The organism is Microseira wollei NIES-4236 (assembly GCF_020521235.1).
Lineage (GTDB): Bacteria > Cyanobacteriota > Cyanobacteriia > Cyanobacteriales > Aerosakkonemataceae > Microseira > Microseira wollei.
In genome coordinates, this window is the sequence record NZ_BLAY01000047.1 from 1 (window position 1) to 57648 (window position 57648).

A 57648-nucleotide genomic window follows, 5' to 3' on the forward strand; every position below is an offset into this window, starting at 1 on the left:
CGACAGCTTCAACGTTGGTAACGACAGCTTCAACGTTGGTAACGACAGCTTCAACGTTGGTAACGACAGCTTCAACGTTGGTAACGACAGCTTCAACGTTGGTAACGACAGCTTCAACGTTGGTAACCACAGCTTCAACGTTGGTAACCACAGCTTCACAGCGGATTGCAAGCTCGTCTAGGTACAGCCTTTTGGCTTGTTTGTATAGCGGCAGCATTAATGCTGCCGCTATACAAACGAAGGTGTACCTCATCCGCCTGCGATCCGCTATAATCGCGTGGGTTCAGATCGCACCCTACCGAGGCAGCGTTAGACTAGGTTAGGTAGATGACTTTTAACTGATGACTATTTTCACGCTGCGATCGCTCAAAAAAGACTTCGGCATCAAAGAAATCCTCAGAGATGCCAGTTTTAGCCTCGATGAAGGCGACAAAGTTGGACTAATTGGCACCAATGGTTCCGGTAAATCCACCTTGCTGAAAATGATAGCTGGACTCGAGCCAATCGACGCTGGCGATATTTGGGTAAATTCCGGCGCTAAAATTGTCTACCTACCCCAACAGCCAGATTTAGACCCCAATCGCACGGTTTTAGAGCAAATTTTTGCCGATAGTGGCGAAAAAATGGCGTTGGTGCGGGAATACGAGGAACTTTCGGATAAACTGGCGCACGGACAGGGCGATACTGAAAAGTTGATGGCACAGTTGTCTAGCGTGTCACATCGCATGGAAGCGGTCGGTGCGTGGGAGTTGGAAACCAATGCCAAAGTGGTTTTGAGCAAGTTGGGAATTGCAGATTTTGATGCCAAAATTGGCGACTTATCAGGAGGGTATCGCAAACGAATTGCGATCGCTGCCGCTTTGCTATCAGAACCCGATGTGTTACTGATGGATGAACCAACCAACCACCTGGATGCACTGTCGGTGGAATGGTTGCAAAGTTATTTGAATCGCTTCCGGGGTGCGTTGTTACTAATTACCCACGATCGCTATTTTTTGGATCGGGTAACAAATCGCATTATCGAAATCGATCGCGGCGACCTTTATACTTATTCTGGCAACTACGCTTACTATTTGGAGAAAAAGGCAGAATCCGAGGAATCTGCTGCGAGTACTCAACGCAAACATGCAGGAGTATTGCGACGAGAATTAGAATGGCTCAAACGCGGGCCAAAAGCTCGCAGTACGAAACAAAAAGCCAGAATTGACCGCATCCGCGACATGCAAGCGCAGGAATTCAAACAAGTGCAGGGAAAGGTCGATATTTCTACCGTTGGTCGTCGCATTGGCAAGAAGGTTATTGAGTTAACGAATATTTGCAAGGGATACAACGGGCGTACTTTAATTAAAGATTTCAATTACAATTTCAACCCCGAAGATCGCATAGGGATTATTGGCAGCAACGGTGCGGGAAAATCCACGCTGATGGATATTATTACCGGACGAGTGCAGCCAGATTCCGGTACGGTAGAAATTGGCTCTACGATTCACATTGGCTATTTCGATCAGCACTCGGAAGATGTGCTAATGAACGAAAACCAACGTGTTATTGAATACCTCAAAGATGTGGCAGAATTAGTCAAAACGGCGGATGGCAGCGTGATTACAGCTTCCCAAATGTTGGAGCGGTTTCTGTTTACACCCAATCAACAATATGCCCCAATTAACAAAATTTCTGGGGGTGAAAAACGACGGCTATTTTTATTGCGGGTGCTGATGAGTGCGCCGAACGTGCTAATTTTGGACGAACCAACCAATGACCTAGATGTGCAAACCTTGGCGGTTTTGGAAGATTATCTAGAAGACTTTAACGGCTGTGTTATTGTAGTCTCCCACGATCGCTATTTTCTAGACCGCACTGTAGACAAGATTTTTGCCTTAGAACCGGGTGGAAACTTACGTCAGTATCCCGGCAATTATTCAGTCTATTTAGACTACAAGAAAGCAGAAGAAGAGCAACAAGAAAAGGTAGCGCCCGCCAAATCTGAAACGGCAAAATCTTCTAGCGCTGGGGCGCGTAACTCTAGCCAAAATTCAAAATCTGATAAGCCTAAAAAGCTTTCTTTTAATGAAAAGCGCGAATACGAAGCGCTGGAAATTAAAATTCCCGAAATGGAAGCAGAAAAAGAGGAAATTGAGAAGATTCTCTACAACAATCCTCCCAGTGGCTTTACTGAAGTGCAAAGGTTATCAGAGCGTTTAGCACAATTGAGTCAAGAAATTGATTCTGCTACCGAACGTTGGTTAGAATTGGCGGAACGGGTGAGTTAGTTGCATATTCTACCACTTGCCAATAGACTTATCCAATAACTCTTGTGGGGTGGGCATTATGCCCGCCTTTAAGCGTAGTTTTTAGAGAGGTATAATGCATTTCTATTCTCTCTGAAAGAAAGCCTGCACTTGCTCTGCCGATAAGCACAATATCTCAGCAATCTGACTAACTTCCATCCCCGTAGCCAGGAGATTTTGGGCAGCTTGACGCAGTTGAGCTTGTGCTTGTTCTTTCTCCAGTTGTGCTTGTTCTGTATCGGTTAGAAGCCAATTTCCTTCGCGATCGCACCAACGCAACCAATGACTCGGAACATCCTCAAAAACCCCCGACCAAATGCCCAATCCAATCTCTAAATCCGCCAACCAAATGCGAGGATTATTTGAATTTTGCGACTGTTCAAGATAGCGTCCGCCATCCAATTTGAAATGTCGTAATTGTTGGGTATAGCGACTGTAAATGATGTAGTGAGGAATCCGCAAATACTCCTCATAAACCTCAAACTTACTCGGTGGATTTTGACGTGTCAGTCGCGTCGTTTCTATCTCCTCTACCCTATCGACATCATCTGCTTTATTTGATGATTCATTGTAAAACCGTCCCAGATCTTCGCTTTCAGTTCCGGGGGACAAGAATTCTACCACCACATAGGGATGCTGTCCTTCCTGCCAACTCACATAACTGCGGCGCAGATCTGTACCCTCGTATAAACGCGGGACATTAACTACCAAAAACCAATCGGGACGTTTATGCCATAGGGGATGCTTGACATCGTAGTAGAGGTTGAGGTCAGACGCAGTGAAGCAATTTTCGCGAGAGTATTTGGTTAATCGCAGCGTTCGGCTCAACAATTGAGGTTGGAGGTCATGAAATTCATCAGGCAAACCAGGTTCCTCCGGATCTTCGCTGGGTAGATCGTACATCGTTGGCAATGTCTCTTTGGGCGACAAGGGCGGATCGACTTGCTCGATCGGCGTGTGGGGAACGAGAACCATCGCCACCTCCAATGGATTTCAACCTTAATTTAATATTATGCTGCTAGATAACCCAAGTTGCTAGTTACATCCCAAGGCATTGAAACCCGGTTTCTCTGAAACAAGACCTGCGATCGCATCTTGATCAAAAGTTACAATCGCTTTCGCTCTAAACAACGGCTTTCTTCCCTTCCTTGCGTCGCCGAAGTAACAACGCCCCTACAGCAGGTAGCAACCCTAATACCGACGCTGGTTCTGGTACAGACTTGGGGGGATGCGGTACGAAATCAGCCTGGTAGATGCCAGAGGAACCATCGGTAAAGCGGACAGAAAAGACAAGCGAGTTGCCACTTAACATTTGACGACTCACCCCTAGATAATAAGGGGCAATTACCTTGCCATCCAACTGTTCGCCTTCTGCGATAACTCTGGTCAAGCTGCCGCCAAGAGTCGTGTATATTCCATTGCGAATCTCTGGAAATCGAATCGGGCCAGGACAAAACTGACGCGGAGAACAAATAGGGCCAGGAAATTCTCTGAAACCCACAAGATCGCCACCTACAAAGGCAACGCTACCCTGGTCTAAGGAAAGGCCACCGAAATTAAAACTGCCTACATTTAAGCCAGCTAAATTGAAGAAATTGCCAATACCACCAGGAACAGGAGTATTGGTATCAGCTATTAAACTGACTTTTCCATCAACAATAGTGTAAATCGCCGTTGATGGTTGATTACTGTAGCTAACGACAGAAAATGCTATATCGTCGTTGTCAACTAGAGGTTGCCCTGCGCTAAAGTTTAAATCAGTTCTGCCACCAAGCATGATAGTAGCAGGGTCTACAATTTTCTTGATAACGCCCCCGGTGTAAGTGTAGATCCCTGAGCGCCAATTATTTATGGTGCCATCAACAGAAGTGCTAGAGGCAAACACCACATCGGCATTGCTCAAAGAATCAAGGTTGCTGGTCACTTCAGGAAGAGGAGTGGAACTGTCTACTACCCGTTGTAGGGTTCCCCCTGCATTTGTGAAGAGCGCTACATTTTCAAAACTTGAACCCCCATAAAACGCTACGTTATTGCCTTTAATAGACAAACCACCGCCAAACGTTGTAAAGTTACTGTTGTCGCCTGGAAGAATGGTAGATTGGTCTATTACTCGATCCAGCACTCCCCCAATTACTGTGTAAATTCCGTAGACATCGGTACCGCCTAATGGATTTGGTTTATTTCCTGAGCCACCAAAGACTATATTTCCTTTGTCTATAGCAAGACCTAAATCTAAGCCAATAAAGTTGACATCGCTGAAAGGAACAGGCGTGTTGGTATCTACGACTGTTTGCAGCATTCCTCCAGCATAGGTATAAATTCCTCGCTGTTCAACACGTCCTTGGTTACCACGTTCACCGGAAAATACTACGATACCGTTATCTATTACAGGTGTGTTCAAGAAAGTAAAATTGCCACCGCCCCCAGGAATCGGGGTATTGGTATCTACAATCTTGCTAAAGGTAAAGCTAGCAGCTTCCACAGCTCCTGCTGTTAGCCAACCCAGTGACAAAGCGATCGCCACCATTTTTGAAAGTGGTTTGATTGTATTCGTCAGAAACAGCGATCTCATAAAACTTCCTCCTTCACCCTGTGCTTAACCACAAAGATGCAGCTTTGTGAATTTAGCTTTCCCCTAATCATCCGGCATAAACCGTAAAATTAGGATGAAGTTCTGGCAAAGTTTTCGTGAAATCTCTGTAACATTACGTAAATTGTTCGCAACCGTCTAAATGCGATCGCTTATTGGCAACTGATTGGAAGCAGGCATTCTGGAACTGTTTGATGCTGTAGGGGCGGGTTTTACCAACCATTCTGTGGAACCAAGAAAGATTTCGTTCAACCCGCCCCGGACGGATATAATATAGTTTCCGTTTGCATCGGTATTAAGTAGGTAAGTAAAACTAAATTGAACAAGAGGCGGGGGCGGCGCCCCCCCCACAAAAATTCCAGTTTTTTGTGGGTGGGTCGTCCCGCCCGCCCCACACTTGCATAACTATTTTCACTTTATTTACTTGTACCTACTTACTGCGCGTAAGGTCAATTAGCAATTAGCAATTAGCAATTATGCAAATAGATTTGATATTACCTATTTCCGTTTTGCTTTCACCGCTCTAGACTCTACTGTAAATGCTGGAATATCTTGCAGTTCAGTATCCCTCAAGCTGTATTGTTCGCAAACCAAACTGAGACGAGTGCCGCTGGTTTTAACCGCATTGACAGAATGGGTCAGATCGCCTTGAAAATACAGCAGTTTGTTCACCTCTGGCTTAATCTGTCCGATATACTTTTTCTGACAGCGCAGCACCAATTCTCCCCCTTCTAAATTCGGTGGAACTTGCACGTAAAGCACGCTGACCACTAGGGGAGGTTCTACTGTTTTACAGTAAGACCTTAAAGAGCGATCGATATGCGGATCGACGCGGGAACCTTCCTGGAGTAGCAGCGGATTGAGGTAGAACGCATTGCAGGTGGGTTGTAGTGCTTGGTCTAAATAGGGTTTGAAGAAGGGAAATCGCCTTTCTACTTCCCCAATTTCCGAACGTTGAAACACTACGGAAAACCCTTTAGTGCCAATAAAGTCGCGGTTGAGGTTGTTGATGGCAAGATAAGGACATGCCAGAATTTCTCCGCGCAAATCGTTGAGGTAAGCAATTGGGAAGGCGTTGGGATGTTGATGATAGTAATTCAAGGCATTAAGAGGCATTTAAGCGGCAATCCTATCACCTTTGTTTCTGCGTCGCTCTCTTTTCCGAGAAACCCGGTTTCTGGTCCTATCACCTTTGTTTCTGCGTGGCTCTCTTTTCAGAGAAACTTTGGTGTTTGCGTAAGTCTTGAAGCACTTACCCAGAACCTCGTCGTACACCCATACAAAAAAGCTGTTGAGCAGATATTCAGAATTTTCAATACTGCTCAACAATTGTGATGGGATAAATCGTCACGGTAACGATTTCTACCGTTCCATCCGGTGTTTGTTTTATTTCAGTAATCTTGTGACGCGAACGTCGTATTCAATCCCTAGTGGATGTTCGTTTCTGGCTTGGACTCGCGCCATGCCGTCGGCTTTAGCTTTGGATTCTGCATCGATTTCATACCTTGTTGTCCCGCAGCGAAAAGCATTGGTCTTTGGTTCAGTGCATTCTTTAATATCGACCAATACTTCATATGTGTGAACCATTTGGGGCCTCCTCGTTCAATGTGCAAACGAATAGGATACACGGATCAGTATATGAACGCGCAGAGGTGTAAATTCTCAAACAATACAATTCTTATTAACTCTTTATTTTCATTTAATATTGTGTATATTAATTGATATAATCAGGACTTACGCAAGGGCGATCCTAGAAACCGGGTTTCTTGGCGTAAGTCCTGATAATATGCTCAAAATGGCGCGAAGTCTTGCAGCTGAACCATCTTTCCCGATTGCGGATGCTGGAAGCAAAGTTCCCTGGCGTGCAGATGTAACCGATTAGCAACAGCACGGCATCCATAAAGTCTATCTCCCAAAATGGGCATCCCAAGTCCTCTCGCATCCGCCGCATGAACTCTCAACTGATGAGTGCGCCCTGTCAACGGCATAAACTCAACGCGAGTGCAATTTCCCTCTCTCGCCATCACCTGAAAGCGAGTCACGCTGGGTTTTCCATACTGCCAATCGACTTGCTGGTAGGGGCGATTTTCCGGATTTCCCCACAGTGGCAGTGCGATCGCACCTCGGTCAGCCGTTACAATACCCGAAAGCACCGCTTCATAAACTTTGCTAACCTGCCGTTGTTGAAATTGCTGGCTAAGTTGGCGATAAGTTTGTAAATCGCGAGCTAGTAGAAGAATACCAGAAGTTTCTCGATCCAACCGATGCACGGCAGTAAGCGAATTGCCATCCGGTAACAAATTACGCAAGCGACTGAGAACGCTGTCTTGATTTTCAAAATAACGACCGGGAACTGATAGTAACCCAGGGGGTTTGTTGATGACAATTAACCATTCATCTTCATAAAGAATGGGTAGCATTTGCTCAGTTCCGCCAGTTCCGCCAGTTCCGCCAGGGAATTTATTCCCTGGCTGATAGCTCAATTCGGTTAAACCAGACTGAAATTTAGTATCATTAGTCGGTTTTAACCGACTTTTGCTATAGCTGTGGAAATTTATTTCCTGGCGGGTTGGTGATTGAGAGACTGGCTGATAGCTGAAGTCGGTTAAAACCGACTGAAATTGAGGCTGATTAGTTTGTTTGAATCGACCAGCAACTAGAGGCTCTGCCTCTAGGTTCTCGTTCCCAGGCTCAGCCTGGGAACGAGGTGTGGGAGGAACTAGAGGCAGAGCCTCTAGATTCTCGTTCCCAGGCTCAGCCTGGGAATGAGGTGTGGGAGGATCTGCCTCCCCATGATTGAAAATGGTGCAAGATGTCAAATTTATTTCCTGGCCGGCTGGTGGTTGCGAGACAATATAATTCCCAGGCTCAGCCTGGGAATGAGGTGTGGGAGGATCTGCCTCCCCATGATGGAAAATGGTGCAAGATGTCAAATTTATTTCCTGGCGGGTTGTTGATTGCGAGACAATATAATTTTGAGACAATCCTGACAGCAGAAACCCCATCAATGGCTGACAGCGATCTGCACAAGCACCGTAGAATTCCCCCTGAATTTTGTCACCATTAGCACAGGAAGAACCCCACCAAAACTCTGCCATTGCCAATGGTTTTAGATTCTGCGTTGCAGCATAGTGGAGCAATTTTGGGGCGCAACAGTCACCCGTTCCAGTTGGCAAACCTCCTGGCATTAATTGTTGAAGCGATCGCGAGTTCCCTAAAAAATTCATCATAGTGTAAGCTGCGTGCATCTGCGCCTGGAGTTGGCGGGAAAGTTGTTTCCGTTGTTGTTTCAATTCGCACATCCGTCCATCTGCTGCTGCGATTAATTGCTTTAGTGGTTGCAATGCTTCATCCCGTTGGCGTTTGAGTATTCGTCGCTCAATTCCATCTTGGCGACTTTCTTCATCGAGTTGTTCGAGGGCAACTTTAAGCGCTTCTCCAGTTAGTGTTTCGCAGCATATCTGACGTTTTTCCTGTCGTTGCTGCTTGCAATTTTTATGGCGCAAGCTGAGTGCTTGCAAGCGCAATTCAAACTCGCGAGATAGGGTTTCATACTGCTGTCGTTGTGGAAGTTGCTTAAGGGTAATGAGTTCCTGTTTAATAGCTTCTAATTCGGTCAAAGTGCGGGCTTCATCTAGGGCAACTTGTTCCCGTCCTGGAATCGGCGGTACCCAGCCTTCAACGACGCTGGAAGCATTTAGCAACCCGGAGAAGGCTTTGAGTATCCCTTGTTCGCCAGAAGACCGTTCCACCAGCAATACGCCATACATCTTGCCCTCGCGGGAATAGCGGTCATCGGTGGCAAGGTATTGCATTAAACTATAAGCGATCTTTTCTACCAAACGAGTGCGGGGTAGTCTCAGCAACTCGCCAGTTTGAGGACACAACCCTTCATACCAATAGGTGGGAGATAAGTCACTGACTGCACAATCCCAGTCGATGAAATCTGAAATTGGGTGCAAAAGTACCATAAATAAAAGGTATGATTTCTATTCTGTATAAAAATAGATTAAGCAAAAATTAGATTCTTGTCATGATGCACACTAGCCAAAAACTCACTTTCCCCACAATGGGATGCGGCACTTGGGCATGGGGAAACCGACTGCTCTGGGGATACGATGAAAGCATGGATAACCAGTTGCAAGCGGTTTTTAACCTTTGTGTCAGCAACGGCGTCACCTTATTTGATACAGGTGATTCTTACGGAACCGGGCGATTAAATGGGCGCAGCGAGCAACTATTGGGACAATTTTCTAGGGAATATCAAGGTGCAAACAAAGAAAATATTTGCATTGCCACCAAGCTAGCTGCGTATCCCTGGAGATTAACCCGCAAGTCAATGGTATCCGCTGGTAAATCTTCTGCTCAACGCCTGGGAAAAAACGTCGATTTAGTGCAAATGCATTGGTCTACAGCCAATTATGCACCTTGGCAAGAAGCAGCGCTTTTAGATGGTCTTGCTGACCTTTACGAGCAAGGTTTAGTTAAGGGAGTCGGCTTATCAAATTATGGCCCTAAACGGCTGAAATGGGTGCATAAAAGATTTTCCGAACGAGGCGTTCCCATCGCTAGCTTGCAAGTTCAATACTCGCTATTGTCTACTTATCCCGTTACCGAATTAGGTCTGAAAGAAGTTTGCGATGAATTGGGCATAAAACTGATAGCCTACAGTCCGCTAGCCTTGGGCTTATTAACCGGAAAATACTCGGAAAAAGGGCCATTCCCAAAAGGGATTCGCTCTCTATTGTTTAGGCAGCTATTGCCAGGAATTCAGCCGCTTTTAGCATGTTTGGGAGAAATAGCTCAATCGAGGAACAAAACCCTATCCCAGGTAGCAATTAACTGGTGCATTGGTAAAGGAACCATTCCCATCCCTGGAGCGAAAACAGTGGAACAGGCGGAACAGAATATAGGCGCATTAGGTTGGCAATTAGATACTGGGGAGATAGCAACTTTGGATAAAGTGGCTGGGAGTCTTAATAAAAAAATGGTACAAAATATATTTCAGACTCAGTGAAAACATTTGCGGCAACAATCAAGAGGTTGAGATAAGTTCAGCAATAAGCTCTTCAGATATAAACTGCTTGAAATCTAAAATTTCAATCAGCACTAACTTTTCATCGTTTGAGTAATGAAGAATGACTTGCCCTTCATCTTCTGCATAAGCGATCGCATCATTCGATAGCTCAATCAGAAGCGCATCAACATCTTTGCTGTACCTAACTCTTTTCATAACGGCTTCTCCTAGCTGGATACATTGTAATTACAAGAATGAATGCCTCGTATTCTCGATAGACAACCCGTAGCACCAAGTTTTCATTAAGCTGTTTTTGTGCTGTGATTTTCTCACCTTCTCCCGGTTCTTGTCTATCGGGAAAACGAATGGTTTCAATAATAAATTCTTGAGCAATTATCATCCCCCTTTCACTCAGTAGAGCCATTTTGAACAGGGCATGGTCGCTCAACCGAATTTCCTTTGCCATAGTTTAAACACGATAACTCAATCCCGGTTTTAAAATGTTCATCTTTTGATAAGTATTATAGGCCAATAGACAGCTAGCTTGCTCACGGTTTAATTCCCTTAAATCGTTCTTGGGCTGCTTTAAATGATTGTTGCATCACAGATTGAATTTTCTTGGGATCGGGTTTCTTTCCTCCCATTAAATCGCCAAAATAAACGCAGGCAGCTTCCCCTAGCGACCATGTATAAGCACCTGCCCAAGATGCGGCGATGACGCTGCCAAAACCGGGGATAAATTTGATTAATTCCCGTCCAATTGCTTGGGCGAAAAAACCACCGCCGATTGCACTCACAATTGCCCCAGCTTGGGAGGGGGTCAGCGTCTGCCCGTATAATGTCCCCAGTACCCCTACCATCGAGCCTTGCAACGCAGTCAGTACAGGCATTGTGGCAAATGGCAAGGGAACTGCGGCGAGGGTAGCTGCCATGATGCTAAATGCTAATACGTAACGCCGCCCCACATCCCGGTACAGGTTGCCAATTTTTTCCCCTGTTTCTTTATCTAATAATTGATGAATCGCACCTGCTTCGGCTGCGGGGAGTAAATCTGCTAAAGTATCTCGCAATGCTTCTAAGCCATAAAATACGGGCGTGTAGCCGTCTTCTTCTAAGGTAAAGTCGATTAAAACGGCTCGATTATACAACCCTTTAAATGCTTCTTCTATCGCCGCAAAGGCTCGCTTCACTTCCTCATATTCTGGTGGATAAGCTGGATGATTTTCCGTCCCGTGTGGATAAATTTCATGCAAGCAAGTCACTGCTAACAAACAGGGTATATCTGGATATTTCTGTCGCAATTTTTGGGCAATTTGTCGCAGCGTATCGGTGGCGAAGTCATTAATTTTAACTGTTAAAATCAGGACTCTCGCACCGCGACTATTCTGTTGCAAGTCTCCTATCAGTTCTTGAATAATTGCCTGAGTATCAAGATTGACATCTCCCAGTCCAACTGTATCGGTAAAAATCAGCAACGGCAGGTCACTCGAAGGATAAGCATAGCGTTCGGTATGTTGCGTGTGAGGACGAAAACCCTGCCCCACAATTTCTGCGGAAACTCCCGTCAATCCCCGCACAATTGAACTTTTCCCCGCTTGAGGTTTACCAATTAAAAGCGCTTCCGTAGTTGGCAATTCTGCCCGCACAGTCTCTAAAATCTCTGCAACTTGCTCTTCAGAGACGCTAAACCATTGAACCACCGTTTGTGCGACTTGTTCTACGGGTAAAAGTTGCGTCAAACGTGTCATTGCGTTGTTCCAAACACCCGCAATGCGGTTTTTCCAGATATCATTTACCGGCTTAGTTTTTTTTTCACTATCACGTTGCTCAGTCATATCATTTTCGCTTGCATCGCAAGTGTATAGTAGGGGCGGGTAATACCTGCCCATTCTGCCGCAACACGAAATATTTCGTTAAACCCGCCCCTACAACCATGAAAGATAACCTAGTTATGCCCCTTTTACCAACTTCCGTGAGATTAAATTTAAATCTGCCATCTGCAATCTGCAATCTGCAATATTATATGCCCGCAATGGTAAAAGCAGCCCAGTGGTACGGATGAGCAAAGGGAGGTTGAGATGAACTCATTTTAGCCGTATCTCTTTGCAGGACGTTCGCTTCTGTTCTGAGGTATTCGCTGATACTGGGTGCGTAGTCAGCTAATTGGGTGGCTAGGTCTTGATACCATTGTGCGAGTTCGCTGTAGGTGAGGGCGCGCAGCCATTGCTGTGCTTGTTTTAGGGCGGCTGCTGGGGCGATGCCTACCCCAATCCTTCGGTAGAATTCAATCGTTAATAAGCCACGGGAAATCGCTTCTACCGTCCACAAAGTACTTACTATATTAGTTACACCACGACTGAGGAAAGCACTGACTAAACCGACGAATTCGGTCGCGTTCGCGCCGCGTGCCGTCAGGCGTATCGCACTCTTACCAGTTACGCCGGTTTCACAAGCCGATAGGTAAACAAGTTGGTAGCTGTTGAGGTAAAGGCGGCTAATATCTTCCAGGGTTAATTGGTCTGGGTTGGTTAAAGCTAGGGCAGATTGACTCGGTGTTTTGGGGCGATCGCTCGCCTTCCCCGTGTAGTGAAAGATACCGTATCCCGAGGAAAGCGCCGTGACAACCCGTTCTTTAGTAGCGATCGCATCATCTATCCGCATCGGGTTCTGGAACATCTGGGTCACACCCGCCGCCTCAATTTGGGAATAAAGTAACGCTTCTACCCCTTCCCGGTGAAAACATTCCACACTGAGTAATGCTGTCGGGCGTTCCCGATCCGATGGCGGCGGGGAAATTTGTCCAAGTCGTTTTAAGGTTAAACCGATTTGGGCGCTGGGCAGATAGGAAATGATGAAACGATCCCCAAACAGGGCATGGAGGGGCAAGCGGTGCAGGTCGCGGTGAGGAATTAAAATTAAGTTTTTGACATTTGCCGGTATTTGTGATAATATATCCGCCACATTCAGGATAACCGCTAAATTATTCAATTTTTCGATTAAGTTACCGCGCCACCTACTGGTGGTGACCTCTGGCTGTGGTTCCAGGTGGCGGTCTGCCTGATATTGTTGATCCCAATCTTTGACCCAATTATCGAATTCGCGCCAGCGTTGCACTGGTATTGGCAGTTCTTCCCCATTGGCGGGTGTGACTGCGCTTGGGACGAGGGGTTGTTGGGTGTCGTGGGTGATAACGAATCCGGTGAGCGCCGCGGGGCTGAGATGCCAATAAATAATTGCGGTTGAAGGGTTTAGCAGTTGTTGTAGGTCGTTCCAGGTAGGACTAGGAAGATCCTCGTTCCAATCACCCAAAAACCAGTTAAAGCAGGCATTTTTGCCTTTTTCTGCCAGTTCGAGGGCTTGGGTTAATTGCCCGGATTGCACGGCTAAATCTACCATTAACTGGTGAAAGCCGATCGATTGAATCAGTACGGGGAGACCAAGAATACCCGATTGTTCTTCTTGATCGATTAAACGTTCAAGCAACTGGGAACCGCGTCCTAGTTCTTGTGCTTTTTCGATTTGACCTAAACTCAAATAAGTTCGGATTAGGTCTTGCAATACTTGTAAGTGTCCTAGGGGCGATGCCGATGGGGTGAGAGTATTGAGGGCAAGTTCGTACTCGGAAATGGCTTTGCGCCAATAGTCGTGGGGGTAAAGCGCCCAGCGCCCTTGATCGTAGTAAGCATTGCCTTTAGCGCGATGCAATTGACCCCAACCTTCGGGTTGGGTGGTGGATTGGATGTATTTTAATCCTTCGTTAAAGCTGGCGATCGCATCTTCAAAGCGTCCTAATTCCGCTAAAGCTTGTCCCCGGTTATTCCAAGCCCAGTGTGAGGTGGGTTCGATTTGTAACACGCGCTCAAAAGTGGCGATCGCTTCTTCATATCGTCCCAAATCTGCTAGGGCGACGCCTCGGTTACTCCAGACCGCACTCGCATGGGGATCTAGTTCTAAAGAGCGGTCGTAAGATGCGATCGCACCTTCCGGAGATCCGGCAGTTTGTTGCTGCACCCCTAAATTAAACCAGCCATCCGCCGTATCCGGTTCTGTTTGATCGATCGCCACCGATTTATTAATCAATTCCTGAATAATCGCTTGCGGATCTGTGGCATCAATTTGCAGTTGAGCAGCAATTTGCTCAACTAAACCTTGGTCTTGCTGTAACAAATCGAACAACTGATCGAGGGTAACTGGTTGAGCTTCTAAAGGTCCTTCTTCCTCGATGGGTGCTTGTATAAGTGGGGATGGCGGCGGGGTGGGCACGGTTACGGGTGGTCTGGTTTGCCGCAGCAGCAACTGCATCCCAATTTCATAGGCAGTATTTGCCAAGGGTGTGGTACTGAGTTCGCCTAAGCGCACCATCCTACTTGCCAACTCGTTATTGCGTGCGGGAGATGCGAGCAACCTTTCGCCAAAGCGACGCAACCAATTTGTCCATTGTTCGTCGGTAATGCGCCCTTGTAAATCTAGCAGAAACTTGGAAACCCTTTCTTTAGGCCAACCATGCGCCACACCTTCCAATAGCTGCATCAATAAAAACTCGTAATCTGCATCTGCCAAAGGAGGTAGATTAGCCTGACTCTGTGTTGCTGTGGCAGAGGATAAGGAAGCTCTTCGCCGCCTTCTTTCTGGGGTATTCTGTCCCAACCAGCGCCGAAACCAACTAGCGATCGCATTCCATATCCGCCTTAACATTTATCACCCCTTTGCGTAACACTGCATTCTGATTTTAGAGAAATGTGGGTGCGACGGTTGGCGATCGAGGTTTTAAATTCTGTTGTTTCAATCCCATGTGGGTGGGTTGAGGCTATCCCTGGGGCGATAACGCAGAGTTATACTGAAAAGATATTCTCCACGTAACATAGGTTTGATGCCTACCGACGCGCAACTGAGGTGTTTGTACAGAATTGCCTACCAGTTGACATATCTAATGTTTCAACCGATTCAGCTTATTTGCATTGACGGTCGCACTCAGAATCTATTTATCTTAGCAGGGCAAGAAGAGGAAATCGAGTTTGAAATCGCTCCCGGATGGGGAGGTGCTGTAATGAGCCAAATTGACTACACGGCTATTATGTCCGATCAAGAGTTAAGGCGATACTTTCTCAATCATCGAGAAGATCAAGCCGCTTTTGTTGCCTATCTAGCAAGGCGTCGAGAACGAAAGCGCCCCGTCATAACAACGGTCAACGATCCGGATTTCGATGCCAAGATTCTCACAGCAATCCGTCAACAGTTGTAGGGGCACGGCATCAATAAGCTTTGTCGCTAACGAGAAGGCTTTTTGCCGCCGTGCCCCTACAATAACTGTGTTGAAAACATCTGTAATTTCGATACAACCGCAATCCATATTACACATCATCACCAGAGTCGCCGCTTTACTAAGTTGGTTTCAGCGCTTCAGCTTGTTTCAAACTAGCTTCTGCTTCCTCATTCCGTCCTAAATTACTCAGCGCTATGCCTCGGTTATACCAAGTTTCATAGCGATCGCTCTTATATTCCAACGCTTTATCCCAAGACGCGATCGCTTCCTCATACCTCCCCAAATTCCCCAACACCAAACCCCGGTTAAACCAAGCTTGATGATCTTCGGGTTTAATTGCCAAAACTTTATCGTAACTCTCGATCGCTTCCAGCAGACATCCCATGTATCCCAATACCACGCCTCGGTTATACCAAGCTTGGTGATAATTGGGTGAAATTTCCACAGTTTTATCCCAAGCTGCGATCGCTTCTTCCATCCGTTCTAATTTAAACAGGGCATTTCCCCGATTATTCCAAGCGTCGGATTTGTCTGGTTTGAATTCTAAAGCTTTGTCGTAGCAAGCGATCGCATCTTGATAGCGTTCTAAGTGAAAAAAAGCATTCCCCCGGTTGTACCAGACTTCTGGCGCGCTGGGTAGAATACCTAAAGCACGGTCGTAGTATGCGATCGCACCGCTATAATTCCCAGCATTAAATAGCTCTATTCCTTGCTGGAACCATGTTTCCACTTGTTGAATCGGGCTAGTTGTCTCTTCTTCCGCCGCGCCTGGGAACGTTTCTGCGAGTCGTTGGCGCATTTCCCTACCAATATCCCCAGCAACAGAGCATAATTCCCCGCAGTCAATTTCGCCCAATTGTACCATCCGCCTTGCCATCTGGCGGTTTGGCACGGGCGAGGCGAGTAATTGTTCCCCATAACCGCGTAACCACGCCACCCAGTCGGCTTCCTGACTGCGATGGGAAAGCGCCGCTAGCGCTCTTAAAACCTGCACTCGCCCCCACCCGCCTTCGACGCCTTCAAGGATTTGCCTGAAAAAATGTTCGTATTCCCGTGGCGTTAGGGGTTGATTGTTTGATTTCCGGTTCAATTCCGGATGTTGGGGCGATTTTTTCGCCTCAACCGCAGGCCGAAACCATTTTAAGAGCGATCGCCTCACCGACTCTATCATCTGTTGTATCCCAGGGTCGCATTCATCCCAAATTTTATCGAGGTTTTTCCGCAGAAACTGTCGATTTTTACCGTTGGCGATCGCAATTTATATTGACATCGATGAAACAACCCAGCGAATCCCATTCACCAGATAATATCCTCCAGTCAGAATTAGTAGCCCCCCAGCCAAGGCTAAAATTCGCTCCGAGTATGGCAACAAAATGCGGGTTTGCTTGGCTAACCCCGCAAACAGACTCGCCAGGAAAATCACCGCCGTGTTGCCCAAAGCATAGCAAACCATTGTCAGCATACTTTGTAACCCAGACCCCGTCGCAGCGGCAGCAGTTAAAACCGCAAATAAAACCGGACTGCTACAGGGAGAACTTACCAAAGCAAATGTTAATCCTACACTATAAGCGCCTAAGCTTGAAGGCAATTGCCGGTTAATTTGGGGTAAAGGTAGATTGAGCCACCCGAATAAGTTCAATCCCATTACCAACATTACCAAACCCACTGCTAGCTCTACATAACCCCGGTATGAAAACAGCGCCGCGCCGATTAAGGCAGAAAATAAACCCAAACAGCTGAGAACCGTCACCACGCCCAATACAAATGAACCAGCTTTGACAAAGGCATCTTTACGCGAGGTAATATCCAGAGTGCCGATGTAGCTGAGATTCACCGATAGTAAAGCTAGTTTGCACGGCGAAATGCTGGCAATTAAACCTCCCACAAACGCCAGTAAAAGTAGGAGGTACGAGTTATTGTCAGGGTTTTTACCTAACCATTGGTGATAGCTAATTTCCAGTTGGAAAACCAAGTGTTGCAGCGGTTGGAATATTTCGCTCCAATCGATCCAACTAACAGCCAGAATTAGTAAAATCGTTCCGGCGAATAGCAATCCCGGTAGCAATCGTTTGGTTAGATTGCGTTTATCAAAACTTTTAGATATCCACTTAGCCAGCGTCATAATTTTAATGCGTCCGCGCCGAAATCGTTTTTTTTCCACAATCTGTGGGGACACGGCATCAATTATCTTTGCCCGCTCTTTCCAAAGTTTTCGCTTGCCGTGTCCCTACCCGCTATTGCACTCCTGAAACAGATTTTTCCCTTGCCTTGTTTCTGCTTAACTCAAGTTGATAGTTATCTCAAAACAACGGTTGGCTAATTGCTAATGGCTCAATCAGGAAAAATGCTATATTCTTCATCCAATTAGCAATTAGCCATTAGCCAGCGCTATTTATTGACTTCTAAAATTGCGAGAACCTTTATAACCAGATATATCTGCCAGTTGATTTAAAGTCTGCATTCCCTTGTACTGCTGCCCGTTAATTTCCCAAGTAGGAAACCCATCTACATTCGCTTGGCGGCATAAATCGGGTCTGCCATTTTCTCCTCTGGGATCGCACTCGATATAAGTAATTTGGCTAAAAGCTTGTCTGCCAAATAATTCTTTCTGCCTAGTACAATAAGGACACCAGTAAGCCCCGTACATTTTAGCGCCTCGTTGTTTCAAATGTTCAGCCAATGCAGTTTCTGCCGCTCCAGAATTAGTGCTGATTTGCGAGTTTCTCCCTTGAGAAACAAGCGAATTTGATGTTAAACCGGATGGGATGGGGGCTTGCTGTTGGGCATAGGCAACAGTGCCTAACGCGGTTACTACTGCTGCCAAAGACCAGATAATAGTTGTCGATTTCATAAAGTCTGCCTCTTTTACCTGGAGTCGATAATTTTATAGTTATTTTAAATTGTGGTCTTGATTCAGCGGATGGTCAAGCTACTGAAATAGATAGTTGACTTTGGGATAATTTTGTGGTAATAAATTGGCGTGACAAAACAAACCTGGTTGCGGTTCCACAAAAGACAATGGCTCGTTAACAAATGGAGCGGAATTCCCCATCCGTCTATAGGGCGGGGATGAATAGCGACCAAAAAATAACCTGAGGGATAGGGAATCCACAGAATCTACGCTATATTATGTTATCAGCAACTTCTGATGATGATAAATGCTCAAGGCGTATAAATACCGCATTTACCCCGCTCAAGACCAGCAAATATCTCTGGCAAAGTCTTTTGGGTGCTGTCGTTGGTATTGGAATTACGCCCTTTCTTTGTGCCAAGCAACCTATAAGGCTACAGGAAAAGGACTGTCACGAGGTTATATTCAAGGACTGTTGCCCGGTGTCAAAAAAGAATATCCTTGGCTAACAGATGCTTATTCTCAATGCTTACAGGTTGTGGCTCTCGACCTATCCACTGGCTACAAAAACTTCTTCGACAAGCGGTCGGAATTACCTAACTTCAAATCAAAGCACGGTCGGCAGTCTCTTAGTTATCCCCAGAATGTTTCCTTTGACGGTGATTACATCAAGCTGCCAAAGATTGGTTTAGTGTATTGCCGTCGTCATCGGGACTTTTCAGGGAAAATAAAAACAGTTACTGTCTCTAAAAATCCAGATGGTAAACATTATGTCTCCGTCTTAGTGGATGACTCAAAAGAGTTACCAAAGACAAGGGAGGGTAAGGCGATTGGGATTGACGTAGGATTAACCAATTTTTTGGCGATTACAAGCGAAGGTTCCAAATTTGGTAATCCTCGTTATTTTGCCAAGCACCAAAGGAATCTCAAGCGTCTTCAACAACGCTTATCCCGTAAACAAAAGGGAAGTAAAAATAGAGCCAAGGCCAGATTAAAGTGGCCGTACGCTCTAAAATCGCTAGATGCCGTGAAGACTTTCTCCACAAACTATCTCGCAGGATAGTCAACGAAAACCAAGTGATTGCTGTAGAAAATCTGCAGAGCAAAGCCATGGTCAAAAACCACAATTTTGCTAAAACGATTAGCGATGTAGGCTGGGGAATGTTTACCACAATGCTCAAATACAAGGCGCAATCAGAGGGTAAAATATACATTGAAATTGATAGGGTTTTCCCATCTTATAATACTTGTAGTGTCTGTCTAAACAAAGTGGGTAGTTTACCCCTCGATGTTAGAAGTTGGACTTGTAAGCATTGTTCTACCGCCCTTGACATCCTCTCGCGCTAATCCTTGCGGATGTAGCGGGAGATTCCCAAGACTCACGACTTGGATTTCTGTTTCCTTCCGTTTCCGGTTTTTCCCAGTTGCCCTTTAGACTTATGCCTATCAGGTCTTACACTCGCTCCACAGACTGCAACGGTGTGTCCCACCGCCAAAATATTGCGACTGGCGTTGATGTCTCTGTCGTGGTGCGTCCCACATTGAGGGCAATCCCACTGTCTGATATTCAACGGCAGTTTATCAACAATATGTCCGCAGTTCCCACAGCGTTTAGAGCTAGGAAACCAACGATCAATTTTTACCAAGGTTCGACCATACCACTTGGCTTTGTACTCCAGTTGTCTCACCAACTCGCCCCATCCAGGATCACTGATGGCGCGGGCAAGTTGCGGATTCTTGACCATGTTCTTAACTGCCAAATCCTCGACCACTATCGTTTGGTTTTCACGTACCAGTCGAGTTGTCAGTTTGTGCAGATGGTCAATTCTTGCATCAGAAATAGACGCTTGAATGCGAGCAACTTTGAGTCTTGCTTTATCTCTATTACGAGAGCCAAGGCGTTTGCGACTCAAAGCCTTTTGCGCTCTTTTCAGCTTTTGATAGTGCTTGTCAAACACCTTGGGGTTAGCAATTTTTTCGCCTGTACTCAGGGTGACAAGGTTACTAATTCCCACATCCAATCCCACAACACTATCAACTGGTTGCAGTTTTTCATCTCTGGGATCGTTAATCCGCAAGCTGACAAACCATCGTCCAGAAGGGTCAAGCCTAACCGTAATGGTTGTAGGTTCACATCCGGTGGGAAGTTGTCTAGACCATTTAATTGGCAATGGTTCTTGACACTTTGCCAGGTAGACCTGTCCATCCTTGCACCTAAAAGCAGACTTGGTAAATTCTGCACTACCACCGCTACGCTTCTTTTTGAAGTTGGGATATTTTGCCCTACCCGCAAAGAAGTTAGTGAATGCAGTTTGCAGATGCCTCAAGCCTTGCTGCAATGGCACACAACTAACCTGATTCAAAAACTGGAGGTCATCTTGTTTTTTCCACTGCGTCAACATAGCAGAGGTTTGAACCTAATCTACTCGTTCTTGCCTCTCATACCAAGCCTCGGTTCTCGCTGCCAAGGCTCGGTTAAACACCAACCGCACACAACCAATTGTTCGCCGCAAGAGAGATTCTTGCTCGACAGTTGGGTAAAAACGGTAGCGGTAGGCTTTTTCCATATCTCACATTTTACCATCAAATCTGTGAAACTGTTAATTGCCACCGGGATTGACCGGATGGCAATTAACCTCCCATTGCTCACGTCGCTACAACGCGAAGCGTTTAGCGGGTGTCTCCTGGGAGGTGTTAGATGAAGCCCTGGGAATATTGTCGTTAGGAACTAGCGATACTGCCCTGGGAGGGGATGTAAGTCGGACTGGCAAAATTTCGGTTTTGTTGGAAGCTATCCCCGTTGAATTGGGAAACCCCATCCGCCATGGGGTGGAGTAGTTCACCTGAGTCCCCATGCCATACGAACCGTTACATCATAAGTATCGTCCCCAGAGGTTTGGGGATTTGGTGGGTCAAGAAGCAATCGCAACTACCCTCACCAACGCCATCCTCTCCAGACGCATTGCTCCAGCTTACCTGTTTACCGGCCCCAGAGGCACGGGTAAAACCTCCAGCGCCCGCATTTTAGCCAAGTCTCTCAACTGTCTCAACAGCGAAGTTCCCACAGAACTACCTTGCGGGGTATGCTCTGTCTGTCGCGGGATCGAACTTGCCAATGGTTCCGCCCTCGATGTAATTGAAATCGACGCCGCCAGCAATACAGGGGTCGATAACATCAGAGATTTAATCGAAAAAGCCCAATTTGCCCCGGTTCAATGTCGATACAAAGTATATTTGATCGACGAAGTTCATATGCTCAGCCAAGCGGCGTTCAACTGCTTATTAAAAACATTAGAAGAACCACCAAAACAAGTTGTATTTGTCTTAGCTACTACCGACCCACAACGAGTATTACCAACGATTATTTCTCGCTGTCAGCGGTTTGATTTTCGCCGAATTCCCTTACAATCAATGGTCAAACACTTAGGGAATATTGCCGCGAAAGAAAACATCGATATCGCCCCCGAAGCGCTAACCCTAGTGGCACAAGTCGCCCAGGGAGGACTGCGAGACGCCGAAAGCTTACTCGACCAACTCAGTCTATTACCAGGTCAAGTAACGGTAGATGGCGTTTGGGACTTAGTAGGCGCAGTACCGGAACGGGATTTGATGGCGCTTTTATATGCGATCGCAGATGATAAATCTGTAGAAGTTATCGATATTACCCGCCGCTTAATGGATAGGGGAAGAGAACCTTTAATCGTCCTGCAAAACTTAGCTGGATTCTACCGGGATTTACTCATCGCCAAAACCGCACCCAATCGCTCGGATTTAGTCGCCTGTACCGAACCAACTTGGAATCAGTTGTGCCAGTTTTCCCAAAAGTGGGAGATTCCTTACATTTTAGCCGGACAAAAACACCTCAAAGATAGTGAAGTTCAGATCAAAAATACTACTCAGCCACGCTTGTGGTTAGAAGTAACGCTGCTGGGATTATTGCCATCAGCAATTAACAGTCAGGTTACAGTTTCGCCTTCTCAGGAGCAAACTGTTGATAGAGTTTCTCACAATATTGGCAGACAACAGCAATCTCAGACCCAGCAGAAACCAACTTATCAACAGGAAAAAGCAGCAGAACTTTCTCCACCACCCGTACAACAAGAAACTCCAAAACCTACAATCCAAGATAGGGAAATCAACGCACCACAAACAAACGCCGAACCTAGTGAATTTACTGCCCCGCCGACCGAACTCGATGAAATTTGGCGACAAGTGATTGAAAACTTGCAACCCGCTACTAAAGCGCTAGTAAGTCAGCACTGCCACTTGTTAAACTGTGATGAAAATGTAGCGTATATTAAGGTTAGCACCGAGCCGTTATTTAAACTTGCTCAGCAAAAGTTATCCAATATAGAAGCGGCTTTTTTTAAACTTCTTAACCGTAAGGTGAAGGTAAAATTAGAAGTCGGCGGTTCTTCTCATTCTAGGACTGTTGGCAAATCTGAAACGCGATCGCATCCAAAAGAAAATTTCCCGCCGGATACTATACCCACTAGCACTACCAAACAATTTGACCAAAGTGAATTAGCAACGCCAAAGGAAATACAACCCTTGGCTAATACCGATTTAAAGATAGCAGACAAGGAAGACAAAGAGGAAAACGCCACTTGGTATAAAGCAACTTCGCCCGCTGTTAGCAATCCTTCTCCACTCCCCAAATCAGTCGTCCCAGAAGAGGAAAATTCACTGCCCTCATCGGCGATTCAAGTTGCAGAATCAACTGAAGATTCGGAGATTGATGAAGTAGCGATCGCCGCCCAAAAACTCGTCGAATTCTTCAAAGGAAAAGTCGTTAAACTAACCGATGACTTAGAATTACTCGACCCAGTTTCCACAACAACTACCCCCGCCGCCGACTTTAAACCCCAATATTCAGAGGCGACAGGGGAATTTGAATTGGAAGAACCAGATGACGAACCTTTTTAATTGCAGATAGATTCTGGGTAATGGGTAATATCATGTCCGCGAGAGATCGGTAGTGTATCGATGGCTAATTGCTAATTGCTAATTGCTAATTGTCAATTGCGTGAGAGCAGCCATTAGCCATTAGCTATTATCAGTTACACAACCGTTGCTACCTGACATGATATAATTGGTAATTGGTAATTGGCTCTACAGGTCGTAATTCCGATGTAACCGGAAACGATATAAAAGTTGGTTTAAATTTCTTCCAATTAGCCATTACCCTCGTGACCACGGCAGAGCCTAGTAACGCCATTACCCATTACCGGAATGCGCCGTTTTAACCCATTTCAGACGCTTGGGTCGTACTGACATGCGGGCGGTAACGCTAGCGACAACAAGAAACCAGTGGAACATATACAATATGCCGCGTAAAGTTTGCAGCAGCGTCACCCACAAAGAAGTCATTCGTTCTTTTTGAGTCACCTGGATGCGCCGCAGACCGCAAAACATGCTGACTAACGATAACGTTACAGTCATACCCGTTACGGGGGTGAGTATCGGCATTTGATTGCGAGCGATCGCCATCACCATATCCGGCACGGCGGCGGTAGGCAGGAGATATTGGAAAAACCAAAACATCAACAGATCGAAGGTTTTCCGCCTACCCAGACGACCTCTAACGATTGGCTGCCAATAATCCAAATAGCGCTGATAACCGCCTTCTGCCCAACGATTGCGCTGATGCCAAAGCGCCATCGGTCTGGTGACGCCTTCTTCATCGACTGCCGGATCGAGGAAAAACTCAATATCCCATCGCTCCAGGTGCAAGCGGATGGTTAAATCCAGGTCATCGGTAATCGTTTCTTCATTAAAACCATCGCAGCCAATTAAAGCCGTTCGGCGGATAAATTGACCGTTGCCGCGCAGTTCCCCGATGCCGCCGATGGCGATGCGCTGCTGCTGAAAGAAGCTGTCTAAAGCCATTTCAGCCGCTTGAGAACGGGTGAGGAAGTTGGTGGAGGAGTTAGCGATTGCTTTGCGCACCTGTACCGCCCCCACTTCCTGCCGTTCAAACAACGGCAGCACCCGCCGCACCAGATCGGGAGGCATCTGGGCATCCGCATCGAACACCGCGATAATGTCGCCCTTTGTCAGCGGTATGACTTGATTGAGCGCCCCTGATTTTCCGCCCCCTGCACCGGGTGCGCGATGGAACACCCTCAACTGGTCATATTTTGTCGCCAGCCGATCCAACAATAAGGGCGTGCCATCATCGCTGTTATCGTCGATCACCCATAGTTCATACCGACAACTTGGGTAATCGATATTACAAAAATTCTCCACTAATTTACCGATGACAGCTGCTTCATTTTTAGCCGCCACCAGCAAAGACACAAAAGGCGGGGCGTCCTGGGAGTCCAAAGATAAGATTTCCGGGACGGTTCTGGGTCGTGCCCGTACAACCCGCAGAACCTGAATCCCCATCAGAGTAGTCAATCCCAGTACGATCCAGGTTGCCCAAGAAACCAAGTGCAGGGCAATAGTGCCACTCCAAACGATGGTCAGCACCACAGCGGCTTTACGCCGACGCCCCGCGTAGGGATTTTGGCTCCTGGACTCCCCCCTTTTTAAGGGGGGGCAGGGGGGGATCAGATTTGGGATTGAGTCTGACTCCAGAGCGTTCTGAGTTTCTGGCATTTTGCCGACAGGAGGTTGAGATTGGGCATCCCCATCGGGGGACTCTAATCCAAAATCGCGTTCCCAGGCAGAGCTTGGGAACGAGGGCATCGGCAAGCCAAAATCGTCAGGCTCGTTGTAAGAATCGTTTTCGGGCCAGGAATTCGCTGGCATAGGTTACTTGATTCAACCACCAGTATTTGTCTACACCTTTGAAGAAGCTGGGGATCAGGTAACACCAGACCGTGCAGCCTTCACATACTGGAAGTTTACCTTGAGATTGGCGATAATTTTCCACTTCTTCCGATTCTCGGTAAAGTTCGTACAATCGCCCGTTAATCGGTACGCCAGTTTGAGCAAAGTGGTAACAAGGCAGCAGGAGTTCGTCGTTGGGAGAAATGGCAATCACCGCTTCCACTGCTTTACAGCGAGGATTTTTGGTGTCGTTGCCCCCAGCTGCAATAAAAGCTAATGCGGCTTTATTGTATCCCACATTGCTGTACTGTCTGGCTGCGGCTTCGATCGATTTGACGATTTCCGGCGTGGGATTTTTCTTGGAATTGTAATTGCTGTGGGCTGTGAACGCTGGGTTGAGCCAAACTCGGACGCCCAAGCGCTGCCCCAGTTCTCCCACTTCGCCAATCCGGTGGTAATTTTGGGCGGTGACGGTGTGGTTGAGGACGGGATATTCGCCCAAAGATTTGGCGATTTTCACCGACTCGACTAAATTGTCAAATATTTTCACACCCCGCGAATGGTCGTGACTTTCGGCATCCGGACCATCCAAAGAAAAATTCAGGAAGTCCACCAAGCCTTGAATTTCCTTAGCCCGTTTCGGGTAAAGAATCGTATTCGTGGTCATGCTGGTCGCGAATCCCAGCCGTTTTGCCTCGGTGTAGATTTCACCTACATCTGCACGCAGCAGTGGTTCGCCACCGGTAAAGTCTACGTATTTAACTCCCAGACGGCGCAAATCTACCAAATTACGGCAAATTGTCTCGAAATCAGCTTCTTTCCCCGGTTCTAGCGCCCAAATATCACAAAAATGACAGCGGGCGTTGCAACGGTAGGTTAAGTAGTAGTTTGCAACCAGAGGTGTCATAAGGGTTAGCCGAGAGGTTTTCCATATTTTGACACTCTGTGCGCCTCTTGGTACCGAGATGCTTCAGACAAGATTACGAGGAAACCCGGTTTCGACCTGGATCTCTGGTGGCCTTTCCCAAGGATTTTTCCGAGAAACCGGGTTGATTTGCCTGGGAGAAACCGGGTTTGGACCTGGATCTCTGGTGGCCAAACCAAGGATTTTTCGGAGAAACCGGGTTTCTTTTGGTGGCACTCCACACCCCGCTGCGTGGGAATAATAATAGATGAGGCAGCGATTCTCCGCTGCAAAGACGCGCCCGCAACTCAATCAATATAGCTAGAGCGAGGAAAATACCTATATGTCTATCGACAAACTACAGCCCGCCCCTCCCCAAACTTTGACCGTCTACATGCCCTACTACCAAGGGAACCAGCGCCAAGTGTTACCCTACGCGATGAGCCTCTACAAAGAAGGCAGTTTGGAGGGGGAACGCAAAATTGAAGGCGGTAGGAGCATCCCCTTCATCGCCACCTGGAACATCGCTAACCTGCCAGCGGACTTAACCCGCTGTCAGATGCGCTTTGACGGCAATGCCGAGCTGAGTTATGAAGTGACAATGGCTAATTTTGAATTTGTTAAATTCTTAATTGAACTGCTGATGAATTACAGAGGCACTCGCACGATAGATTTTTCCAAAACTTTCTACCGCAAGCTTTTACGTCTAGATGAATGAGCGCGCCTTTTTCCCTGTTAATGCCGTCGATTGTGACAATTTTTCAACGGCAATTGCACCTAGAATGAATGATGGGGCAAGACGCCAGTTACCAAATTTAAACGATTTAAGACTCCCGCCTGCTCCCCCAATCCCAGGGAAAAAAGTTTTTTAGTAAATTTTTCCGGAAACTAAAATTTAGTACCGCTTTTCCACTGTCAAAACAAGTTTTTCCACTGGGACGCGAAAGCGCCCGGAATCGAGGGGAGAGGGGGATTTGGCGTCAGTCGTGCCTGTGCCATTTGTTGAATTCAGGAGTAATTAGTGTGCCACAATCCACTGAGAAAACACGAAAAAGAGGGTCAAAATATCTGCTAGTAGGCTCAACTGAAGCTTGCAGCGGTAAGTCCACCACGATCCTGGGAATGACCCCGCAGTTACAGAAACGCGGACTCGACATCGCCTATGGTAAGCCGCTAGGAACTTGTTGGGAAGATGCCCATACCGATGGCATCGATGAAGATGCGAAGTTTTTGGCGCCGCTACTGCACCTAAAGGAAAACCGTTTGCTACGAACGATCCTGTTTCTCGATGAAACAACGATCCAAAAGCGGATGGTGGGAGAAGATCGAGTTGATTACGCCGCCTTACTGGCGCAAACCCTGGCGACGCCCGGTGGAGATTTAGTATTGTTAGAAGGCCCTGGGACGCTCGATGAAGGCAGTCTGTTTAACCTGTCGTTACTGGATATGGCTGAGTGCATCGACGCCTCGATTCTTCTGGTAGCGCGGTTTGAATCGGTTCTGGCGGTGCATAAGCTGGTGTCGGCAAAGCAAAGATTGGGCGATCGCTTGCTGGGTGTTTTGCTCAACGATGTCCCCTCGGAACAGTTGGAGATCGTCTCGACGATCGTCAAACCGTTTTTGGAAAATCGAGACATTCCCCTGTTGGGAATAGTACCCCGTAACACCCTGCTGCGCAGCGTCAGCGTCGGCGAACTCGTACACCAGTTGCAGGCAGAAGTACTCTGCTGCAAGGAACGCATGGACTTAATGGTCGAAAGCCTCACCATCGGTGCGATGAACGTATCTTCGGCGCTAAAGTATTTCCGCCAAAGAAGAAATATGGCAGTGGTAACGGGGGGAGATCGCACCGATCTTCAAATGGCGGCGTTGGAATCTTCCACCCAGTGCCTGATTTTAACCGGACACATCCCCCCAGTTGAGTTTATCCTCAGTCGCGCCGAAGAGGTAGAAATTCCGGTGTTGTCGGTAGATTTGGATACCCTCACCACCGTGGAAATTATCGACCGCGCCTTTGGACAAGTGCGCTTGCACGAACCAGTTAAGGTACAGTGCGCGTATCAAACGATCGGGCATCACTTTGAGATTGACCGACTGATGGCTAAATTAGGATTAGAAACTGCCCTGACGCTGCAATAGTCAAGGTTTGTTACAATAACTAGGTCGTTCAGCCTATAACCGGCCTTGAGTCAGTCGATAGATATTTCCAACGTCGATGTATTAGTCCAAGAACTGGCAACGATCCAGCAAACGGGTGCTAAGCGGATCGCCCTGTTGGGGTCGCGTCACGTTCCGATTACCCATCAACATCTAATTGAGATGATGAGCTATGCCCTAGTTTTATCGGGCAATCGGTTGATCACCTCCGGTGCCGGTGGCACCAACGGTGCTGCGATTCGAGGGGCGATGCGAGCTGACCCCAAACTGTTGACGGTGATTTTACCTCAAAGTTTGGAGCGTCAGCCCCGCGAATCTCGCGAATTACTAGAACAGGTGATGCATTTGGTGGAAAAACCAGAAAACGATCATCTGCCTTTGGGAGAAGCGAGTGCTTTGTGTAATCAGGAAATTGTCACTCGGTGTCAGCAGCTAATTTGCTTCGCGTTTCACGATAGCCGCACGCTGCTGCAAACTTGCAAGGATGCAGAAGACCAACGAAAACTGGTGACGTTGTTTTACTTTGATTAGCGTGGCGCGATTATTTGCCTGCAAAGTTATGCTAATTGCTAATTGCTAATGGCTAATTGCTAATTGGGCTAACCTTAAGCTATTAGTTATTAATTATTAGCAGAAATTAAACTTTTAAAATACAGGTGAATGATGCTATCTCAACTGTCGGTGTCTTTTATTCTGCTTGCCAGTATCGTAGCGGCTACCGTTTTGGTATATCTACCGTTTTTGGTGGTGGCTTACGGACGGCAACAGGTCGGCTATGATACGGCTGCACCGCGTGCCATGTTCGATAAATTGCCGGACTATGCTCAGCGGGCGACTTGGGCGCATCAAAATGGCTTTGAATCGTTTATGATGTTTGCGGCAGCAGCACTGATGGCTTACGTGACGGGTGTAAATTCATCCTTGGCTGTAGTCGCTGCTCTAGCATACCTAATCGCCCGCTTGCTGTTCTCGGTATTTTATATCTTGAACGTGCCGCTATGGCGATCGCTCATGTTCGGTATCGGTTCCCTGGGAATCGGCACTTTAATGGTTTTGAGTCTTTTACAAACTAGGTAATGGGTAATAGGTAATAGGTAATAGGAATAATAATTACCAATTACCGCTCGCCAATTACCAATTACCCATTCCCAATTACCAATCACCAATTACCAATCACCAATTTATTATGGCATCTACATATTCATTCGATATTGTCAGCGATTTTGATTACCAAGAATTGGTCAATACTGTAGACCAAACCACGCGAGACATCGCCAGTCGCTACGATATTAAAGATACGAAAACAACCTTGGAATTAGGAAAAGAATCGATAATAATTAACACGGATAGCGAGTTTACTTTAGAATCGGTTCACACGATTCTGCAACAGAAAGCAGCGAAGCGTAACCTGTCGCTAAAAATATTTGACTACGGCAAAGTTGAACCAGCCAGCGGGAATCGCGTCCGGCAAGAAATTCAACTAAAAAAAGGCATTAGCCAAGAAATTGCTAAGGAAATTAGCAAGTTGATTCGAGACGAATTTAAAAAAGTACAAGCCTCGATTCAAGGCGATGCCGTGCGGGTTTCTGCTAAATCAAAAGATGAATTGCAAGCAGTAATTGGGCGCTTAAAGCAAGAAGATTATCCCGTGGCTTTGCAATTTACAAACTATCGCTAATGGCTGGCTAATGGCTGGCTAGTGGCTAATGGCTGGCTAATTGTTAAACTATAAGCAATGCCAAAAACTCGGTTTCTGTTGATCTTAATATTTTGACCAGCAATTAGCAATTAGCAATTAGCAATTAGCAATTAGCAATTAGCAGTAAAGATTAAAAATGGACATACCGCCAAAAATTGACCGCCAGCGAGAGCATCAAGCTAACGAACGTACTTTTTTGGCTTGGTTGCGGACTTCTATTGCTTTAATTGGGTTTGGGTTTGCTATAGCTCGTTTTGGTTTATTTTTGCGGGAATTGCAATCTTCCGTAACCGGACAAGACTCGCCCACCCACTCGTTTATCAGTTCTCAAACTATCGGCGTAGGTTTGGTAATTATCGGCATTATCTTGGTTGCTTTATCGGCGTGGCGCTACAACAAAGTATATGGGCAAATTGAGCGGGGCGACTATCGACCCAGTCGCTTAATCATATGGATAACTTCTGCAATTGTAATGATTATTGGCACTATTACTATTCCTTTATTGCTTTGGCGACAACCAGAGGTTCCGAGTAGGCCCTCTCCGCGTAAAAATAGTGTAAGCGATCGCTCCATAACTCATACCAGAAATCTCGAATCTCAGCGTTAACTGTTGACTTGGGATGAGAAACCGGGTTTGTTAAACAAACCCGGTTTCTGCGCGTTAGGCGTATTGTTAAGTTTTGTTTCAAAACTTGACATATAGAGAAAATAAATTACTACAATAGATGCAGGGAAATTTCAACCACTTGTGGTATAATTACTGATGCGCCCGTTGACTGTGAATTTCTCCGGCGCACGGCATAATCATCGCTACAGAAAGCTACTCGTGCCGTGCTTGCTGGGACGCCCTTGGGGATTGATTTGGTTTGTGAGTATTTGGATAATGGGAGGAGCAAAGTTACAAGCTGCACCGGAAGAGTTTGCTTCGGTTGCGCCAAGGGAACTGACATCAATGCCCCACGACGGTGTGGAAGCGACAACAGTTTCTTTGAACAAGCAATTAATTGCTGCACCGGAGAACTTGCAACCCAACCGGGATACGCCGGTTCCATCTCAACCCGCACCTGTTAAACCGCCGGAAGTTGCTCCCGCCAACGAGAAACCGCCCGAACCGGGAGAAGCTTCCCAATTGAAATTAGAGGGTTTGCAAGTTGATTTTCGCGACGATAGGGATAACTACGATCAGCACAATCAATTCATCGAACCAACGTTTCGGATTCGCTTACCAAACGGTCAAGCAATTCGGTTCAAAAGCGGGTATAACACTTTTGAACAACGCGGTTTTGATACCGTCACGAACATTCCCTTACAAGCAGTATGGGAAGGAAAAGTTGGGCCAGTTACCCTGCAAGCGGGTGGTGGAGTGGATGTGTTTAATCGACTTCCGACTGCGCTCAATCTTAACTTTAAGGCGGAGGCATCGATTTTTACTAACATGACACCCGATGGTAGATTAAGTTCGGGTTTATCTCTGTCGGGAATTCTGGAACAAGGGCCTTATAAATTCAATGCCCAGACGTTAGAAAATCAAATTACAGCGTGGCGGTTTGGGCCAAATTTGTACTGGCAGATCGACCCGAATACGAGCTTTTTCACGCTGTATCGTCGGGGTCAATACAACGATGGAAACCACGAAGACCAGACTTTTAGCCGGTTAGAGCGTAAATTTGGGCAGTTCTTTGTAGCGGCTAATTTATTTACTTGGAGTTACGAAGAAGATCGTTCGCCAAAGAGTGGTTATTTTTCCCCACAAGACTTTTTAGTTTATAACGGCGAAGTTGGTTGGGAAGGAGATATTACCAAGTTTCTGCGGTGTCGGGTATTTGGTAACTTCGGACAACAGCGACTTGATGGAACTTTTGATAATGCTTATAGCTATCAAGGTCGCTGTACGGCTAAGATTTCGCCGAATGTAGAAGCAGATTTTGGTTATGGTGCTTCCAACGTGCGAAATCGCGCTGGAGATGACTACAATAATCGCTCGTTTACAGGTCAATTGCGGATGAATTTTTGATTAGTTTGGTTTCGATAGCTGAAAATCGGGGTGCGATCTACCCAAATGGCGATCGCAAAGCACGAGCGGATAAAGATTTCACTTTCCAATCATAAATGCTGAGTCAGTGTCAAAGGTTATATGTACGCGAATCTGCGAACAGCTACAAAATAACTGACAAGGAAATTCAGTATTTTCACGCTGGGGTATTTCGCTAGAAGTGGGAATAATAAATCAAAGAAAGACAGAAGAACGGGTATGCGGTCGAATGGCATCAGGTGTAGCCGAGGGTTTTCTAGGTGAACTTAGGGCTGTCATTTACCGTTAAACGTTCTTAATCTCAAGGGGTTGCATCGCTAGTTCCGAACTGAGTGGGAAAGATTTTTTACCTAATTTTTCCCGAAGTGTAGTTTGAATCAACTTGACTTTCACAAAAATTCCACAATTGGGATTTATGTTGGAAGTAAAGAAGGGTTAAACCCAACAGTATCGGCTCTGCAAGAGCTGATATCGTAAACCGTAGGCAGGGGCGATCGCCCATTGTGCAATTAGTCGCCCCAGCTTGCAAGTTCAATCTGCGTAAAAAACTCACCCAATCGGTCATGAATGAAGGTTTCGATCCACCACCAAAAAGTTTATCAATCCTGGCAATCGTTGGGGGAGTAGTAACCGCCGTCGTAGCGATCGCAATTTTAGAACCGCTATCCAACACGCCGAATCGCAATTTGTCCAAAGCAACACCCTCTCCCACCCCTACTGCTGAACTATCGGCTAGTGCCAAAATTGCCCAATTAGACGCAACATCGACGAAATTACCGGGTAATCCGGTAACTTCAGCCGATTTAGCCGCGACTATAACCCCAAATCTTGCCAGCAGCACGTTGACTGCGACAGAAATGGCGATGGCGAAGTCTGCTTGGGCGTATTTTCAAGCGAATTGGAACGAAGAGACGGGATTAGTCAATTCGGTGGACGGATTTGCGTCGGTGACGATGTGGGATCAAGCAGCTGCGATCGCTGCCTTAGTCAGTGCTAAAGAACTGAATCTGATCCCAGAGGATGAATTTTACGCCAAAATGCGCCAAATGTTGCGAACTTTGGCAAAAATGCCTTTATACAAAGGTGAATTACCCAACAAAGTTTACAACTCCAAAACCTTAATTCCCGTCAATTACGGTCAATTAGAAAAACGGGAAGAAATAGGCTGGTCGGCTTTAGATTTAGGCAGGCTAGCACTCTGGCTAAAAATTGTGGAAACCAAGTATCCCCAATTGCGGCGGCGAACCCAAGCAGTATGGAAACATTGGAATGTTGATCGTCTAACTAAAGACGGTCAAATGTATGGAACTGCGGTAGTTAACGGCAAAGAACAATACAACCAAGAAGGGCGTTTAGGCTACGAAAATTATGCCGCATATGGGCTAAAAATTTGGGGTGTAAAAGTAGATAAAGCCCTGGAATATCAATCCGATGCTGCGTTTGTCGAGCTTTACGGCTATGGCGTTCCCTACGATAAACGGGATGCTAAAAACTCCGGTGCGAATAACTACGTTTTGAGCGAACCATTTATTTTGGATGGAATTGAAACGGGATTTCAAGCATTACCAAAAGCTTATGCAGACAGAGTTTTAGCCGCGCAAGAAGCACGCTATAAAGCCACCAATCAGTTAACTGCTGTCACTGAAGATAATTTGGATCGAGAACCTTACTTTGTTTACAGCACTCTTTTTGTCAATGGAGATGCTTGGGCAACGATTACCGATACTGGGAAAAAATACAACAATTTAAGGTTTGTTAGCGCCAAAGCGGCGATTGGTTGGCACGTGCTTTACAACAGCACTTACACAACTGAGTTGTTTAATTTTGTCCAATATAACTTAAATTCAACCAAGGGTTGGTACAACGGTTTTTACGAAGAGTTGCAGGAGCCTAACAAGTCTTTGACGGCTAACAATAACGGGGTGATTCTGGAAAGCTTACTTTATAAAAAGGTTGGAAAACCTTTAACGGTTTGGGCTGGATTGTCACAAGATAGACGATAAAAAGTCAAGGGGAAAGAACGGTTAAATTTGGTTGAGGTTGCTACTGAAATGAAAGAGAAATTCATGGCAATAAAACGGGAGCGAAACAAGCGGATAAAACTGATTTCCCTATTTTTAGTGGGGTTGTTGTTCCAGCCTTTAGTGGTGATTTGTACTGGAATGCGATCGCTGGCTCAAACCCCACCCGCTGCGACATCAAATGCCTGCGCTGAAATTAGCTCACCCCTAACGCCAGAGGAACTGGCTGACGCTAAAACAGCTTGGCAATATTTCCTGAATAACTATCAGCAAGCTACGGGTTTTACCAACTCAACTGGGGGTTATCCTTCCGGCACGCTTTGGGATATGGGCAATTACTTGATGGCACTCAATGCCGCGCGCTGGCTGAATTTAACTGACCAAGCAGATTTTGACAATCGCCTCAACAAATTTCTCACCAATATCGGCAATTTGAAACTGTTTGAAGATACCTTGCCCAACAAGGTTTATAACGCAGCCAACGGGCAAATGGTTGATTATGGAAATAATCCGATTGAACGAGGAATTGGTTGGTCTGCTTTGGATATTGGTCGCATCCTTGCCGCGTTCCACGTTTTGCGTACTTGCCATCCTCAATACAACGATTGGCTAAAAGGAATTGTGGCGAAGTGGAACGTGGCAAAATCTCTCCAAGACGGACAACTTTTTGGGGCGACTGTTCTACCTGACAACAAAACATTGTTGGTGCAAGAAGGGCGATTGGGTTACGAGGAATATGCAGCCAGAGGTTACGAACTTTGGGGATTTAAAGCACCAAAAGCACTGGCGCTAGAACCGTTTAAATTTGTTGACGTAAATCAGGTCAAAATTCCGGTAGATACCCGCGACTACAAAGCCACCAATGCCAACAACTATGTAGTCAGCGAATCCTACATCTTAGATGGAATTGAATTTGGGTTAGAAGGGGTTTTGAAAGAATATGCTGCCAGGGTTTTTGAAGCGCAAAAGCGTCGCTACGAATCCACAGGGCAGCTAACGGCGGTAACAGAAGATAACCTCGACCAAGCACCTTATTTTATCTACAACACCGTTTATGCAAATGGGGTCGCTTGGGCGCCGATTACAGAAAAAAACGAACAGATTCCCCAGTTTCGCAACATTAGCACCAAAGCAGCTTATGGCTGGCGCTATCTTTATCCAGATAACCCTTATGCCCAAAAAGTTTTTGATGCGGTAAAAAGTTTGAAAAGTCCTGATAACGGCGGTTTCTACGCCGGACTTTATGAGGAAAGCAAACAACCGAATAAATCGCTAACGGGCAATACCAATGGGTTAATTCTGGAAATCCTTTATTTCAAAGCGAGGGGGAATCGCCCTTTAATTGGGTCAAATTTAGTCACTTTTGCTTCGCCATCGGGGGATAATTCTGCTGCTGCACCCTCGACTCCAACGCCTGAGAGTGCGGCAACTCCCACTGCACCACCCCTGGCGGCAACTCCCACCGCACCACCCCCTGCTGCAACTGAGACAGCTAAACCTGCGGAAACTAACGTTGTTGCTGTCGCACCCATTCCCTCGGTGGGGAAACTATCCTCGCGTTTGGAACTAGCTAGACCGCTGACGGCTGTAGAACGGCGGTATGCTGAGGGAGCGTGGAGCTATTTTAGGGCCAATTATCAGCCGAAAACTGGGTTGGTGAGCGATCGATCGGACACAAAAGCAGCAACAATATGGGGATTGGGCGATTATCTCGCCGCACTGCAAGCAGCAGATAACCTGGCGATTATTTCAGAGACAGAATTTGACCAACGCACCCGACATTTGTTAGCAGCTTTAGGCAAATTACCTTTATTTGCTGCCGAATTACCGACGCGGGGATACGATATTCGCACATTACAACCAGTAGATTACAACTCAAAACCCGTTGCCGAACCAACCGGATTTTCAGCATTAGATATAGGGCGACTTCTGGCAGCACTTTATAACTTAAAAAGTTACCATCCAGAATACACCAATGCCGTCGATCAACTGTTGTTGAATTGGTCGTATCTGCGAGTTGTGCGCGACGGGATGCTTTACAGTGCCGTTTCTGTTAAAGATGATACCGGGCAACCTTCCCAGCGCTTCAACCCCGAAACCCGCCTGGGTTACGAAGAATACGCCGCCCGCGCCTTTCAGATGTGGGGTTTTGATGTGGCAAATTCAGCCATCGGCGGCGAGTACGAAACCAGCAAGGTAGAAGATTTTAAGATCCCGACGCAACGCAAAAGACCGAATGGGAACACAAGTGTCAATCAATACACGGTTAGCAATCCTTTCCTAGTATACGGTTTGGAATTAGGCCCAGAACCACAAATGCGCCAATTCCTTACGGCAATGCTGCGCGCCCAAGCTCAGCGCTACCGTCGTACCGGCACTTTCACCGCCTCAGCTACCACCTTAATTGACCGCGAACCTTACATCGTACACAGCACAATTATCGGTCAGGGAGAACCTTGGGCGGCGCTGGGGTATGACGGGAAACCAGTAGCCGATGATACACGCATGGTCAGCACCGCCGCCGCGTTTGCCTTTCACGCCCTGTTTCCCGACGATGAATATGCCCGTCAATTATGGCAGGCGACAACTGACTTGTATAATCCGTTACTCGGATATTACGAAGGCTTTTACGAAAAAACCGGCAAAACCGCATTTGGCTTCACCGGCAATACGAACAGCACGATTTTGCAATCTTTACTTTACCAGGCAACCAATCGACAAGCTTTAATCCGCCCGATTAAAACCATGAATTCCCCTTGGTGGGAGGCAGTTGAACGGGGAAATTCCGGTCGCGGTTTACCGATGACTGCAACGGCGAAAGCACGCTTAGTTTCTGATAATACTGGTAGGTACTGGGTTTCTACTGATAAAACTGGAACTGCAACCGCAGCAACTTCCGTCAAATTAGATACTAAGTGAGTTAGAGGTGAAGAAATGCTGAAGTTTATCAAGCGATCGCCGCTACTAACATTCCTCCTGGTGCTGGGGGGTAGCATTTACGGGATGCAAAATATACCAGTAGCGGTAGGCGCTAAAGCGCCTACAAACGGGGCGCTAAAGCGCCTACTACAAACGGGCGTACCGAGAAATGCGGTGCGTTGGGTGTTTGCACCGAATGGTTGGAGTGAAGAGGCGCATCGATTTGAGAATTATTATCCGGGAAGTGACAAAGTAGATGTAGTCGCATTCAGCGCCTACAATTGGGGCTACTGTCCCAAATCGGATTGGAAAAATTGGGGTAACGCCGCCGATGCGTTTAAACCTTATGTCGAACGGATGCAAAAAATGGCTCCTGGCAAGCCAATTTTTATCGCTCAAACTGCTAGCACCAGTTACAACAAAACCGGGGCGAATAGTAGTGATAAAGACAAATGGGTTAACGATGCTTACACTTATCTAGCTTCTGTTCCCGGCGTGCAAGGCATCATGTATTTCAACATCGATAAAGAATGTGATTGGGCGCTCTACAATGACAACGGTAACAAATCGGATGGTTACAAAACCGCTGTTAGCAATCCTGCTTTTACTTACGTTTCACCGACTGAGATAAATCGACAATGATGGCAATGACGAGCGCGATTTTACCAGTATTTCTAGTTGTGACAACCAATCAGCAACAATTGGTTTGTCCGGGGGTACAGGTATGGGAATGCTCGTCAACCTGTTGCAGCAGGGAGCATGTCAGGAATGCAAATCTACGCCGAGACCCTGAAGGGTGCGGCGACAAAAACGAAGCCCGCTTTAGCGGGCTAAAGCTTTTAAAGCCTGGGTCGGCAGGCTTTGTCTGTGTAGCGACACGCTTTAGGGTGTCCGCTACAAATTTGACATGCTCCCGTTGCAACACCCGCCAGGGAATAAATTCCCTGGCTTATAGCGAAAGTCGTCTAAAGACGACTGCTCCAAAATTTCCAGTCCATTTTAATGGACTTTCGCTGTTAGCCCGGAAATTTATTTCCGGGCGGGCTGAAAACATGAATGAGAATGATGCTCGTTCGCAAAATCAACGCCGTCAATTAATCGCTTTGCCCGATTATTATCACAGAGATTGGCAACCTCCCAGTCCCTCGCTACCTACAACAACACCACCGCCTGCTATACCTTTTGAAGAACATGCTGCACCCGCTGAAAAACCTTCTTTACCTCCTCCCATTGCGATTGAGAAACCCGTTGAACAGGTATCGCCACCGAAATCTGCACGCCCGATTGCACCACCCGCTGCGCCACCTGTCGCGAACACTCCACCGAGATTAACGACGGATGCAGATCGAATTGCTGCTAGACGCGCTTGGCAATATTTTGAGCGCAATTGGAATGCTCAAACGGGTTTTGTTAATTCGGTGGAAAACTATCCTTGGACGACTTGGTGGGATCAAGGTAGTGCGATTTTAGGAATGCACGCGGCGCACCGATTGGGGTTAATTAAAACCGAGGAATTTAACAGCAAAATAAATCGATTGTTGCAGACTTTGGAAAGATTGTCCCTCGCCGCAACAGGGTTGCCAAATAAAGCTTATAGCACCAATACAGCGCAGATGATGCGTTTGGATAATACACCCGATCCCAGGGGGACAAGCGGATGGTCGGCGCTAGATATGGCGAGGTTTTTGCTCGGATTGCGGGTTTTGCGATCGCATTATCCCCAATTCCAGGCGCGCTGCGATCAGATCGTCGCGAAATGGAATTTATCTCAACTCGTTAAAGACGGTTGGTTACAAGGTGGAATTATAGACAGCAACGGCAGAATTCGCCTCGTACAAGAAGGGCGATTTGGCTACGAACAATATGCCGCCTATAGTTTAAAACTCTGGAATATCGAAGCATTAAATGCTTTAAACAATCCACCATTCCAGACAATTCAGATTGATGGTATTGAATTACAAATCGATCGACGAAACTTAAGCAATTCTGGCGCGAGTAATTATTTAACCAACGACCCTTATTTACTCTGGGGCTTAGAGTTAGGCTGGAATGATTCGATTAAGCCTCACGTTTTAAATCTTTTCAAAGTGCAAGCAAAACGCTTTGAAACTACAGGAATCTTGACAGCAGTAAACGAAGATTCTATCGATCGTCCGCCTTACTTTTTATACTACAGCGTCTATGCTAACGGTCAATCTTGGATGCCAATTAATATTGAGGGGAGAACCTTCCCCCATTTGAGATTTTTAAGTACAAAAGCTGCATTTGCTTGGGCAGCACTAATGTCAAACGAACCCTATGCTAAAAAGCTGCGGGAGTCAGTACAAAACTTAGCTGCTCCCAATCGAGGTTATCTAGCAGGGCGCTATGAAAATCCTCGCTTGGGCGTCAATAACGCAATTGACGTTAATACGAATGCGGTAGTTTTAGAAAGCCTGCTTTACCAAGCAAGAAGCGGGCGTTCTTTAGTTTTTTAATTGTTAGTTGAGGTGTGATGGTTACTTCAAATTCTGTCTTAGAAAATTCAAATAATTTTTCCGGCAATATTCGCACTCGCTTGAAAAAGCGCACGCTATTATTTCGCTACCTGGCAGAAATTAACTTAATTTTTGGCGCGTGGTATTTGTACTGGCGCATCACCCATTCGGTTAATTTTGATGCGCTGTGGTTGGCAATTCCCTTGCTATTGGCAGAAATTTACAGCTATTTTGGCGGCGTGATGTTCACCATCGGGTTATGGCGTCCCGTAGAACGTCAGGTGAAATCTTTTGATAAAATGACGCCCCCCTTGCCAAAGGAAGAATGGCCTACAGTTGATGTTTTTGTCACTTGCTATAACGAGCCTACCGATATTGTAGAAGCAACTGCTAAATCGGCTTTAGCTTTAGATTATCCGCCCACAAAGTTGCGCGTTTACGTGTTAGATGATGGCAACTCAAAGGCGATGCGCGCGATGACGGAAAAGTTAAGTTTAGAAGATTTACAATCGCCCTTATTGCAACAGGAAGCTGAGGGAATTGATGGTGAGCGCGAGGGTCTAGTTGAGCGTCTTCAAGAATTAGATAATCTCTTACCCGACGTGCAAGCAGCGGAACAATTTTTGCAAGCCTATTCCGACGACTATTCTAAACATACGGTGGTGCAATTTTTACAAAGTCTGCGACAATACGTGCTGGGTATACCTCCTAAGTCTCAAAATCTGAAAGAACGCCTAAAACTAGAACGGCAATTACTGGAAGACGCGATTTATCAAAAAGAATTAGAATTAGTTGAACTGGCGCGCCTGCGCTATATTGCTCGTCCAAAACCTGCGGGTAAGCCTCACCATGCTAAAGCAGGTAACATTAATTACGCCCTGTTTGAAGCTGACACATCGGGCGAGTTTGTTATGACAATGGACGCCGATCATATTCTAGAACCACGCTTTATCAAGCGGGTTTTGCCGTATTTTTATACCTACGATTTGTTCAAAGGAAAATACGAAAGCAATCGCGTTGGCTTTGTCCAAACTCCCCAAGATTTTTATAACCTTCCTCAGGGCGATGTTTTCGGACATAGCGCGCATTTATTTTATGGCCCGATCCTGCAAGGAAAAGATGGTATGAATGCCGCTTTTTATACAGGAACGAATGCGATCATACGGCGTGAAGCCCTAGTTAGTGTGGGATTGCAGCATTTTTCTGATGACTGGGCAAAGGACGAGAATCGGTTATATGAAGCGGAATTAATTGGGGGCGTATCCAGCATCAGTATTACCGAAGATATGAATACGGCAATGCGCCTGCATTCTGCTGGATGGAAATCTGTTTATCACAACGAATTAATGGCAAAAGGTTTAGCACCCGATGACCTTAGTTCTACTTTAAAACAACGGTTGCGTTGGTCTCAAGGAACGATTCAAGTTTTACTGCGGGAAAATCCCCTCACAAAACCTGGGCTGACTTTTTGGCAGCGGCTACAGTATTTCCAAACCATGTATAGCTATTTTTCCGGATTTGCTACCTTGGTTTTTATTGTCTGCCCGATTATCTATTTCTTCACCGAGCAAATTCCGGTTAAAAGCTACGGTTCTGATTTTGCCATTCACTTTTTTCCAGCTTTTATCCTGAACCGGATGACGTTTTTAGCGGCGACTTGGGGCATTCCGGCGCGAGAACTTTGGAGATCGGAACAGTATGCGATCGCTCTGTTTCCCCTGTTTATCCAAGCCGTAGTCAGCGTGTTTACCAATCGCCCGATTAAATTCCAAGTCACGCCTAAACAGCGACAAGCTGGAATTTACGTCCAGCTGGTTTGGCCTCAATTACTCATCTTCGGCCTCACTATTTTAGGCATGTTGTGGAGCCTTTTCCACTTCGCGACTGGCAGTTTAGAATATCCCTGGGTGCATCTATTAAATGCAGGTTGGGCAATTTATAACTTGTCACTTTTGTGGAGCGTTATTCGCGCATCTATGTGGCAACCACCTGCTGATGCTTAATCTGTTATTTTCTTAATTTATCAGAGGTCATGAACGCCGATTTATTTTCCAATTCTTCTTCTTCCAACTCCAAGCAGCGGACTGTTTTGACAATTTATTCTCATGCTGACGATGAAGTGCTACCCGCTGCTGGAACCTTGCGTTTGATGTCGCTAGCTGGGTGGAAGGTTCGCTGTTTAATCTTAACCGATGGCAATCTTTCTCGTTCATCTATCAAAGGTCAACGGCACGAGGAAGCCGAAGCAGCAGGCAAGATTATCGGTGCAATTTATGAGTTTTACGCGCTGCAAGAGTGCAATTTCTCAACCCAAGAAGTCATCAGGGTTACGGAAGCAGCAATCCAGCGCATTCAACCGGATCTAATTATTACCCATGCCCCCCAATCGGAGAAATACGGACACCGAGATCATGAAGTTTGTTCGGTTGCGGTTTCTAACGTAGCAACGCGCAAAAATATTCCGCTGTGGTTCTCAGCACCGCCGGTTTTTCTGCGCGGGTTTGAGCCTAACTTTTTTGTCGATATCAGTTCGGTGATTGAGGACAAAGTTGCCGCGATTGGTTGTTATGAATCCGAGAGCGAGAAAACCTTTATGCAACTAGATGCAATTCTGGTTTTATCTCGGTTTTGGGCGCGGGAATTAGGTCAAAAAGACGGCTATTTTGAAGCTTTTGAAATTTCTCGGCATTGCGTTGATGCTAGATTTTTCACAGCTTTAGCAAGTCGTTAAACTTTTAGGCTATATCCCGAGAGTTAAAAGTTGTTAAAACCATTGATATCTGAGGCAAAAAATGTCAAAATTAGAATGGATAAAGAACCATCAGGAGAACCAAATGTTGAAAATGAAGGATGTATTACAAGTCATTGAACTAGAGGGAATTTTAGACGGTATTAAGGGAAATAAAATGCGTCGAGATGTTAGCGATATTGTGGACAAAGGCGTGGCAATAGTATTAGTAGATCTCCAGAAGGTATCGTTTATGGATAGTTCTGGTTTAGGGTCAATATTGTTAGCTTGCAAAACAGTACGGTCGGCTGGGGGTAAATTTTATATTTGCTCAATTAACGACCAAATTAGAATGTTGTTTGAATTGACTAAAATGGAGCGGGTTTTAACCCCCTTTGCTAATCGAGAAGAGTTCAACAAAGCTATTCTGGAAACCGAATAAGAACCTAGAAACCCGGTATTTTAAAGCAAGGCAGAGCCTCGCGCCTTTCGTTCCCAGGCTCTTGCCTGGGAACGAGATCTAACCCGGTATTTTAAAGCAAGGCAGAGCCTCGCGCCTTTCGTTCCCAGGCTCTTGCCTGGGAACGAGATCAGAGAGGCTCTGCCTCCGTTCAGCGAACCCGGTATTTTAAAAATACCGGGTTTCTGAGTCAACCAAAGTTAACCCTTAACAAAGACAAATCATCATCAAACGGTTGATGGCGATTCACATTGCGAATATGGTCTATGACTGACTCCAGATTAGAATTATTTGTGGTCAGCGAGTCAATAAAAGCATCGATTCCCCAAATCTCGCCATTTGGTTGAGGTATTTCGTAAGCGCCATCGCTAAAAACGTACAAATTACTGCCAGGAGGGATATCTAAATAACCATCTTCATACTCGGTATCAGGTAAGAAGCCAATTGGTAAACCTGAAGATTCCAGTCGTTTAACTTGGGTGCTTTCAGATGTGCCGGATAAAAGTACTGCGGGTGGATGTCCGGCGTTGGCATAAATCAGTTTCCGATTAATTTGGTCGTAAACTCCGTACCAGATAGTGAAATATTTCTCGCCTTGGTTCTCCATCTGGAAGGCATTATTGAGGGACTTCAGGACATTGCTGGGTTGAAAAAAGTTAGTGTTAGGGAGGGATTGCGATCGCAAAACATTCAACACAGAAACTGACAACAGCGCTGACCCGACTCCGTGTCCCGATACGTCCAACAAATACATGACTAAAAGGCTATCGTACAGCCAAAAATAGTCAAAACAATCGCCCCCCAATCTTGCTGATGGAATGAACCGCGCCTCTGTGGTCACAGTTCTTTTCAACGGAGAGGGTAAAAGACGACGCACGTATTCCGCCGCCTCGTCTAATTCGGCTTGCAGCTTTTGATTTGCCCCCTCTAAAGCTTGCTTTTGGCTTTGCAAATCTTTGTATAGCTGATTTAACCGTAACCCAGCTCTTACTCTCGCCTTTAATTCATTCATTTCAATCGGTTTGGAAACAAAATCATCCGCCCCTGCATCGAGTCCTTTAATCCGATCTTCAACATTGCTGCGCGCCGTTAGCAAAATCAAAAAAGTCGTTGCCAATTCTGGAGTCGCTTTAATCTGGCGACACACTTCCAATCCATCCACTTCTTCCATCATCCAGTCGCAAATAATTAAAGCCGGATGGTGCTGTTTGGCTTGGGCAATTCCTGCTTCGCCATTGCTGGCTAAAATTACTTCATAACCCTGGTTTTGGAGATTTTTTTTTAAAATCAGTTGCAAGGTAGGATCGTCATCAATGATTAAAATTACCATAAATCTTCAAAACTCTAAGTCGCGCCATCAGAAAACGATCTAATTGTTTTATTATACCTAAATAAATTTTATTTAAGGAAGAGCCTTTCAGATTACAATTAAAAGAATAGAAGAATTAGGGCAGCCAAATGTTAAAAAAAATTAATCTTAAAGTCAAGACAGATCTAGGGGTGTGTACAGAAGTCTTGTCCTGGTTTGAGCAGTTGAATCAGCCGCCCATTCCCGATAAAGATATTTGGTATAAGTGTCAAACGCTGCTTTGGGAAGCCTTTACGAATATTGCCGAACACGCTCATAAAGATTTACCGCCAGAAACGCCAATTGATCTTGAAGCAACGCGGTTTGAACGACATATAGAAATTCGGATTTGGTCTTATGGCCCTGGGTTTAACTTAAACCAGAAATTGCAAGAAATTCCCGAATTTGAAGACAATGACGACGAGCGAGGGCGGGGGTTGAAAATTATATCCATGTTAGCCGATAATTTTAGTTACGACCAAGTCAACGAGCGTAATTGTATGTTCATTTCCAAAGGTTATTAACGGTTTTGTAAATCAGCTTGAATGCGGTTGAAAATTTGTTCTAATTGTGCTAATAAATCCCTAGCTCCTTCAAGTTGTTGGGAACGAGCTAATTGTTCTAATTTTTCTGCGGTTACCCGCATGGAAGCAGCGCCAATATTGGCGCTAGCACCTTTAATGTGATGGGTTTCTCGCTCAAACTGCTGGAAATTATTCGATGCGATCGCGCGTTTAATTCCCGGCAAATGAACTTGAGTATCTTCAACGAACATCTGCAACAATTCTAATTCAAATTCCTCGTTATTTTCAGATAACTGATGCAAGTATTCCCAATCTATATCGGGTAAACTAGCCTGTGTTTCTTCATCCGAAATTCCTGCTTCTGTCGGTAAAATTGCGCGGCTAAACCGCTCTAAAAATTCAGCCAATTTTTCCTTAGAAATAGGCTTACTCAAATAATCATTCATCCCCGCATCGAGGCATTTTTGCCGGTCTTCTTGCCTCGCATTGGCCGTCATCGCGACAATTGAAGGGCGACGTCCGCCAGGGAAAGATTTTTCAGGACGGCGATTAATTTCTCGCGTAGTTTCAAAACCATCGAGAACCGGCATTTGGCAATCCATCAAAATCAAATCGTAGGGGATTTTTGCAATCAGCTGCAAAACTTCTTCCCCATTCGCGGCGACATCGGCATCATAGCCCAAACCTTTCAGTTGCTTCAGCGCTACTTTTTGATTTACCAAATTATCTTCAGCGAGTAGAATTCTTAATTTGCCATTGGTAATTGGTAATTGGTAATTGGTAATTGGTAATTGGGCATCCGATATAATTCCAGGTTCTGTTTGGAATTCTAAAACATTTGTAATAGCCTTAAAAAGCCGGGATGGTTTAATCGGTTTAACCAAATAAGTCGCAAATCCTATCTTGATTGCACGCTGCACTTCCTCCCGTTGATTCGTGGAGGCAAGCATAATCAGCGGCGTTTCAGCTAAAGCTAAATCCGACTTAATTTCCCAGCCCAAAGTGAGGCCATCAACTTGGGGCATTTGCATGTCAATTAACGCCACATCATAGGGCATATTTTGCGCCCAAGCCGCTTGTAAAGCATTAAAAGCAGCCGCCGCACTATCCGCCTCATCGACTGCCATTCCCCAACGCGCCGCTTGATGGTAAACAACCTTGCGATTGGTGGCGTTATCATCTACAACTAACAACCGCCGCTGGTGAAGAACTTTTGGATTTTCAACAGCAGAAACAGCCTTAGGTAAAGTAACTGTAAACCAGAATTTAGAACCTTTACCCAACTGACTTTCTAAGGCAATTTCTCCTCCCATTAAAGTAACCAACTCCTTGCAGATAGCCAACCCCAAACCCGTCCCGCCGTACTTGCGCGTTGTAGAAGCATCGACTTGAGTAAAAGGCGCAAAAAGTTTGCTTTGGTTTTCTGGGGCAATGCCAATTCCGGTATCCGTCACCGACAAGCAAATTGTAGCGCTACTAGCGGTTTCTGATAACAGTTCTGCTCGCAACACCACCTCGCCAACGCTGGTAAATTTAATCGCATTTCCAATTAGATTGGTGAGGATTTGTCGCAAGCGCCCCGCATCGCCTTGCAGATGAATGGGAACGTTTTGATAGACTAAACCCGCAAGTTCCAATCCTTTAGCATGAGCTTGGGGAGCGAGTAAGTCTAATACTTCTTCAATGCAGATAGATAGGTCGAAATCTAAGATTTCTAAATCCATCTCTCCGGCTTCGAGTTTGGATAGATCTAAGATTTCGTTAATTAAGCTTAAAAGCGCGTCCCCGCTGATGCGAATTGTTTCGACAAAATCTCGCTGTTCTGAGTCGAGATTACTGTCTAATAATAACCCGGTCATTCCCAAAACTGCATTCATGGGGGTGCGAATTTCGTGACTCATGTTCGCGAGAAATCGGGATTTAAATCGCGATGCTTCTAACGCGGCTTCCCTTGCTTCTACTAACTCGTTGATCGTGTCAGTCACCATTACAATGCCACCCACTTCGCCATCGGGATGACGCCAAGGTTCTATTGCCCAGCGCAGATAAATTTTCGAGCCATCTTCGCGTTCAAATACATCTTCTGGCGATGCGATCGCTTCCCCTTTTAGCGCCCGCTGATAAATTTCTTTCCATCTATCCGGAATATCCGGTAAAACTTGATAGTGACTGCAACCAATTATTACCAGACCTTCTAGGTCATAATCTATTAACCACTTATTACTATGCGCCAAATAGCGCAACTTTGTATCAAACATTGCCATAGCTACGGGGGCGCTGGCGATAATTTGTTGCAATTGCTGTCGCTCTCTTTCTAACGCCTCCTGTACCAACTTTCGCTCCGTAATATCCGTATCTGTCCCGGTCATGCGACACATTCTGCCTTCCCCGTCTTCAAATGCCGTGCCGCAAGAGAGAAACCACCGGATGCTGCCATTTTTATGCAGTCGCCGATGTTCGATTTCATACTGGAAGCTCTCGCCTACTAAATGAGCGTTGGTAGCCTCTAACACCAGTGGTAAATCTTCTGGATGCACAAGACTTCGCCACCCCTCCAAGGTGTTGGGAATATCCATGTCTGTAAAGCCCAGCGCCGCTTTAATCGTGGGGTCAATATAGATTTCCCCCGTGAGAATATTCCAATCCCAGACGCCCACATTGCCCGCACTAATTGCCAGTTCGTAGCGTTCCTGACTCACCCGCAGCGCCTCTTGCGTCCGCATCCTTTCGGTTACGTCGTTGAGCGTGCCAGATGTGCCTAATATTACATTATTTTTATCCCGGATCGGGCGGGCGTATACTTCCAGCCAGCGAAATTCCCCATCTTTGGTCAGATAGCGCAACTCGTGACGGCAGTATTCTTTTTTACCTTCAATCAAGGGGTGAAACAGCATTACGTGACGCGGGCGGTCATCGGGATGGATGCAATTAAACGAATCAGTGCCGATACTTTCATCGATGGAAAAGCCGGTAATTTCGGTCCAAGCGGGATTGAGAAATGTCCACAAACCTTGATTATCAGTTTGGAAAACAACCTCTCTGATATTGTTAACAACCGAGCGATATTTTTCTTCGCTTTCTTTGAGTGCGGCTTCTTTTTGCTTGCGATCGCTTATATCGCTGGCAATTGCCAAAAAACCCGTAATGTTATGTTCTGCGTCACGCAGCGCGCTGACCGATAACAATACCGGAAAGCGACTCCCATCTTTGCGGATATAATACCATTCGCGCTCAATGCGTTCGCCATGTCGCGTTTCGGCTAAAATTGCTTCCAATCCAGAGTTTATCCCTTTCCCCCCTACCGCCGATAGTTCCTGTTTATCGTGAAAAAAAGCAAGGGTTTTTTTCCCCACCACTTCTGCTGGCGCATATCCCAACAATGCTTGAGCTGCTGGATTAAAAGTGCGGATAATCCCATCTACATCTGTGGAAATAATCGCGTAATTTGCACTCTCTAAAATCGCCTGCTGTAACCGCGTTGTTTCCCGCAGGTCTAATTCTGCCTGTTTGCGATCGATAAACTGCCCGATTTGAGTGCTAATCGCCGCCATAATTTTGAGTAACTCGCCATCGTGCGGTTGAATTTCACGGCTGAAAAATATCAGTATCCCTAAAATTCCATTCTCATCTTTGATTGGTAAACCAAAAGCACCGTGCAGTCCTAACTTAGCCGCCATTGGAGCGCGGAGAAAATAATCCTCCTCTACCACATCTACCACCCAAATTGGTTTACCCCCACCCCAGATCCGACCGGGCAATCCCTCACCCACAGCAAAGCAGATCTGCCTGGTAACCACCTCAAACACTTCTGTTGGCTTTTTCAAAGCTTCATCTGCCAATAACGGCACGTGCCAAGTATGAATGCAACGCAGCAAATTCGACTGCCGATCTACGCCCCAAAGTTCGCCCCAATCCCATCCCAAGCTGAAGCACATCGCCTGTAAAATTTTGGGAATCGCCTCTGTAAACGTGTTAGATTCTGCCAATATGCACGTGATTGTTTGCTGCGCCCGCAAACGCCGTTCTGCTTGCTTGCGTTGAGTGCGATCGATGCCAGTACTGATGATGTATTTAATCGATCCATCCTGATTCAGCAGCGCAGTGTTTGACCAGGCAATTAGTCGCCGTCTCCCATCCCTGGTGACCCAATAATTTTCGTATTCATTCGGGAAGTTACCGCTAGTCAGCGAGGCAAATACAGCTTTTACTGGCTCGATTTCTTCAGGAATTAACAACAAATCCCAGAATTGCCGCTCCTTTACTTCCTCAAAGGAATAACCCGTTGTTTGCTCGCAAGCGCGGTTAAAGCGGATAATTTTTCCTTCAAGGTCTACAACTAAAACTAAAGCGCTGGCTGTATCCAAAATAGCGCTAATAAAATTCCGTTCTTGCTTGAGCGATGCTTCTGCTGCCTTGCGTTCGACAATCTCGCGATAGATCAGATAAAACACGAAAGCCAGAATCAAAAAAGCCAGAACGATACTGGTTGAAAAGGCGATAATTGTGTTTTTAGCACTCGATTTGGCGGATTTTTCTCGCTGGTTTAACAATGCCCGCTCCTGGGTTTGCATCTCGCTCACAATCGAGCGGATTTCCTCCATCAAGCGCGCGGGTTTCTCTCGCTCCTTGCGGATGAACTTCAATGTCGATTCAAATCCTCGGTATTTCCGCAAGGTAATCGTTGTATCGATTAAGGTCAGCCTTTGCGCGATCAGAGGTTCTAGGATATCGAGTTTCCGCCTCGCTGCGGGATGATTAGCCGTTAAGTGCTTCAGTTCTTTAATGTCTTGGTTGATGTGCGCGATCGCCTGGTTATAAGGTTCTAGATGCGACTCTTCTCCAGTAATCACATACCCCCGTTGACCAGTCTCGGCATTTGTAATATCAGTGAGGATGTGTTCTAGCTTTTCTATCACCTGATGCGAGTGTGCCGCCGACTTGCTAGTCTGTACGAGAGCGACAATACTCCGAGATGAAACCACACCTATCAATATTAAAATAACCGACGCCAATGCCAACCCAGACCCAATGCGCTGGAAAAATTTCTTGCGCCTTTTTGTTGCCTGTTGTAGTTCTCTAGCCTTGCTTACTAGAGCAGCTACCTTGCGCCGAAATTGCCGTGGCTTGATAATTTGAAAACCCACAATTGGTAAGATTTTAGATTTTAGATTTAACGCAAGTTGCTAATTGCTAATTGCTAATTGCTAATTGGGAGATAGCTTCGTAATCACCTAACATTAGCCATTAGCCATTAGCCATTAGCCATTAGCCATTAGCCATTAGCCATTAGCCATTAGCCATTAGCCATTACCCATTAGCCATTAGCCATTACCCATTACCCATTAGCCATTACCCATTAGCCATTAGCCATTACCCATTAGCCATTACCCATTAGCCATTACCCATTAGCCATTACCCATTAGCCATTAGCCATTACCCATTACCCATTAGCCATTACCCATTAGCCATTAGCCATTAGCCATTAGCCATTAGCTTCTATTTATGAGATAACTAGCAACTTGAGTTATTTAGTTTTTCGGCGAGGTAAGAAACCCGGTTTTTTCAAAAAACCGGGTTTCTGATGCTTACAAACTCGACATCACTTCTCTCGCTGCTGCCAAGGTTTTGTCAATATCTTCCTCAGTATGAGCCAAGGAAGTAAACCCAGCTTCAAACTGCGACGGTGCCAAATAAATACCCCGTTCTAACATGCCGCGATGGAAGCGACTAAACTTTTGCAAATCCGACTTTTTGGCATCCTCGTAATTATGAACCGGGCCAGCAGTAAAGAACAAACCAAACATACCGCTGATTTGACCGCCGCAAGCATCGTGACCAGTTTCTTTGGCAATTTGCAGCAAGCCATCCGCCAGCTTTTTGGTAATCTGATCCAAATACTCGTAAGTACCCGGTTTTTGCAATAATTCCAAGGTTTTGATCCCCGCCGTCATTGCCAGAGGATTGCCCGAAAGCGTCCCAGCTTGATACATCGGTCCAGCAGGTGCAACCATCGACATGATATCGCGCCGCCCGCCATAAGCTCCTACGGGCAACCCGCCGCCAATAATCTTACCTAACGTAGTCAAGTCGGGGGTAATGCCGAATTTTTCTTGGGCGCCGCCGTAGGCAATGCGGAAACCCGTCATCACTTCATCACATACCAGCAATGCCCCATTTTCCTGAGTTATCACGCGCAAACCTTCCAAAAAGCCCGCATCGGGGGGAATAAACCCGGCGTTTCCTACTACAGGTTCCAAAATCACCCCGGAAATTTGGTCGGGGTTTTCTGCAAATAAAGCTTTAACCGCTTCTAAGTCGTTGTAGGGTGCGGTGAGGGTATTGCTCGTGGTTGATTTGGGGACGCCGGGGGAGTCGGGTAAACCCAGCGTCGCGACGCCGGAACCCGCCTTGACCAAAAACATATCGGCGTGACCGTGGTAGCACCCTTCAAATTTAATCACTTTGTCGCGTCCGGTGAAGGCACGCATCAAGCGCAACACCGCCATGCAAGCTTCGGTACCGGAGTTGACAAAGCGCACCATTTCGATGCTGGGAACGGCATCGATTACCATTTCTGCCAGCACGTTTTCCAGGGCGCAGGGTGCGCCGAAGCTAGTGCCTTTTTCTAGGGTTTCGTGCAACGCCTTGATGACATCAGGATGGGTGTGACCGCAAATCGCTGGCCCCCAGCTGCCTACATAATCGATGTATTGGTTGCCATCCACATCCCAGATATAAGCGCCTTTGACACGGTCAAACACGATGGGTTGTCCTCCCACCGATTTAAACGCTCTCACTGGCGAACTCACGCCACCGGGCATCAACTGCTGCGCCGAGGCAAAAATTTCTTCTGATTTAGTGGTGTTCAAGCTCGTGCTAATCAACGTTAACTCCTTAATTTATCCTTGCGCTCTTTGTTTGTGGTTAAAAGGTCTGTCTTAGGATAGTCGGAAGCTGCGATTTACCATAATAGACTGTTTAGTTATCCTATCTAGAGTTCATTTACCATGCCCCCATACAAAACTAATCAAGATTTACCCACAGAAGTGCGACGTCTCCTTTCTGAATCCGCTCAAGACCTCTACCGCGCTGCGTTTAACTGCGCCCTGCAATGGTACGGCGATGAGTCTAAAGCTCACAAGGTCGCCGCTTGTGCCGTCCGCATTCAGACTGTCAGTCTTAACAGCGTCATTACCCTCGATTCCGTTACAAAACCACAAATTGCTTAATCTTTTTTAACAAAAACTGACAGCAAGTTTCGCGACCAGGCGTTGCATCAGGGTGCATCTCGCAGTTTTTGGTAAGATTAAAACGCTGCTGTCGCCATTGAATTTATGTCCGCTGCGGAACCAACGCCTTTAAGCTCTGCTATTCCCCTCGACCAAATTCGCTACGACGAACGGGGACTCGTCCCGGCAATCGTTCAAGATTATCTGGATGGTACGGTATTGATGATGGCTTGGATGAACCGCGAGTCGCTCGCCAAAACATTAGAAACAGGACGCACTTGGTTTTACAGTCGTTCTCGTGCCGAATTATGGCCTAAAGGGGAAACATCCGGGCACGTACAGAACGTGAAAAGTATCCGTTACGATTGCGACAGCGATGCTCTGCTGATAACAGTCGAGCAAATCGGGGATATTGCTTGTCATACGGGGGAACGCAGTTGCTTTCATCAAGTAGATGGACAAAAGATAGCACCGCCAGCGGATACATTGTCTCAGGTATTTGAAGTAATTTGCGCTCGCCGGGACAACCCTACCGAAAGTTCTTATACGTGCAAGTTATTTGAGGGCGGCGATAACAAGATTTTGAAAAAAATTGGCGAAGAAACCGCCGAAGTGGTAATGGCGTTTAAGGATGATGATAAGGATGCGATCGCCGGTGAAGTTGCCGACTTATTTTATCACACCTTGGTCGCTTTAGCTCATCATGGCGTTGATGTGAAAGCAGTTTATCGCAAATTACAAGAACGCCGCCCTGCTAATAAATTTTTTAAGTAACAATGGCTAATTGCTAATTGCTAATTGCTAATAGGAATATTTCCCGTCCCTACCATTAGCCATTACCTCGTTCCCAGGCTCTAGCTCGTTCTAGCTCGTTCCCAGGCTCTAGCTCGTTCTAGCTCGTTCCCAGGCTCCTGCCTGGGAATGAAGATTTTCAGGCTCCTGCCTGAAAATTATAAGTTTTACAGGACCCAGGCAAACACCAAAGTTTCTCTGAAAAATCGTCGCTTTGGAGCTAGAGATTTACGCAGAAACAAAGGTGACTCAGATCTTGCACCAAGGGTATCACCTTTGTTTCTTGCCAATAACTAAACCTGAAACTCTATATTTTTCGTGAAGAAACCCGGTTTCTCCGGTCTTGTTGAGAATGGTGCAAGATCTGAGGTGATAGGTTCTTCTTGCGTAAGTCCTGTTTTATCCCTCCCCTTTAACCATCCAAACTTGTCAAACCCACGATTTTTCAGATCGCCCTTTGTTTCTTTGGCGTCAGAAACCCGGTTTCTGAGTAGATTTCTCGCTGTCAAACCCACGATTTTTCAGAGAAACCCGGTTTCTGAGTAGACGATTTTTCAGATCGCCCTTTGTTTCTTTGGCTCGATGTAACTAGGAAATTACGTTATTTTAGCATTTTTATTTCTAGAACCCCGACTTCACAAGAGAAGTCGGGGTTCTGGTTTTAATTGTGATTTAACAAAATTCGGTCGAGATATTGCAAAATTCCAATTGTGACGATTACGCTCAAGGCTAAAAATAGCCAGAAACCATAAACAATTGAACGGTTTTGATCCATCGCGTAGCCACCTAAAGTAGGGCCAATAGCGTAGCCAGCAGCCCAACATAGGGAATTAATCGAAAGATAGACGCCGCGCAGGTCAACGGGTGCGATATCGGCGACGAGGGCAGAAGCGGAAGGGGTGTAAGATACAGTAGCGACTGCGAACGATCCCATCCCTAAAATTGCCCATGCTAAATGCCCTTTTGCAGCCACTCCTGTCACCCAAATCAAAATAAATCCCATCGCCCACAATAAGGCAGATACGCATAACGCTTGCGGGTGACTGAAGCGCCTTAAAGCACGGGAAGCGGGAATTAAACCCAAAATTGCTACAATCATCTGCCAGCTAAAAAGCGCACTAATAATTGGGGTAGAAAAACCCGTAGTTGAGACAAATTTACTGAAATAAAGGGGTAAAGTACTCTGGATTTGGGAAACGTAGGTAGTAAAGATAACATTGACCAAGAAGAAAACAACAAGGCGGCGATCGCGCAGTGCCGCCGCCCAACTTTGCATAGAATTAAGAAGACGCGGGGACGCAAAGAAGGGGAGACGCAAAGCTGGAGAAGGATCAAGCTCGGCGTTAGTCTGCTCTGATTGATTCGTCAACTTTTCAGGTGGGGTTCCCATCCCCATGGAAAAAACTCCCCCCGTCCCCGCCTCCCCGCCTCCCCGCGTCTCTTCTTGAATACCTTTTGTTTCTTCCCGGCAAGGGGATGGTCGATAGGGTTCTTGAATGGCTAAATAAACTACAGCAAAGAACGCGACAAACGAAATCGCATCAATGATAAACAACAAGCGATAAGTTCCCGAACTCCCAATTAACGCACCCCCTAAAACCACCCCAATTACCAATCCCAGATTATCTGCCAACCGCGTCACGGCATAAGCTTCGCGGCGCTGTTCTCCCTCAGTTAAATCTGCAATCACTGCTTCCGTAGCAGGCCAATATAAACCACTGCCAAAACCGCTCAGTAAATTTCCCAAAACCAAGGTAGAAAAATTGACAGTAATCGCTAACACCAAGGAAGCGACGGCAGAAATAGCAGATGAAAGTAATAGCGTGGGACGCCGTCCCCACTTGGGAGAGTCAGAAAACAAACCGCCGAGAATGCGTCCGGCGATGCCAGGAATAGAAGCGCTGCCCAACGCCAAACCAAGCTCAGTTGCGGATAGTCCTACTTGGTTGACAAAAAAGATGGGGGCATAAAACAAAGTAAAACCAGTGCCAATTTCCGAGAGGAAGCGACCCAAGGCGAGCATCCGAACTTGCGGATTGAGTTGCGGTAACCAAGAAAACATTAAGCGCGAGAAAGAGGGAACAAAGATAGTTTAGGCGCAGTCACAGGTCGGGGGAAAGTAGGGTGAGGTTTTACCAATTTCTTTGATTTTTTTCATCTTCTTAATATTCAATATCTCCCTCATCTGATATCCTAGTTGGGCGATAACGAAAATTTTCTGCAAGCTGTTGCTCTAAATTCCACCAAAAAGTCGATTGGTAAAGCTTGTCAGCACCCCGCTCTAAAGAGACGGGGCATCGTGCCTCAAATCTTTAGGTAGTTGACCAGCCTAAGTCCCGGCAACGGGGAAACTACGTTATCGGCAAGCGTTCAAGTTCCTACCAGGGAATGCGTAGCCAGTTCCCTGCTCTAGAACTCGGTCGTTAAACAGTTTTACGAGGGGTAAGACAGTGCGACTGGGACAGTACCGACCGATAACCTTGGCAAGGCTAACGTTACCCAGCAATGGGTTGGGGACAACCATATCCCCAGGAGGGGCAACCATACCCCTCCACCCCCGTGCATGGGACGGCATTGTTATTAATGCCTTGTCACGTTTCATCCACCACTTAAAAGATGGTGGTTTCCACGTTAGAGTGAGGTTTTAGATGAACCGCCTTCACACAACTATCGCCATTTTGGGATTCACCGCCGCACTGGGTAGCATGGATGCGGCTGCTTTTGCTCAGTCAACTCGCCCCCAAACAGGAACAACTCCAGCAGCCCAAACAAAACCCAAACCGTCAACCAGACAGGCGCAACCAACGCAACCGGAAAATCGACCTGCACCAGCCGCAGATAAACCAAAGCCAGCTAATACGCCCACCCAAGCCACAGAAGAACAGCCGACTCCAGCCGCAGATCAACCAAAGCCAGCTAATACGCCCACCCAAGCCACAGAAGAACAGCCGACTCCAGCCGCAGATCAACCAAAGCCAGCTAATACGCCAACCGAAGCCACAGAAGAACAGCCCACTCCAGCGGCAGATCAACCAAAGCCAGCTAATACGCCAACCGAAGCCACAGAAGAACAGCCCACTCCAGCGGCAGATCAACCAAAGCCAGCCACCCCAACAGAAACGCAAACGACGGCGATGGAGATCTACAATCGGGGGTTGGAAAAAGCAAAGCAAGGCAATTATAACGGAGCGATCGCAGATTACACCGAAGTAATTAAGCTCCAGCCAGATATGGCGGATGCCTACCTGCAACGGGCGATCGCATACTATTTCCTCAAAGACTATCCCAAAGCGATCGCCGATACCAGCGAAGCGATTAAGCTCAAACCGGAGATGGCAGACGCCCACCACTACCGGGGAGTTGCCCGCTACTTCCAAAAAGATTATCCAGGAGCGATTGCCGACAGCACCGAGGCAATCAGGCTCAATCCGAATAACGCCCAAGCTTATATCAACCGGGGTAACGCCTACGACGACCTCAAGGATCATAATAAAGCGATCGCCGATTACAACGAAGCCATCCGCCTCGAACCTAAAAACGAAAGGGCATACTACAATCGCGGCATTGCCTATAACCGACTCGACAAGCATCAAGACGCAATTCGCGATTATACCCAGGCAATTGCGATCAAAGCCGACTACGGGGAAGCCTTCTTCAACCGGGGCGTTACCTATTTCAGACTGGGAAACAGACAGGAAGCAACTAAAGACTTCGAGCGCGCCGTAGCTATATTTCAACAACAAGGCAATACAACTGCTGTCACCAATGCCCGCAATGCCCTCGCCGCCGTCAGAGGTAATCAGCCGCGTCGGCGATAAGAATTTTGGATTTCTCGTTCCCAGACTCCTGCCTGGGAAGGTGGATTTTGGATTTTCTCGTTCCCAGGCTCCTGCCTGGGAAGGTGGATTCGTTCCCAGACAGCTGCCTTTCTCTCGTTCCCAGGCTCCTGCCTGGGAATGTCGTTCCCAGGCTCCTGCCTGGGAATGTCGTTCTCTCGTTCCCAGACTCCTGCCTGGGAATGTCGTTCCCAGGCTCCTGCCTGGGAATGTCGTTCCCAGACTCCTGCCTGGGAATGTCGTTCCCAGACTCCTGCCTGGGAATGTCGTTCCCAGACTCCTGCCTGGGAATGTCGTTCCCAGACTCCTGCCTGGGAATGTCGTTCCCAGACTCCTGCCTGGGAATGTGGATTTTGGATTTTAAATTTTAGATTAGGTAATGGGTGATAAGTCGTCGGTTATGGCTAATAGGTCATGAGAAAAACCAATTAGCAATTACCCATTACCCATTACCAATCACCCTAACTAAATCCAAAATCCTTTCATCCAAAGAGGTTGCAGTGGCTAAATTTTTATTTGTAACAGACCTAGATCATACCCTCGTAGGCGACGACGCAGCGCTAAAAGAACTCAATCAGCGGTTGCAAGACTCAGCGCAGAAGCACGGCACTAAGATTGTTTATATCACCGGGCGATCGCTCACCCTCTATCGCCAACTCGCCACCGAAAAGCATCTGCTCCCACCCGATGCCCTCGTCACCTCAGTGGGTACCGAAATTTACTATAACCCCAATGACCCAGTTCCAGATCCCGCTTGGTCTGAACAACTCTCCCCAGGATGGGATCGGGATTTGGTAGCCGCCACCGGCGCCCATTTTGCCGATTTAGTTCCCCAACCCGACACCGAACAGCGACCCTTCAAAGTCAGCTATTTTCTGGCTGAGGAAGCCGCTATAGAAGTCTTACCAAGGTTAGAGACACTGTTACAAGAGCGCGGTTTAAACACCCGGTTAGTGTACAGTAGCAGCAAAGACCTAGATATTCTTCCCAAACGCGGCAACAAAGGTTTGGCAATGGAGTTTTTGCGCCACAAATGGGAATTTGACGCCACCCAAACCGTCGCCTGCGGCGATTCCGGCAACGACATCGCCTTGTTTAGTATGGGCAAAGAACGAGGTATTATTGTAGGAAATGCTCAGCCAGAACTTTTGCAATGGTACGAAATCAACCCGGCGGATTATGTATACCTAGCTAATGCTCATTGTGCGGCGGGAATTTTGGAAGGTTTGTACTACTTTAGCTTTCTGGGCAAAGATTGAACAGGGGAATGTCAGATTTCAGATTTGAGATTTCAGATTGAATTAAATTGATGTAGGGGCGGGTTTTACAAACAATAAGTGGCTCAAATAGACCAACTATATAAACCCGCCCCGTATTGATGCGATCTCTATGCCGCCGAACATAAAGAAACCCGGTTTCTCTGAAAAATATAGGTCGAAACCGGGTTTCTGAAAAAGCCAAGATCGCTGTTGTTGCATTTTCAGAAAAAGTAACCTTCTGCATCTTATACAGCGGTTTTCAATCGGGTGCAACACAACACTGTAGGGACACGGCATCAGTAAGTTTTGTCACCAACTCCCAGTTTTTCCCATGCCGTGTCCCTCACCCGCAGTAAGTTTTGTCACCAACTCCCAGTTTTTCCCATGCCGTGTCCCTCACCCGCAGTAAGTTTTGTCACCAACTCCCAGTTTTTCCCATGCCGTGTCCCTCACCCGCAGTAAGTTTTGTCACCAACT

Annotated in this window: 46 protein-coding genes and 2 pseudogenes; 26 read left to right on the forward strand and 22 right to left on the reverse strand. The window is 46.5% G+C overall.

The window, feature by feature from the left end; all coding sequences use genetic code 11:
* Nucleotides 1-253: hypothetical protein (locus MiSe_RS16910; RefSeq protein WP_226582272.1), on the reverse strand; the 253-nt coding region annotated here is incomplete at its 3' end.
* 88 nt (nucleotides 254-341) lie between these two features.
* On the opposite strand from MiSe_RS16910, the gene MiSe_RS16915 reads away from it, so the two are divergent.
* Nucleotides 342-2270, forward strand: a complete 1929-nt coding sequence (locus MiSe_RS16915; RefSeq protein WP_226582274.1) for an ABC-F family ATP-binding cassette domain-containing protein — start codon at nucleotides 342-344, stop codon at nucleotides 2268-2270.
* Nucleotides 2271-2372: 102 nt separating this feature from the next.
* Here the strand turns inward: MiSe_RS16915 and MiSe_RS16920 are convergent, their stop codons facing one another.
* From MiSe_RS16920 to MiSe_RS16940, 5 genes are all read right to left on the reverse strand, one after another.
* On the reverse strand, nucleotides 2373-3263 hold the full coding sequence (locus MiSe_RS16920; RefSeq protein WP_226582277.1) for a Uma2 family endonuclease: 891 nt from the start codon (nucleotides 3261-3263) through the stop codon (nucleotides 2373-2375).
* Nucleotides 3264-3411: 148 nt separating this feature from the next.
* On the reverse strand, nucleotides 3412-4860 hold the full coding sequence (locus MiSe_RS16925) for a DUF7453 family protein (protein WP_226582280.1): 1449 nt from the start codon (nucleotides 4858-4860) through the stop codon (nucleotides 3412-3414).
* Nucleotides 4861-5376: 516 nt separating this feature from the next.
* Nucleotides 5377-5994, reverse strand: coding sequence for a 2OG-Fe(II) oxygenase (locus MiSe_RS16930; protein WP_444980511.1), 618 nt, complete (start codon nucleotides 5992-5994; stop codon nucleotides 5377-5379).
* A 270-nt stretch (nucleotides 5995-6264) separates the two neighbouring features.
* Entirely contained in the window at nucleotides 6265-6465 is a 201-nt protein-coding gene (locus tag MiSe_RS16935) for a hypothetical protein (RefSeq protein ID WP_226582285.1), read from the reverse strand.
* Nucleotides 6466-6668: 203 nt separating this feature from the next.
* Nucleotides 6669-8849, reverse strand: a complete 2181-nt coding sequence (locus tag MiSe_RS16940) for an RluA family pseudouridine synthase (RefSeq protein WP_226582288.1) — start codon at nucleotides 8847-8849, stop codon at nucleotides 6669-6671.
* Nucleotides 8850-8914: 65 nt separating this feature from the next.
* Between MiSe_RS16940 and MiSe_RS16945 the strand changes: the two genes are divergently transcribed.
* On the forward strand, nucleotides 8915-9895 hold the full coding sequence (locus tag MiSe_RS16945; RefSeq protein WP_226582434.1) for an aldo/keto reductase: 981 nt from the start codon (nucleotides 8915-8917) through the stop codon (nucleotides 9893-9895).
* Nucleotides 9896-9913: 18 nt separating this feature from the next.
* On the opposite strand, the gene MiSe_RS16950 is transcribed toward MiSe_RS16945, so the two are convergent.
* From MiSe_RS16950 to MiSe_RS16965, 4 genes are all read right to left on the reverse strand, one after another.
* Nucleotides 9914-10111, reverse strand: coding sequence for a DUF2283 domain-containing protein (locus MiSe_RS16950; RefSeq protein ID WP_226582290.1), 198 nt, complete (start codon nucleotides 10109-10111; stop codon nucleotides 9914-9916).
* Nucleotides 10098-10361, reverse strand: coding sequence for a DUF4258 domain-containing protein (locus tag MiSe_RS16955; protein WP_226582293.1), 264 nt, complete (start codon nucleotides 10359-10361; stop codon nucleotides 10098-10100). Before MiSe_RS16955 ends, MiSe_RS16950 begins: the two co-directional genes overlap by 14 nt.
* 82 nt (nucleotides 10362-10443) lie before the next feature.
* Nucleotides 10444-11730: a GTPase family protein gene (locus tag MiSe_RS16960; RefSeq protein WP_226582311.1), complete on the reverse strand. Its 1287-nt coding sequence runs from the start codon at nucleotides 11728-11730 to the stop codon at nucleotides 10444-10446.
* A 184-nt stretch (nucleotides 11731-11914) separates the two neighbouring features.
* A complete protein-coding gene (locus tag MiSe_RS16965; RefSeq protein ID WP_226582314.1) occupies nucleotides 11915-14590 on the reverse strand; it encodes a CHAT domain-containing protein in 2676 nt (891 codons plus the stop codon).
* A 175-nt stretch (nucleotides 14591-14765) separates the two neighbouring features.
* On the opposite strand from MiSe_RS16965, the gene MiSe_RS16970 reads away from it, so the two are divergent.
* Complete coding sequence (locus tag MiSe_RS16970) at nucleotides 14766-15137, forward strand: DUF6888 family protein (protein WP_226582441.1); 372 nt, start codon at nucleotides 14766-14768, stop codon at nucleotides 15135-15137.
* Between the two features lie 139 nt (nucleotides 15138-15276).
* Here the strand turns inward: MiSe_RS16970 and MiSe_RS16975 are convergent, their stop codons facing one another.
* From MiSe_RS16975 to MiSe_RS16985, 3 genes are all read right to left on the reverse strand, one after another.
* Nucleotides 15277-16329 (reverse strand): tetratricopeptide repeat protein, encoded by a 1053-nt coding sequence (locus MiSe_RS16975; protein ID WP_226582317.1) that lies wholly within the window; start codon nucleotides 16327-16329, stop codon nucleotides 15277-15279.
* Nucleotides 16330-16416: 87 nt separating this feature from the next.
* Nucleotides 16417-17334 (reverse strand): cytochrome c biogenesis CcdA family protein, encoded by a 918-nt coding sequence (locus tag MiSe_RS16980; protein WP_226582319.1) that lies wholly within the window; start codon nucleotides 17332-17334, stop codon nucleotides 16417-16419.
* Between the two features lie 216 nt (nucleotides 17335-17550).
* Entirely contained in the window at nucleotides 17551-18009 is a 459-nt protein-coding gene (locus tag MiSe_RS16985) for a glutaredoxin family protein (RefSeq protein WP_226582322.1), read from the reverse strand.
* Between the two features lie 307 nt (nucleotides 18010-18316).
* Between MiSe_RS16985 and MiSe_RS16990 the strand changes: the two are divergent.
* Nucleotides 18317-19341: pseudogene (locus tag MiSe_RS16990) on the forward strand (RNA-guided endonuclease InsQ/TnpB family protein); the annotation flags it as partial.
* Between the two features lie 47 nt (nucleotides 19342-19388).
* Here the strand turns inward: MiSe_RS16990 and MiSe_RS16995 are convergent.
* Nucleotides 19389-20576 (reverse strand): annotated as a pseudogene (locus MiSe_RS16995) (RNA-guided endonuclease InsQ/TnpB family protein).
* Between the two features lie 37 nt (nucleotides 20577-20613).
* On the opposite strand from MiSe_RS16995, the gene MiSe_RS17000 reads away from it, so the two are divergent.
* On the forward strand, nucleotides 20614-20847 hold the full coding sequence (locus MiSe_RS17000; protein WP_226582325.1) for a hypothetical protein: 234 nt from the start codon (nucleotides 20614-20616) through the stop codon (nucleotides 20845-20847).
* 15 nt (nucleotides 20848-20862) lie between these two features.
* A complete protein-coding gene (locus MiSe_RS17005; RefSeq protein ID WP_226582328.1) occupies nucleotides 20863-22935 on the forward strand; it encodes a DNA polymerase III subunit gamma/tau in 2073 nt (690 codons plus the stop codon).
* A 291-nt stretch (nucleotides 22936-23226) separates the two neighbouring features.
* Here the strand turns inward: MiSe_RS17005 and MiSe_RS17010 are convergent, their stop codons facing one another.
* Complete coding sequence (locus MiSe_RS17010) at nucleotides 23227-24765, reverse strand: glycosyltransferase family 2 protein (RefSeq protein WP_226582330.1); 1539 nt, start codon at nucleotides 24763-24765, stop codon at nucleotides 23227-23229.
* Nucleotides 24719-25693 carry a radical SAM protein gene (locus tag MiSe_RS17015; protein WP_226582333.1) on the reverse strand — a complete coding sequence of 325 codons (975 nt, stop codon included), beginning with the start codon at nucleotides 25691-25693 and terminating at the stop codon, nucleotides 24719-24721. Before MiSe_RS17015 ends, MiSe_RS17010 begins: the two co-directional genes overlap by 47 nt.
* Nucleotides 25694-26033: 340 nt before the next feature.
* Between MiSe_RS17015 and ebsA the strand changes: the two genes are divergently transcribed.
* The 14 genes from ebsA to MiSe_RS17085 all read left to right on the forward strand — a co-directional run bounded on the left by ebsA (nucleotide 26034) and on the right by MiSe_RS17085 (nucleotide 42165).
* Nucleotides 26034-26408, forward strand: coding sequence for a type IV pilus biogenesis protein EbsA (gene ebsA / locus MiSe_RS17020; protein ID WP_226582336.1), 375 nt, complete (start codon nucleotides 26034-26036; stop codon nucleotides 26406-26408).
* Nucleotides 26409-26713: 305 nt separating this feature from the next.
* Entirely contained in the window at nucleotides 26714-27829 is a 1116-nt protein-coding gene (locus MiSe_RS17025; RefSeq protein WP_226582338.1) for a phosphotransacetylase family protein, read from the forward strand.
* Nucleotides 27830-27874: 45 nt separating this feature from the next.
* Nucleotides 27875-28378, forward strand: a complete 504-nt coding sequence (locus MiSe_RS17030; protein WP_226582341.1) for a DNA recombination-mediator protein A — start codon at nucleotides 27875-27877, stop codon at nucleotides 28376-28378.
* Between the two features lie 129 nt (nucleotides 28379-28507).
* Nucleotides 28508-28924: an MAPEG family protein gene (locus tag MiSe_RS17035; RefSeq protein ID WP_444980512.1), complete on the forward strand. Its 417-nt coding sequence runs from the start codon at nucleotides 28508-28510 to the stop codon at nucleotides 28922-28924.
* 109 nt (nucleotides 28925-29033) lie between these two features.
* On the forward strand, nucleotides 29034-29525 hold the full coding sequence (locus MiSe_RS17040) for a YajQ family cyclic di-GMP-binding protein (protein WP_226582344.1): 492 nt from the start codon (nucleotides 29034-29036) through the stop codon (nucleotides 29523-29525).
* Between the two features lie 157 nt (nucleotides 29526-29682).
* Entirely contained in the window at nucleotides 29683-30153 is a 471-nt protein-coding gene (locus tag MiSe_RS17045; protein WP_226582346.1) for a YidH family protein, read from the forward strand.
* Nucleotides 30154-30309: 156 nt separating this feature from the next.
* Nucleotides 30310-31560, forward strand: coding sequence for a hypothetical protein (locus MiSe_RS17050; RefSeq protein ID WP_226582349.1), 1251 nt, complete (start codon nucleotides 30310-30312; stop codon nucleotides 31558-31560).
* A 581-nt stretch (nucleotides 31561-32141) separates the two neighbouring features.
* A complete protein-coding gene (locus tag MiSe_RS17055) occupies nucleotides 32142-33581 on the forward strand; it encodes a DUF3131 domain-containing protein (protein ID WP_226582352.1) in 1440 nt (479 codons plus the stop codon).
* Between the two features lie 63 nt (nucleotides 33582-33644).
* On the forward strand, nucleotides 33645-36518 hold the full coding sequence (locus MiSe_RS17060) for a DUF3131 domain-containing protein (RefSeq protein ID WP_226582354.1): 2874 nt from the start codon (nucleotides 33645-33647) through the stop codon (nucleotides 36516-36518).
* Nucleotides 36519-36533: 15 nt separating this feature from the next.
* The gene (locus MiSe_RS17065) at nucleotides 36534-37160 is read left to right on the forward strand and encodes a glycoside hydrolase family 26 protein (RefSeq protein WP_226582357.1); all 627 of its coding nucleotides are present in this window, start codon (nucleotides 36534-36536) and stop codon (nucleotides 37158-37160) included.
* Nucleotides 37161-37570: 410 nt separating this feature from the next.
* Nucleotides 37571-38995, forward strand: coding sequence for a DUF3131 domain-containing protein (locus MiSe_RS17070; RefSeq protein WP_226582374.1), 1425 nt, complete (start codon nucleotides 37571-37573; stop codon nucleotides 38993-38995).
* Between the two features lie 17 nt (nucleotides 38996-39012).
* Nucleotides 39013-40998: a glycosyltransferase gene (locus MiSe_RS17075; RefSeq protein WP_226582397.1), complete on the forward strand. Its 1986-nt coding sequence runs from the start codon at nucleotides 39013-39015 to the stop codon at nucleotides 40996-40998.
* Nucleotides 40999-41027: 29 nt separating this feature from the next.
* Nucleotides 41028-41726, forward strand: coding sequence for a PIG-L deacetylase family protein (locus MiSe_RS17080; RefSeq protein WP_226582400.1), 699 nt, complete (start codon nucleotides 41028-41030; stop codon nucleotides 41724-41726).
* Between the two features lie 61 nt (nucleotides 41727-41787).
* Nucleotides 41788-42165 carry an STAS domain-containing protein gene (locus MiSe_RS17085; RefSeq protein ID WP_307731445.1) on the forward strand — a complete coding sequence of 126 codons (378 nt, stop codon included), beginning with the start codon at nucleotides 41788-41790 and terminating at the stop codon, nucleotides 42163-42165.
* A gap of 208 nt (nucleotides 42166-42373) precedes the next feature.
* Here the strand turns inward: MiSe_RS17085 and MiSe_RS17090 are convergent, their stop codons facing one another.
* Nucleotides 42374-43513 (reverse strand): PP2C family protein-serine/threonine phosphatase, encoded by a 1140-nt coding sequence (locus tag MiSe_RS17090; RefSeq protein WP_226582403.1) that lies wholly within the window; start codon nucleotides 43511-43513, stop codon nucleotides 42374-42376.
* 128 nt (nucleotides 43514-43641) lie between these two features.
* Here MiSe_RS17090 and MiSe_RS17095 point away from each other — a divergent pair, with 128 nt between their 5' ends.
* A complete protein-coding gene (locus MiSe_RS17095; RefSeq protein WP_226582405.1) occupies nucleotides 43642-44055 on the forward strand; it encodes an ATP-binding protein in 414 nt (137 codons plus the stop codon).
* Here MiSe_RS17095 and MiSe_RS17100 read toward each other — a convergent pair.
* Both MiSe_RS17100 and hemL read right to left on the reverse strand, forming a co-directional pair.
* Nucleotides 44052-49199, reverse strand: coding sequence for a PAS domain S-box protein (locus MiSe_RS17100; RefSeq protein WP_226582408.1), 5148 nt, complete (start codon nucleotides 49197-49199; stop codon nucleotides 44052-44054). The two genes, MiSe_RS17095 and MiSe_RS17100, sit on opposite strands and share 4 nt — an antisense overlap.
* A 441-nt stretch (nucleotides 49200-49640) precedes the next feature.
* On the reverse strand, nucleotides 49641-50939 hold the full coding sequence (hemL, locus tag MiSe_RS17105; RefSeq protein ID WP_226582411.1) for a glutamate-1-semialdehyde 2,1-aminomutase: 1299 nt from the start codon (nucleotides 50937-50939) through the stop codon (nucleotides 49641-49643).
* A gap of 123 nt (nucleotides 50940-51062) precedes the next feature.
* On the opposite strand from hemL, the gene MiSe_RS17110 reads away from it, so the two are divergent.
* Both MiSe_RS17110 and hisIE read left to right on the forward strand, forming a co-directional pair.
* The gene (locus tag MiSe_RS17110) at nucleotides 51063-51284 is read left to right on the forward strand and encodes a ChaB family protein (protein WP_226582413.1); all 222 of its coding nucleotides are present in this window, start codon (nucleotides 51063-51065) and stop codon (nucleotides 51282-51284) included.
* Nucleotides 51285-51389: 105 nt separating this feature from the next.
* Nucleotides 51390-52058 carry a bifunctional phosphoribosyl-AMP cyclohydrolase/phosphoribosyl-ATP diphosphatase HisIE gene (hisIE, locus tag MiSe_RS17115; RefSeq protein WP_226582416.1) on the forward strand — a complete coding sequence of 223 codons (669 nt, stop codon included), beginning with the start codon at nucleotides 51390-51392 and terminating at the stop codon, nucleotides 52056-52058.
* A gap of 679 nt (nucleotides 52059-52737) precedes the next feature.
* Here hisIE and MiSe_RS17120 read toward each other — a convergent pair.
* Nucleotides 52738-54138: an MFS transporter gene (locus MiSe_RS17120; protein ID WP_226582419.1), complete on the reverse strand. Its 1401-nt coding sequence runs from the start codon at nucleotides 54136-54138 to the stop codon at nucleotides 52738-52740.
* 294 nt (nucleotides 54139-54432) lie between these two features.
* Nucleotides 54433-54621: a hypothetical protein gene (locus MiSe_RS17125; RefSeq protein ID WP_226582420.1), complete on the reverse strand. Its 189-nt coding sequence runs from the start codon at nucleotides 54619-54621 to the stop codon at nucleotides 54433-54435.
* A gap of 103 nt (nucleotides 54622-54724) precedes the next feature.
* On the opposite strand from MiSe_RS17125, the gene MiSe_RS17130 reads away from it, so the two are divergent.
* The 3 genes from MiSe_RS17130 to MiSe_RS17140 all read left to right on the forward strand — a co-directional run bounded on the left by MiSe_RS17130 (nucleotide 54725) and on the right by MiSe_RS17140 (nucleotide 57171).
* Nucleotides 54725-55894 (forward strand): tetratricopeptide repeat protein, encoded by a 1170-nt coding sequence (locus tag MiSe_RS17130; protein ID WP_226582423.1) that lies wholly within the window; start codon nucleotides 54725-54727, stop codon nucleotides 55892-55894.
* Entirely contained in the window at nucleotides 55851-56276 is a 426-nt protein-coding gene (locus MiSe_RS17135) for a hypothetical protein (RefSeq protein ID WP_226582426.1), read from the forward strand. Before MiSe_RS17130 ends, MiSe_RS17135 begins: the two co-directional genes overlap by 44 nt.
* A gap of 136 nt (nucleotides 56277-56412) precedes the next feature.
* Nucleotides 56413-57171, forward strand: coding sequence for a sucrose-phosphate phosphatase (locus MiSe_RS17140; protein ID WP_226582428.1), 759 nt, complete (start codon nucleotides 56413-56415; stop codon nucleotides 57169-57171).
* On the opposite strand, the gene MiSe_RS17145 is transcribed toward MiSe_RS17140, so the two are convergent.
* Entirely contained in the window at nucleotides 57149-57415 is a 267-nt protein-coding gene (locus tag MiSe_RS17145) for a hypothetical protein (RefSeq protein ID WP_226582431.1), read from the reverse strand. The genes MiSe_RS17140 and MiSe_RS17145 overlap by 23 nt on opposite strands.
* Nucleotides 57416-57648 lie beyond the last annotated feature (233 nt).

What these genes read in the sequence shown, in the direction of transcription:
- MiSe_RS16915 (WP_226582274.1), top strand. Translation starts at nt 342, where the DNA reads ATGACTATTTTCACGCTGCGATCGCTCAAAAAAGACTTCGGCATCAAA.
- MiSe_RS16920 (WP_226582277.1), bottom strand. Translation starts at nt 3,263, where the DNA reads ATGGTTCTCGTTCCCCACACGCCGATCGAGCAAGTCGATCCGCCCTTG.
- MiSe_RS16925 (WP_226582280.1), bottom strand. Translation starts at nt 4,860, where the DNA reads ATGAGATCGCTGTTTCTGACGAATACAATCAAACCACTTTCAAAAATG.
- MiSe_RS16930 (WP_444980511.1), bottom strand. Translation starts at nt 5,994, where the DNA reads ATGCCTCTTAATGCCTTGAATTACTATCATCAACATCCCAACGCCTTC.
- MiSe_RS16935 (WP_226582285.1), bottom strand. Translation starts at nt 6,465, where the DNA reads ATGGTTCACACATATGAAGTATTGGTCGATATTAAAGAATGCACTGAA.
- MiSe_RS16940 (WP_226582288.1), bottom strand. Translation starts at nt 8,849, where the DNA reads ATGGTACTTTTGCACCCAATTTCAGATTTCATCGACTGGGATTGTGCA.
- MiSe_RS16945 (WP_226582434.1), top strand. Translation starts at nt 8,915, where the DNA reads ATGCACACTAGCCAAAAACTCACTTTCCCCACAATGGGATGCGGCACT.
- MiSe_RS16950 (WP_226582290.1), bottom strand. Translation starts at nt 10,111, where the DNA reads ATGAAAAGAGTTAGGTACAGCAAAGATGTTGATGCGCTTCTGATTGAG.
- MiSe_RS16955 (WP_226582293.1), bottom strand. Translation starts at nt 10,361, where the DNA reads ATGGCAAAGGAAATTCGGTTGAGCGACCATGCCCTGTTCAAAATGGCT.
- MiSe_RS16960 (WP_226582311.1), bottom strand. Translation starts at nt 11,730, where the DNA reads ATGACTGAGCAACGTGATAGTGAAAAAAAAACTAAGCCGGTAAATGAT.
- MiSe_RS16965 (WP_226582314.1), bottom strand. Translation starts at nt 14,590, where the DNA reads ATGTTAAGGCGGATATGGAATGCGATCGCTAGTTGGTTTCGGCGCTGG.
- MiSe_RS16970 (WP_226582441.1), top strand. Translation starts at nt 14,766, where the DNA reads ATGCCTACCGACGCGCAACTGAGGTGTTTGTACAGAATTGCCTACCAG.
- MiSe_RS16975 (WP_226582317.1), bottom strand. Translation starts at nt 16,329, where the DNA reads ATGATAGAGTCGGTGAGGCGATCGCTCTTAAAATGGTTTCGGCCTGCG.
- MiSe_RS16985 (WP_226582322.1), bottom strand. Translation starts at nt 18,009, where the DNA reads ATGAAATCGACAACTATTATCTGGTCTTTGGCAGCAGTAGTAACCGCG.
- MiSe_RS17005 (WP_226582328.1), top strand. Translation starts at nt 20,863, where the DNA reads ATGCCATACGAACCGTTACATCATAAGTATCGTCCCCAGAGGTTTGGG.
- MiSe_RS17010 (WP_226582330.1), bottom strand. Translation starts at nt 24,765, where the DNA reads ATGCCAGCGAATTCCTGGCCCGAAAACGATTCTTACAACGAGCCTGAC.
- MiSe_RS17015 (WP_226582333.1), bottom strand. Translation starts at nt 25,693, where the DNA reads ATGACACCTCTGGTTGCAAACTACTACTTAACCTACCGTTGCAACGCC.
- ebsA (WP_226582336.1), top strand. Translation starts at nt 26,034, where the DNA reads ATGTCTATCGACAAACTACAGCCCGCCCCTCCCCAAACTTTGACCGTC.
- MiSe_RS17035 (WP_444980512.1), top strand. Translation starts at nt 28,508, where the DNA reads ATGATGCTATCTCAACTGTCGGTGTCTTTTATTCTGCTTGCCAGTATC.
- MiSe_RS17040 (WP_226582344.1), top strand. Translation starts at nt 29,034, where the DNA reads ATGGCATCTACATATTCATTCGATATTGTCAGCGATTTTGATTACCAA.
- MiSe_RS17045 (WP_226582346.1), top strand. Translation starts at nt 29,683, where the DNA reads ATGGACATACCGCCAAAAATTGACCGCCAGCGAGAGCATCAAGCTAAC.
- MiSe_RS17050 (WP_226582349.1), top strand. Translation starts at nt 30,310, where the DNA reads ATGCGCCCGTTGACTGTGAATTTCTCCGGCGCACGGCATAATCATCGC.
- MiSe_RS17055 (WP_226582352.1), top strand. Translation starts at nt 32,142, where the DNA reads ATGAATGAAGGTTTCGATCCACCACCAAAAAGTTTATCAATCCTGGCA.
- MiSe_RS17060 (WP_226582354.1), top strand. Translation starts at nt 33,645, where the DNA reads ATGGCAATAAAACGGGAGCGAAACAAGCGGATAAAACTGATTTCCCTA.
- MiSe_RS17065 (WP_226582357.1), top strand. Translation starts at nt 36,534, where the DNA reads ATGCTGAAGTTTATCAAGCGATCGCCGCTACTAACATTCCTCCTGGTG.
- MiSe_RS17070 (WP_226582374.1), top strand. Translation starts at nt 37,571, where the DNA reads ATGAATGAGAATGATGCTCGTTCGCAAAATCAACGCCGTCAATTAATC.
- MiSe_RS17075 (WP_226582397.1), top strand. Translation starts at nt 39,013, where the DNA reads ATGGTTACTTCAAATTCTGTCTTAGAAAATTCAAATAATTTTTCCGGC.
- MiSe_RS17080 (WP_226582400.1), top strand. Translation starts at nt 41,028, where the DNA reads ATGAACGCCGATTTATTTTCCAATTCTTCTTCTTCCAACTCCAAGCAG.
- MiSe_RS17085 (WP_307731445.1), top strand. Translation starts at nt 41,788, where the DNA reads ATGTCAAAATTAGAATGGATAAAGAACCATCAGGAGAACCAAATGTTG.
- MiSe_RS17090 (WP_226582403.1), bottom strand. Translation starts at nt 43,513, where the DNA reads ATGGTAATTTTAATCATTGATGACGATCCTACCTTGCAACTGATTTTA.
- MiSe_RS17095 (WP_226582405.1), top strand. Translation starts at nt 43,642, where the DNA reads ATGTTAAAAAAAATTAATCTTAAAGTCAAGACAGATCTAGGGGTGTGT.
- MiSe_RS17110 (WP_226582413.1), top strand. Translation starts at nt 51,063, where the DNA reads ATGCCCCCATACAAAACTAATCAAGATTTACCCACAGAAGTGCGACGT.
- hisIE (WP_226582416.1), top strand. Translation starts at nt 51,390, where the DNA reads ATGTCCGCTGCGGAACCAACGCCTTTAAGCTCTGCTATTCCCCTCGAC.
- MiSe_RS17120 (WP_226582419.1), bottom strand. Translation starts at nt 54,138, where the DNA reads ATGTTTTCTTGGTTACCGCAACTCAATCCGCAAGTTCGGATGCTCGCC.
- MiSe_RS17125 (WP_226582420.1), bottom strand. Translation starts at nt 54,621, where the DNA reads ATGGTTGCCCCTCCTGGGGATATGGTTGTCCCCAACCCATTGCTGGGT.
- MiSe_RS17130 (WP_226582423.1), top strand. Translation starts at nt 54,725, where the DNA reads ATGAACCGCCTTCACACAACTATCGCCATTTTGGGATTCACCGCCGCA.
- MiSe_RS17135 (WP_226582426.1), top strand. Translation starts at nt 55,851, where the DNA reads ATGCCCTCGCCGCCGTCAGAGGTAATCAGCCGCGTCGGCGATAAGAAT.
- MiSe_RS17145 (WP_226582431.1), bottom strand. Translation starts at nt 57,415, where the DNA reads ATGCAGAAGGTTACTTTTTCTGAAAATGCAACAACAGCGATCTTGGCT.